A 56,427-nucleotide genomic window follows, 5' to 3' on the forward strand; every position below is an offset into this window, starting at 1 on the left:
CCCCCCCCCCCCCCCCCCCCCCCCCCCCCCCCCCCCCCCCCCCCCCCCCCCCCCCCCCCCCCCCCCCCCCCCCCCGCGACCCGGCGCAGCTGCCGCTAGCGGTAGCCGCCGCCCGCGTGGCGCTGCAGCGCGCCCATGTGCACGGCGACCCGCGCGAGCTCGGTGCTGCACAGGCGGCGCTCGCGCCGTGGTGGACACAGGCCGACGCACCGGCCGATGTCGTGCTGCTGCGCGCCCGCGTGCTGCAGGCGAGGCACGGGTTCGACGCGGCCCTGGCCGAGCTGCGCAGCCTGCTGGCGCGCAGCGACCTCACGCCCGAGCACCGCGCCCAGGCCCTGCTCGACGCGGCCGCGCTGCACCAGCTGCGCGCCGAACTCCCCGAGGCCCGCGCGCTGTGCGAACAGCTGCAGCCACTGGCCGCGCTGCCGGCCACGGCCTGCCTGGCCGAACTGGCCAGCCTGTCGGGCGAGGGCCAGGCCGCCGCCCGAACCCTCGCCCAACTGAGCCCCGGCCGTACCGTCGCGCCGTGGCTCGCGTTGATGCGCGCCGAGCTGGCCGAACGCCTGGGCGACGAGGCCGCCGCACCGGCCCTTTACCGCACCGCACTGGCCGGCGAAGACGATGTCTACACGCGCGCGGCGCTGGCCGACTGGCTGCTGGCCCGCAAGCGCGCGGCCGAGGCGCTCGCGCTGATCGAGCGCAGCCCCGACGCCGAAGCCGATGGGCTGCTGCTGCGCCACGTCATCGCGCTGCGCCAGCTCGGCCGCGACACATCGGTGCCGGCGGCACGGATGCGCGAACGCCTCGCCGCCGCTGACCGCCGCGAGCCGGCCAAGCATGCCCGCGAGCAGGCCCGCTTCGCGCTGGATGTCGAGCAGCAGCCGCGCGAGGCGCTGCGCCTGGCTCAGGTGAACTGGGCGATGCAGCGCGAGCCCGTCGACGCGTTGCTGCTGCTGCGCGCCGCCCTGGCTGCCGGCCGTGATGGCGACGCGACGCGACAGGACCTGGCGCGCCAACTGCGCGAGAAGGGCTGGCAGGATGCACGCCTTGCCGCCCTCGATCGGAGCTTTGCGCCGTGATCCGTTGCTTCATGTGGCTCGTGCTGCTGCTGTGCGGCGCGGCCCATGCCCATCAGGCCAGTGAGGCCTATGTCATCTACCGCGTTGATGGAGCAGACGTCGAGCAACGCCTGGACATCTCGCTGCGCGACATCGACCGCGACCTCGCGCTGGACGCCGATGGCGACGGTGCCTTGAGCTGGGGCGAGGTGCGCCGGCGCTGGCCCGACATCGAGGCGCTGGCCAACGCCGGCCTGCGCTTCACGGCCGATGGCGCCGCCTGCACGCAGCAGGGCCACCCCGCGCCCCAGCTCGACGAGCACAGCGATGGCATGCATGCCGTTCTCGTCAGCCACTGGCGCTGCCCGGCCCCCGTGCACGAGCTGGAGATCGACTACCGCCTCTTCGCCACCACCGATGCCGCCCACCGGGGCCTGGCCCGCCTCGTGGGCGCGGCGGGCGAGCCGCTGGTGCTGGTGCCGGGCTCCGGCTTCCAGCGGCTCAACGCCGAGGGCCGCGGCCTGGGCGGCTTTGTCATCGAAGGCATGGCCCACATTGCCAGCGGGCTAGACCATGTGCTCTTCCTCGTCACGCTGCTGCTCGTCGCCGTCTGGCGCCGCGACGGCGCCGGCTGGGCGCCGCGCGACAGCGCCCGCGGCGCCCTGGCCGAGACGCTCAAGCTCGTCACCGCCTTCACGCTGGCCCACTCCGTCACCCTCGGCCTCGCCGCCAGCGGCGTGATCGACCCACCGGCAGCGGCGGTCGAATCGCTGATCGCACTGACCGTGCTGCTGGCCGCTCTGGACAACCTGCGTCCCTTCGTGCCGGGGCCGCGCTGGTTGATGGTCGGCCTCTTCGGCCTCGTGCACGGTATCGGCTTCGCGGGGCCGCTGAAGGACCTGGGCCTGCGCGGCGCCGAGCTCGTGCTGCCGCTGCTGGGCTTCAACGTCGGCGTGGAGCTGGGCCAGCTCGCCGTCGTGGCGCTGCTGCTGCCGCCGGCCCTGGCGCTGCGCTCGGCGGTCGCCTACCGGCGCTGGATCGTGCCGGGCGGGTCGGGCGCCATTGCGGTGCTGGCGCTGCTCTGGTGCGTGGAGCGCAGCATGGCGGTGCAGTTGCTGCCCTGACGCGACAGACCCACCCCCGGGAACGCGGGGGGAGGGCAAGGATTGGCGGGTTGCCCTCATTGACCGTTTTTGACTGGTTAGTGAAAGTCGCGCCAGTCTTTTCCATCAGCCCGGAGAAATTGCGCATGTCATCCAAGTTCCTGCTCGCCACGGCCGGCCTCTTTGCCGCCCTGTCCGCCCAAGCCACGGTCTCAGTGACGAGTGCGTCCTTCACCTACGGCGAGACCTTTGACAGCATCGCTGCTCCCGCAGCGGCCACCCTCTGGTCGACCTCTGCGCTGGCTGCTGATTGGAGTCTGTTCAGGACCGGCACGGTGAACTACATCGCCGGCACCGGGTCTTCAAATGCCGGGGGCTTCTACAGCTTTGGCGCCAGCGCGGCGGCAACGGACCGTGCACTGGGTAGCGTTGCAAGTGGCACCACCGGCACCGAGACCATCGCGCTCTCGCTCACCAACAACAGCGGTGTCACGCTGGACAGCTTCACGATTCGCTACGACGGCGAACAGTGGCGCAATGGCGGTGTGGCCGCAGTGCATTCGCTGACCTTGGAATACGGCTTTGGTGCTACCTATGCTGGCGTTGGCGCCGCATGGACGGCGGCGGGTGCCGGCTTCAACTTCAATTCCCTTGTGAACACGACGATCGCCGCGCCCGTCGACGGCAACGCTGCGGGCAAGGTTGCCAACATCGGCGGTACGGTCACCACGGGATGGGCTCCTGGCACGACGCTCTGGATCCGTTGGACCGACGTCGACAACACGGGTGGTGACCACGGCCTGGCCATCGACAACCTGAGCCTCAGCGTCACCGCTGCAGCCGTGCCGGAACCCAGCACCTACGCCATGCTGCTGGCTGGCATCGGTGCCATCGGCTTCATCGCCCGCCGCCGCCGCGGCTGATCCGCCGGCTGCACCCGATCAACGGCCCCTCGCGGGGCCGTTTTTCATGGGGCCGCCACACCCATGGCCACATGGCCGGCCGGCACATGCTCTGCGGCGCTGGCGATGTGGCCGGCCTGGTCGTCGAAGAAGAAGTCGGGCTCGAATTCGCGCAGGAACTCGCCCTTGGCCAGGCCGCCGAGGAACATGGCCTCGTCGACCTCGATCTGCCAGTCCATCAGTGTGCGGATGGCGCGCTCATGGGCCGGCGCGCTGCGCGCCGTGACGAGGGCCGTGCGCACCTTCATGCCACCGCCGGGTGCGTGCTGCAGGCGCTGCAAGGCCTCCAACACCGGCTTGAAAGGGCCGGCCGGCAGCGGCAGGTGGGCGCGTTGCAGCTCGTGCTCGCGAAAGGCAGCCAGGCCGTCGCGCTGGTAGACCTGCTCGGCTTCGTCCGAGAACAGCACCGCATCGCCGTCGAAGGCGATACGCAGCTCCTTCGGGTGCGCCGCCGAGGCGCGTGCGGCCAGCGGCATCACGCGTGCCGCGGCCACGCCGGCCAGCAGGGCCTGGCGCACGTCGGCTTCGTTGGTGGACAGAAAGAGCTGGGCCGACAGCGGCTTCAGGTAGCGCCACGGCGAGGCGCCGCGCGTGAACACACCGCGCTCGATGGGCAGGCCGTAGTGCTTGGCCGAACGGAACACGCGCATGCCCGAGATCGGGTCGTTGCGCGACAGCACCACCACCTCCACCTGAGGCGCACCGCCGCCGGCGTTGAAGGCCAGCAGCTTCTCCACCAACGAGAAGGCCACGCCGGGCGGTGCGGGCTCGTCCAGGCGCTGCTGCTGCAGAGCCATGTAGGCGTGGTCGTCGCCGGCCTCGAAGACCTCGTTCTCGGCCTCGAAATCGAAAAGGGCGCGCGAGGAGATGGCGACGACGAGTTGACCGGAGAGCGTGGCTGGCATGGCGGTCGATGATAGGGCTCGACGCCATTGCACCGCCTTCCTAGACTCGCCGCGTTTTCAACTCGAAAGACCTGTCCATGCGTGCTGCCGTTCTCGCCCTGCAGCCCATCCTCGCCGCCTGTGCGTCCAGCAGCCCGCCGCCGCCCGCGCCACCTGGCGTGCCTGTCGTGCCCGCGTTGGCGGCCAGCTTGCAGCCGCCAGCTGGCCAGGTGTTCGTCGTTGAAGCGCTGGCCCACGGCGTGCAGATCTACGACTGCGCCGCGAAGGCCGACGGCAGCGGGCCGGCTTGGACCTTCCGTGCACCCGAAGCCACCCTCGTCAGCCACACCGGCAAGCCGCTGGGCAAGCACTACGCGGGCCCGACGTGGGAGGCACCGGACGGCAGCCGGGTCGTCGGCCAGGTGAAGGCCAACGCTCCCAGCCCCACGCCAGCCACCGCCATCCCCTGGCTGCTGCTGGCCGCGAAAAGCAACAGCGGCAGCGGCGTGTTTGCCGACGTGCGCAGCATCCTGCGTGTGAGCACCCATGGCGGCGTGATGCCCGATTCGCCATGCACGGCGGACATCCTCGGCGCGTCGCTCCGGGTGGACTACACGGCGACCTACTACTTCTATCGCTAGACCGCCGCGAGCGCCGCGGCGAGGTCGTGTCGCAGGTCGTCCACGGCCTCGATGCCGACGGACAGCCGCACCAGCGAGTCCGTGATGCCCAGCCGCGCCCGCGTGTCGGGCGGGATGGAGGCGTGCGTCATCAGCGCCGGCAGCGAGATCAGGCTCTCGACACCACCCAGGCTTTCGGCCAGCGTGAACAGTTCAACGCGCTCGAGAAAGCGGCGCGCGCCGGCCAGGTCGCTCTTCAGCGCGACGCTGATCATGCCGCCGCCGCCACGCGTCTGGCGTTTGGCGAGGGCGTGCTGCGGGTGGCTCTCCAGGCCGGGGTAGATCACGCGCTCGACCTGCGGCTGAGCGCTCAGCCATGCGGCCAGTTCAGCGGCACTGGCGTTGTGGCGCTCCATGCGCAGCGCCAGGGTTTTCAGCCCACGCAGCGCGAGGAAGCTGTCGAAGGGCCCGGACACCGAGCCGACGGCGTTGTGCAGGAACTCGAGCTGCTCGCGCAACTGGGCCTGCCGCGGCTCACCGCCAACGATGGCCACGCCGCCGATGACGTCGCTGTGGCCGTTCAGGTATTTGGTGGCCGAGTGCACGACCAGGTCGAAGCCCAATTCCAGCGGCCGCTGCGCCCAGGGGCTGGCAAAGGTGTTGTCGGCCACGGCCAGCGCGCCGTGGCTGCGTGCCAGGCGGGCGATCGCTTCGAGGTCGCTCAGGCGCAGCAGCGGGTTGCTGGGCGTCTCGATCCAGATCAACCGCGTGTCGGGCTGCAGCGCGGCGCGCACGGCCTCGGTGTCGCGGCTGTCCACGTACGTCACGCGCAGGCCGGCGCTGTGCTTGCGCACCCGCTCGAAGAGGCGGTAGCTGCCGCCGTAGAGGTCGTCGCCGGCGACGATGTGCGAGCCGGCCGGCAGCGTGTCCAGCACGGTGGCCATGGCGGCCAGGCCGGAGGCGAACGCGAAGGCCTGGGCGCCGCTTTCGAGGTCGGCCACGGCGCGCTCCCAGGCCTGCCGGGTCGGGTTGTGCGTGCGGCCGTACTCGTAGCCGGTGTGCTCGCCGGGGCTCTTCTGCCGGTAGGTGGAGCTGACCGAGATGGCCGGCATCACCGCGCCGGTGATGGGGTCGGGTTGCTGGCCGGCGTGGATGACGCGGGTGGCGAAGTCGAGGCGGGCGTCGCTACTCATCGTGCGATCTCCTTGCGCAGATGGTTGATGAGGTCGAAGCGGGTCACGAGGCCGTGAAAACCGGCTTCGTCGGCGATGACGGCGACGAGGCCGCGCCGCAGTTGCTCGTTCAGTTCCTGCAGGGACGCCTTGGCCGGCAGCGTGATGACGTCGGTGTTCATCGCGCTGGCCACCGGCGTGGTGAAGGCAGCGGCGTCGGCATGCAGGCGCGCCAGCAGGTCGGATTCGTCCAGCAGCCCGACGAGGCGGCCCGCCTCCAGCACCGGCAGCTGCGAGATATCGGCCTGGCGCATGCGCGAGAAGGCCGTCTGCAGCGTGTCCTGCGGGCCGACCGACACGACGCCGCCGCTGGCCACCGGCCGCGAGATCAGGTCGCGCAGGTCGCCCAGGTGCGGGCGCGTCAGCAGCCCCTGGTCGAACATCCAATGGTCGTTGTAGACCTTGGACAAATAGCGCGTGCCGGTGTCGCAGACGAAGGTGACGACGCGCTTCGGGCTTGTCTGCTCGCGGCAGTAGCGCAGCGCCGCGGCCAGCAGCGTGTCGGTGGAAGACCCGGCCAGGATGCCCTCGGCGCGGTAGAGCTCGCGCGCGGTGGCGAAGCTGTCGGCATCGGAGATGCTGTAGGCCGTGTGCACGGGGCTCAGGTCGGCGATCGGGGGGATGAAGTCCTCGCCGATGCCCTCCACGGCCCAGGAGCCGGCGTCGCCGAGGCGGCCGGTGTCGATGTAGTCCTTCAGGACGGAACCGACCGGGTCGGCCAGCACCATTTCCACGCCCGGCTGCACACGCTTGAAGTAGCGCGACAGGCCGGTGAGCGTGCCGCCCGAGCCCACGCCGCAGACGATGGCGTCCACGTTGTGCCCCATCTGCTGCCAGATCTCGGGCGCGGTGGTCGTTTCGTGGGCCAACGGGTTGGCGGGGTTGTTGAACTGGTCGGCATACCAGGCGCCGGGGATCTCGCGCACGAGGCGGGCGGCCACGTCCTGGTAGTAGTCGGGGTGGCCCTTGCCGACGTCGGAGCGCGTGAGGTGTACCTGGGCGCCCAGGGCTTTGAGCTGAAGCACCTTCTCGGTGGACATCTTGTCGGGCACCACCAGCGCCACCTGGTAGCCCTTGGCGCGGGCGACGAGTGCCAGGCCCAGGCCGGTGTTGCCGGCGGTGGCCTCCACCACGGTGCCACCGGGTTTGAGCAGCCCGTCGCGCTCGGCCGTCTCGATCATCGCGAGGCCGATGCGGTCCTTGATGGAGCCGCCGGGGTTCTGGGATTCGAGCTTGAGGAAGAGCTGGCACAGGCCGGTGTCCAGGCGCTGAACGGGGAGCAGCGGCGTGTTGCCGATGAGGTCCAGCACGGCGGGCCGGGCCTCCAGGGGGAGTCGAGCAGTCATGAAGGCAAAAGCCCACGGTCGAGCGCGGGCGGGGATTCGAGACCTCGCAGACTACGAAGCGAGGCTTCGTGTTGCAAAGACACTTTCCTCATGAGCTTGCGCGGATTTCGTGCGTTAGCGCCGAGCAAGCTCATGCGGAAAGCGTCGTTGCCGGGCGCTTATTCGATTCCTAGCATGAGGGCACTCAGGACCCCACCTGATCGTCTTTTCTCACAAGGAATCTCATGCCACTGAACCGCCGCCGCCTTGCCCAGACCCTCATCGCCGTGGGCGCCACCTTGTTCGCCGCGCACACCGCCCAGGCCGACCAGCTCGATGACATCAAGAAGAAGGGCGAGCTCGTCGTCGGCGTGCTCGGCACCGACGAACCCAACAGCTTCATCGACGCCAAGACGCGCGAGATCATTGGCTACGAGGTCGACCTGGCCCGCGCCATCGCTGCCAAGCTGGGCGTGAAGCTGCAGATCAAGCAGCTCGCCGTGGCCGCGCGCATCCCCGAACTGCAGCAAGGCCATGTCGACCTGCTGGCCGCCTCGCTCACGCACAACAAGGAGCGCGAGGCCGTCATCGACTTCTCGCTGACCACTTTCGTCACCGGCCAGAAGGTGCTGGTCAAGGCCGACAGCGGCATCCAGAACGTGGCGGCGCTGACGGGCAAGAAGGTTGTCACCATCAAGGGCGGCACGCAGGAGCCCAACATCCGCAAGGCCGTGCCGCAGGTCGACGTCGTCACCTTCGACACCGGTCCGCAGGCCTTCCAGGCGTTGCAGCAGGGCAAGGGTGTCGCTTTCGTCAACGACGAGGTTTCGCTGCTGGACCAGCACGCCAAGCTTGGTGCGGCATCGGCGCAGTACCGCATCCTGGAGCAGAACATCAGCGTCGAGCCGCTGGCCATCGGCATCAAGAAGGGCGAGAAGCGCCTGAAGGAGCAGGTCGACGGCGTGCTGGCCGGCCTGGAGAAGAGCGGCGACGCGGACAAGCTGTTCGTGAAGTGGTACGGCCCGGACACGCGCCTGAAGTTCCCCAAGCGCACGTTCAAGATCGACAGCGACAAGGTCGCCAGCTAATTCGCATCTTGCACTGACCGCAGCCGCCAGCCTCACCAGAGGCCGGCGGCTGCCCTGTTTTCAAGGCCACCATGCCCGTCCTGTCTTTCGCCCCGCTGCTGCAGGGCGACTACCTCACCTGGCTGCTGGAAGGCTTGCGCCTGTCGCTGCTGCTGACCGGCCTCACGCTGCTGACTGCGCTGCCGCTGGCCATTGCCATCGCTTTGCTGCGCCTGTCGCCCCTGGCGCCGCTGCGCGTCGTGGGTGAGGGCTATGTCGAAGCTGTGCGCTGCGTGCCGCTGCTGGTGCACATGCTGTTCTGGTATTTCGGCGTGCCGGAGCTGCTGCCGGCCGGCATCAAGGAAAAGGTCTATGCCGGCAACATCGAGGTCTTCAGCGCCTGGGCCGCGCTGACGCTCTACACGGCGGCCTACATGAGCGAGGACATCCGCTCCGGCGTGCGCGCTGTGCCGGGTGCGCAGCTCGACGCAGCACGCGCGCTGGGCTTCAGCCATCTCGCAGCCATGCGCCTCGTCATCCTGCCGCAGGCCCTGCGCATCACGCTGCCGCCGCTGCTGTCGCAGACGCTCAACCTCTGGAAGAACACCAGCATCGCCACCGTCATCGGCGCGGCCGAACTGATGACGCAGGCCCAGCGTGTCGAGTCGGCGAGCTTTCGCGGCTTCGAGACCTTTGCACTGGTGACGGTGGCCTATCTGTCGGTGTCGCTCGTGCTGACGGGCCTGGCGCAATGGGCGCAGCACGCGGTGTCGCCGCAGGGAGCGCGCCGATGAGTGAACTCATCGATACCTATTGGCTCTACTTTCTTGTCGGCCAGTACCCGCACGGGCCGCTCGGCGGCTTGGCGTTGACGGTGATCCTGGCCACGCTGGGCCTGGTGCTTGCGCTGCCGCTGGGCGTGCTGCTGGGCCTGGCGCGCTTCAGCCCCAACCGCTGGCTGCGGCTGCCGGTGACGGGCTGGGTCTGGGTCATCCGTGGCACGCCGCTGCTGATGGTGGTGTTCTGGGCCTACTTCTTCCTGCCCACGCTCACCGGCCACAAGACCGACCAGTTCAGCACCATGCTGGTCGCCCTCATCCTCTTCGATGCGGCCTACCTCGCCGAGATCGTGCACGCCGGCCTGCAGGCGCTGCCCCGCGGCCAACTGCAGGCGGCCGTGTCGCTCGGCATGACGCGCCCGCAGGCGTTGCGCTCGGTGCTGCTGCCGCAGGCACTGCGCCACATGCTGCCGTCGCTGATCAACCAGTTCGTCGCGACGATCAAGGAGACGTCGCTCGGCACCATCATCGGCCTGTCCGAGCTGAGCTTTATCGCCAACCAGATCAACGCGCAGGTGCTGGTCAAGCCGGTCGAGATCTACCTGACGCTGGCCGGGTGCTACTTCCTGATGTGCTTCGGCCTGACGCGCGCGGCGCGGGTCGTGGAGGGCCGGCTCGCCAGGCGCTAGCGTCAAAATGCCGGCGTCCACACAGGGAGGATCATGAATCTGGGACGTCTTTGCTGCGCCTTGGCACTCGCGGTGGCGAGGTATGTCGCGGCTGAGCCCTCGGCCGCGCTGGCCCAGGCCGAGGCCGACCTCGCGCGAGCGACGCTGGTCGCCAAGCCCGGCCTGCAAACGGCCAGCGCGCAGTTCGCGGCACTGCGCCGGCACTTCGCGTTGACGCCATCCCTGCATGCCTGGGGCGATCATGCCGGCCTGCTGGAGCAGCTCAAGCCTCGTGGCGATGTGGAAGGCGATGCCGAGGCGCCGGCCTGGCGCAAGCTGGTGGCGGCCGAGTACGTCGAGTCCCGCAAGATGCGCGCGGCGCTGAGCCGCGACTTTGGCAAGGCGCCGGCCGAGGTGGTGATGCGCCCGCCCAGCACAGCCATCAACGTGCAGATCGCCGCGCGCAGCGGCCGCGAGTTCAAGCTCGACCCCGCACGCATGACGGCCATGGGCCTGGGCCGTTGGGGCGGCCGGGCGCCGGGCGCGTCTTTCTTCAAGCCCGAGACGCTGGTGGCCGGTTTTGCCGGCGGGCCGCTGGTGAGCCGGCTGCGTGCGCGCGACGCCGAGGGCGTGGTCTACCAGGTCAGCTACGACGCACGCAGCGCAGCCGCGCTGGCCGACCTGTACGAGATCGCCAAGGCCCGCGGCCTGGCCGTGAAGGCCAGCTGGCGCGAGGGCGAGATGGCCGATCTGGGCGGCGCCATCGTCAACGCCAACGGCAAGCTGGACCAGCTGGAGCTGCGCCTGCGCATGCCCGTGTGGGTCGTCACCGACAAGGGCCTGCTGCCCGGCGTGCTGCGCAGCGCCACCTACGGCAGCGATGCCTGTGGCTCGAACGACAAGCCGGGAGAGTTCCACAGCCATGCCGAGGTCGTGCTGCCCCAGCCGGCCCGCGCCACCATCCTGGCCGTGTTCGCAACGATGGCTGCGGTGGACGCCGCGCGTGCCCGCGTGCTGCCGCAGCGCGAGACACGCCTGGGCGGCAACACGCTGACCTATCGCATCGACGCAGGTATCGACCTGGACGGTGACGGTGTGCCCGACCTGCGCACCGTCGTCAGCGAGGACCGGGAGGTCAGCCAGGCGCCGTGGCTGGACCCGGCGCGCGCGCTGGCCGAAGGCTGGCGGCCCGAGGGCATGCGCCGCACCGCGGGCTGGTATGCCTACAACCTCTACCAGCTCGAAGCCAACGAGCAGGGCTGGTGGCGCGTGCTGTCGCGCTACAACCTGGTGACCTGCACATGAGGCGGCTGCTGACCCTGCTGTTGGGCAGCGTGCTGGCCGCGCCCGCGCCCGCCGCGACGCTGGCCGAGGCACAGGCCGACTTTGTGCAGAGCCTGCGAACCCACGGCAGCCAGAACCCACCTGGCGTCGCGGCGCTGAGCCTGGTTGGCCTGCAGGGGGCCTGGCCCTGGTGGCCCGAGTTCTACGGCTCGCCGGCACGGGCGGGCAACCACGACAGGTTCATGCCCGTCTCGCAGCAGCCGGTGGCGCTGCCGGGCTGGGCGCTGGCGCCGCTGGCGGCCTGGGTCACGGCCCAGAGTTGGCCGGCCGACCCGAAAGCCGCCGCGCGCGAGCCGCGCTGGCAGGCGGTGGCCGAGCTGAAGCCGCCCACGCCCACGGCCTTCATCGTGGCCGGTCCGGCGGTGAAGGACGGTGTGGCGAGCTACCGCCGCGAGGGCGGCGAGACCGTCGTGCGGCTGGGGCTGGACGAGGGTCTGGCGGCCCAGTGGATGGTCGTCGCCAAGACCCTGGGCTGGGGCGTGCAGCTGCGCCTGCGCGAGACGCCGCCGCCCGAGGAATTCGCCGAGGCCGTCGTGCGTGCCGCCTTCAACACGCCGGCCGGCGCGCCGCGGGTGTGGGTCGTCAGCCCCAGCGGCATCAGCGAGGCGCGGCTGCAGCGCCTGCACTGGGGGGGTATGGCGGCGGGTTGCGAGAGCTGGATCGAGCTGCGCTGGCCCGGCACGGCCGAACCGGCCGTTTGGGCGCTGCTGGCGCTATCCGATCCGGCCTGGGCGGTGGGTGCGAACGCGCAGCGCCTGGCGGCGAAGCCAGGGGCGGGTCAGCGCGGCGAGCTGCGCCTCATGCTGCCGGGGGCCAAGGGCCTGCCGGTGCTGCGCCTGCGTGCCAGCCGCTACGAATTCCAATCGCCCGACCTCGACGACGAGCCCGATGCCAACGGCGATCTGCCGCTGCGCAAGCGCGGTGAGGTCTGGGGTGTGCGGGCCTGGACGGAGGAGGTCATCAGCAAGCCGCATGAGGACTGGGATACGCCGCCGCCGCTCAGCGCCGCAGGTTCGCCGCGCTGCCCAGTTCGCTGAACAGGCCGGCCAGCAGCAGCGTCTCGGCCAAGGCCTCCAGCCACTCCTCGGCGATCTGCATCGCGATGGTGTCGAAAGCCAGGTCCAGCACGATGGCCGCGCCGCCGGCCAGCAGGGCCGCGACGGTCCAGCGCCGCAGCGAGGTGCTGCTCTCAAGCCAGACGGCCCTCAGCAGAGCCAGGCCGCCGAGCGCATAGGCGAGGATGACGCACTGGGCCCAGCGCCGCGGCAGGCCGAGGTCGAACTGCAGCCAGTCCTGCGCGGCCTCGTGGGCCATGAAGCGTTCGTCCAGCGCGGCGAAAACCAGGCCGAGGGCCAGCAGCGTCCACCAGCGCACCGCGCTTGCGCGGCTGCCGACGGCGGCATGCACGCAAGCCAGCGCGGCCGCCGCGCTGGCGTTCGCCATCAGCAGCGCCGCCTGCCACCAGCCCAGCGGCGCATCCTCGACGGCAAAGGCCAGGCCCCAGTGCGGCCACCAGCGCCAGCCCATCCAGGCGACGACGGCGAAGCTGATGGCCAGTACCAGCAGCGCGCTGCTCGCCGGCCGCCTCACTTGACCCAGGTGTTGAGCTGGATGATGGGAAGCAGAACCGCCAGCACGATGAGCAGCACGATGGCGCCCATCGCGACGATGAGCAGCGGCTCCAGCAGCGTGGCCGCGGCCATCGAGCGGCGCTGCACCTCCACGCTGAGCTGGCGCGCGGCGCGGCCGAGCATCTCGGGCAGCTGGCCGGTCTGCTCGCCCAGGCGGGCAAACATCGCGAGGATGCCGGGGAAGCGCTTCTTGCCGGCCAGGGCCGAGCCCAACGGCGCGCCTTCGCGCACCATCACCAGGGCGTCCAGCGCATCGGCCTGCATGGCGCGGTTCGACAAGGTCTCGGCCGCGGCCTGCAGGGCTTTCAGGATGGGCACGCCGGCGCCGGCCAGCATGGCCAGCGTGCCGGCGAAGCGCGCCGCGTTGTAGCCGCGTGCGAGCCGGCCGATGAGGGGCAGGCCGAGGATGCCGGCGTCGAAGCGCAGCCGGAAGGCCGGTGCCTTCAGCGCGAAGCGCAGCGCCACGGCGCCGGCGGTGAGGGCGGCGAGCATCGCCCAGCCCCAGGTACGCACGAAGTCGCTGACGGCCAGCATCGCGATGGTGAGTGCCGGCAGCGTGCGCTTGGAGCTGGTGAAGACGGTCGCGATCTGCGGCACGACGTAGGTGACCAAGAAGATCACGATCAGCACCGAGATGAGGGACACGATGGCCGGATAGGCCATGGCGCCGACGAGCTTGGCCTTCAGGTCCTGGCGCTCTTCAAGGTCGTCGGCCAGCTTCTCCAGCACCCGGCCCAGCGCGCCACTCTGCTCGCCGGCGGCGACGACGCCGCGGTAGACCTCGTCGAACTCACGCGGCGCCGCGGCCAGCGCCCGGGCGAAGGTCGAGCCGGCGTTGACCTCGGCCTTCAGCTGGCTGATGAGTTCGCGCTGCCTGCTGTCCTCGCTCTCGTCGGCCAGGGCCGTCAGCGCGCGCTCGATGGGCAGGCTCGAGCCGACGAGGCCGGCGAGCTGGCGAGTCCAGACGGCCAGCGCCGTTGCGCTGAAGACGCGGCGCGTGAAGCGGCTGCCCTCCTGCGCGCCATGCTGCTGCACGACCTCGATGCTCAAAGGCGTCAGGCCTTGCGCGCGCACCATGGCACGCGCGGCACGCGGGTTGTCGGCCTCGATCAGGCCGCTGCTTTGGCGGCCGGACTCGGTGAGGGCTTCGTATTTGTAGGCGGGCACAGCGGAAGCTTCAGTCTCGCGTCACGCGCAGCACTTCTTCGAGCGACGTGATGCCAGCGGTGATCAGCCGCTCGCCGTCCTCGCGCATCGAGCGCAGACCGATGGCCTCGGCGGCGGCCTGGAGCTGGTTCTCGGGTGCGCGGTTGTGGATGAGGCTGCGCACGGCGTCGTCGGCCACCATCAGCTCGTAGACACCCGTGCGGCCCTTGTAGCCGGTGGAGCCGCAGCTGTCGCAGCCCACGGGGTGCCAGCGGCCGTGCTCGTCCTGCTTCTTGCACACCGGGCACAGACGCCGCACCAGGCGCTGGGCCAGCACGCCCAGCAGCGAGCTACTGAGCAGGAAGGGCTCGACGCCCATGTCGGTCAGCCGCGTGACGGCGCTGGGCGCGTCGTTCGTGTGCAGCGTGGCGAGCACCAAGTGGCCGGTGAGGGAGGCCTGGATGGCGATCTGGGCGGTCTCGTAGTCGCGGATTTCGCCGATCATGATGACGTCCGGGTCCTGGCGCAGGATGGCGCGCAGGGCCTTGGCGAAGGTCAGGTCGATCTTGCTGTTGACCTGGGTCTGGCCGATGCCGGGCAGCTCGTACTCGATCGGGTCCTCGACAGTCAGCACATTGGTGGTGCTGGTGTCCACGGTCTGCAGCGAGGCGTACAGCGACGTCGTCTTGCCCGAGCCGGTCGGGCCGGTGACGAGGACGATGCCGTGGGGCTGTTGCACCAGCTTCTTGAAGGCGGACAGCACATGGCCGTCCATGCCCAGGCCTTCCAGCGTGAACTTGGATTCGCTCTTGTCCAGCAGGCGCAGCACGGCGCGTTCGCCGTGGGCGCTGGGCAGCGTGGACACGCGCACGTCGATGGCACGGCCGCCGATGCGCAGCGAGATGCGGCCGTCTTGCGGCAGGCGCTTCTCGGCGATGTCCAGCTCGGCCATGATCTTCAGCCGCGAGATCAGCGCCGCGTGCAGGCCGCGGTTGGGCTGCACCACTTCGCGCAGCGTGCCGTCGACGCGGAAACGCACCGACGACGCGCGCTCGTAGGGCTCGATGTGGATGTCGCTCGCGCCGTCCTTGGCTGCCTGCGTCAGCAGCGCGTTCAGCATGCGGATGATGGGCGCGTCGTTGGCGGCTTCGAGCAGGTCTTCCACGGCGGGCAGGTCCTGCATCATGCGCGACAGGTCCACCGCGCTCTCGACCTCGCCGACGACGACGGCTGCGCTGCTCTCGCTGCCGGCATAGGCCGCGTTGATGCGCTCGGTCAGCGAGTTCGCGGCTTCGGATTCGAGCCGGTCCACCGCGTACAGGCGCTGCACCTCGGACAGCGTGGCCCAGCCAACCTCGGGCGGTGCCCACAGCGTCAACGTGCTGCCGTCGTCTTCCAGCAGCACGCAGTTCGCCCGCGCAAAGGCGTAGGGCAGGGGGTGGCGGATGGCGGCCATTACTGCTTGGGCGCTGACGCCTTGGGCTCGGGCAGCACCGGCGCACCGGTGTCGGGCAGGATGAAGCTCTTCTGCGGCTGGGCGCCTTCCTGCACGGCGCGGATGCTCTGGTAGCGGTCCAGCGACAGCTGGTTGGCGCTGTCGGCCGAGCGCATGACGACGGGGCGCAGGAAGACCATCAGGTTAGTCTTCACGCGCTTGCGGTTCTTGCTGCCGAAGAGGTTGCCGATCAGCGGGATCTTGGACAGGCCTGGCACGCCGTCGTCGCCGTCGGTGTACTCGTCCTTCAGCAGGCCGCCCAGCACGATGATGTCGCCGTCGTCGACGACGACGGAGGTCTCGATGGCGCTCTTGTCCAGCGTCGGGCCGGTGGTGCCGTTGCTGCCGGGCACGACGGAGGAGTTCTCCTGGTAGACCACCATGCGCACCGTGCCGCCCTCGCCGATCTGGCTCTTGACCTTGAGCGTCAGGCCCACGTCCTTGCGGTCCACGGTGGTGAAGGGGTTGACGGTGCCGCCGGTCGTCGACGAGCCGGCATAGGAGCCGGTCACGAAGGGCACGTTCTGGCCGATGACGATGCGCGCCTCCTCGTTGTCCAGCGCTACGAGGTTGGGCGTGGACAGCACGTTGGCGCCGCTCTGGCTCTCGAAGAAGTTGGCCACCGCGCCCAGCGTGTAGATGCTGCCGAACTTCTTCAGCACGCCGATGTTCAGGCCGGTCGGCGCGGAGCCGGCGGCCAGCGCGGTCGTCACGCCGGACGTGCCGCCGGCCACGGCGCCGGTGGCATTGATGATGTTGGACAGGCCGGTACCGAAGTTGGTGCCGGCGCCGGTGAGCGTGCTGTCGCCCTTGCTGCCGAAGATGTTCTGCCACTGCACGCCGAACTGCGCAGCCTTGGTGTTGTCGATCTTGACGATCAGCGACTCGACATAGACCTGGGCACGGCGCGCATCGAGCTGCTCGATGACGGCGCGGACCTGGCGGTACAGCGGTTCAGGCGCAGTGATGATGAGCGAGTTGGTCGACGGGTCGGCCTGCACGAAGCCGCCGGTGGACGGGCCGGCGGACTGCGTCAGCGGCGAAGTCGCGGCGGTCGAGTTCATGCCGCCCGAGTTGTTGGTGTTGGTTGCGGCGCCCGTCAGCGACTGGCCTGCGCCGCCGAGCGGATTGCTGCCGGTGAGGCCCGAGCTGCTGGACGAGCCGCTGCCGCCGCTGCCGCCCGACGAAACCGCCCCGAAGGCAGCGCGCAGCACGGTCGCGAGCTTGGTTGCGTCGGCGTTCTTCAGGTAGACGACGCGGATGTTGTTGCCACCGTCGACGCTGGGCTGGTCCAGCTTGTCCACCATGGAGCGCACGGCGGCCAGGCGGGCCGGGTTGCTGGCGCGCAGGATGAGGCCGTTGGAGCGTGGGTCCACCAGCACGTTGACGGCGCTGCTGCTCTGCCCCGGCACGGCCGCGCCGATGCTGCCACTGCCATCGGCCAGGCGCTGCACCAGCGGCGCCAGGTCGGCGGCAACGGCGTGCTTGAGCGGCACGATCTCGATGTCGCTCGTGCCCGGCGTGTCCATGGCCGCGATGATCTTGGCCATGCGCTGCAGGTTGTCGGCGTAGTCGGTGATGACCAGGCTGTTGTTGCCCGGGTTGGCGTTGATCGTGTTGTTGGGGCTGATCAGCGGGCGCAGCACGGCGACGAGGTTGTTCGCGTTCTCGTGCTGGATGCGGAAGATCTGCGTCAGGATCTGGTCGCCGCGGACGCTGCTGGTCTCGATGGCCACCGAGCCGGCCTGCAGCTTGGCGTCGGGCTCGGGCAGCACCTTCAGGAAGCCCGCCGCCTCGACGACGGTGAACCCCAGGCCGCGCAGCGCGGCGAGGTAGTTGCGGTAGGCCTCGGCCACCGACACCGGCTGCTCGCTGTAGACCGTGATCGTGCCCTTGACGCGCGGGTCGATGATGATCTGGCGGTTCAGCATGACGCCGATGGCGCGGGTCACGGCCTCGATGTCGGCGTTGACGAAGTTCAGCGTGACGGGTGAGCTGGCCTTGACGGCCGGACCGGCCGTGCGGCCGCGCTGGATGGAGGCGTTGTCGGGCTGGGCGAACGCGCTGCTGGTCACGAGCAGCATGGCCGTGATCGCAGCAGCAGAAACGGCGGTGCGTTGGAGATTCATGATCATCCGATCGTCAGGACGGAACGCGCGCCTTGGCGGCGCCCGATGATGTTCAGCAGGTTGTTCAACGCTTCCTCGCGGCCCGGCGCGGCGCCGGCCTCGCCGGTGAAGCGGCTCTTGCCGCCGCTGTTCAGCACGCCGACGCCCGAGAGCTGCAGGGCGCCCTCCAGCGTGGACAGCCGCAGCGTGCTGACGCCGGGGTTGGCCGTGTCGGCAGTCACGGTGAAGCGGTAGCTGCCCAGCGGCGCGACGGTGGAGACGCGCGAGGACAGGTTGATGAGGTCGAGCTGCAGCTCGCCGAACTGGCGCCAGCGGCCCTGCACCGACTCCAGCCGCAGCTCGCGGGCCGACAGGCGCAGCGAGCCGCCGAGCTGCAGCGTGTTCCAGGGCGTGCCCAGACCCGCCAGCAGGCCGGCCGGCACGCGGGCCAGCCAGTCGGCCTTGGTGTCGACACTGAGGTCCACACGGCCGAAGCCGGGCTTGATGCCCAGCAGCAGGTCGCCGTTGATGCAGCAGTCCTGGCGCGCGGCGAGCTGCAGGCCGAAGCCCTGCAGGGCCATGCGCCAGTGCAGGCGGCCGGGCAGGGCGGAGGCGTCGCGGCTGCCGGCGCCGCCGGTCAGCACGAGCACGCCCGAGCCGTTCCAGACGCTGCCGCGTGTATCCACGATAAGCAGGTGCTCGTTGGTGGCCGAGGCCAGTGCGCGCGCCAGCCAGCTTGCGGGCGCAAACGCGATCAGCGCGCCGGCAACGCCGATCAGCGCGCCGGCAATGCTCCAGCGCCGCGGCGTGCGATGGCGCACCGCGCGGCCACCGGCCGCGTTGATGCTCGTGCCGCCCAGCACGGAGTCGCCGAGCTGCGAGTGCGAGACCTGGGTGCTTTTCTTGAACCAGGCCATCAGTTGCCTCCCAGGCTGAGCACCAGCGTGCCGGCATAGCCCTTGGGGCCACGGGTCAGCTGGGCTTCGACGGGGCGGGCGCGGGCGGCCGAGCGCACTTCGCCCAGCCAGCTCTGCAGCATTTCGGGTGCCACGCCGGTCAGCGTGACGACGGCGCGGTCGCCGGTCAGGTTCAGGCGCGCGGCCGGGCCGAGGTGCTCGACCGACGCCGTCAACGCGGCCTGGGCCTGGGCCGGCGGCACCGCGGGCGCCGCGCGCAGTGCGCGCGCCTCCTGGGCCTGGGCCTGCATCTGCTGCAGCTGTACGTCCAGTCTTTCAAGCTCGGCGGGGGCGGACTTGAGGGTGCGCAGGGCGGGCGCCAGCAGGATGCTCCAGGCCAGCAGCAGGCCGAGCAGCGCGGCGACGCTGCCCAGGGCCAGCCGCTCGCGATCGCCCAGGGTCTGCCATTGCGCCAGGGCTTGCGCCTTGGCTTGCTGGAGCTGGGCGGCGAGGCCTTCGCTGCCTGAGTTGTTGATGCGGGCCATCAGCTGCGTCCTAAGGCGTTGGCGCGGCTGATGGTCAGCTTGCCTTCACTGGCGTCCAGCTGCCAGCCTTCGCTGCGCAGCTGGGTGCGGAAGTTGTCGATCTGGGCGGTGCTCCAGCCCTGGGCCGACACGGTCAGCCGGCCGGGCTCGAAGGCCAGCGCCTCGGTGGGCGGTCGGTCGCCCGGCCAGGCCGTGGCGGCGGCGCCGAGCAGGGCTTCGAGGTCTTGTTCGCCGACGCTGCCGGCGCTGACGCGCAGCAGGTCGAGCTGCTTTTGCATCTGCACCGGCGCGTCGAGGATGGCGCGCACCTGTGGGAAGGCACCGGTCAGCGTCGTCGTGACGGCTTCGCGGCGCGTCGCCACTTCGCGGTTCTGGTGCCAGGCCCAGAGATTGAGGCCGAGCAGTTGCACCAGCGCCAGGCCGGCCAGGCCGAAGCGCACGGGGCGCCAGGGCTTGCGCATCAGCTCCCGCGTGACGAGGCGCAGCGCGCGCACGCCGCGGGCACGGGGCGCGAGGTCGAACTGGCGCAGGTCCCAGGCGCTTTCGATGACGGCCAGCGCGCGCTGGCCGGGCGTCTGCACGGTGACGGTGGTGCCCAGCCAACGCTCGGCGGCCGTCGCCACGGGCGGCGTGGCCGTCCATTGAGCGGCATGCACGAGGCCGGGCGGGAAGAGCTGGCGGGCCAGGCCCCCATCGAGCGGCAGCGTCGCAACGCCGTCGGTGTGGCTCCAGCGCAGGGCGACGCCGTTGCCGGCGCGCTCGCCGTTGACTTCAAAGAAATGGCCACGCGCCAGTTCATCGGGCCAGGACAGCGGCGCGACGCGGTCGATGAAGACCTGGGCGGCTTCGAGCTGGGCGAGATGGTCGGCCAGCCAGGGGCGCGAGGTGATGGCCACCCAGGCGGTGTCGCCGCCGAGGGCGTCGGGTTCGAGCGCGAAGTGCAGCGTGTCGGGCTCGTCGAGCAGGGCCTCTTCGAGCTTACCGGCCAGGGCGGCGCGCATCTGGCGGCCGGCCCGCGGCAGTTCAACGCGGCGCCAGCTGACGTCGGACTCGGCGACGACGGCGATGACCGTGTCCGCCGCCGGCAGCGCGGCCGGCGCGGCGCGGCCTTCCGAGCCGACCTGGCGGCCGTCGGGCGTCAGCACGTAGTCGTACTCGCGCAGCGGCAGATCGGGCACGGCGCGGCCCGGCGCGCGCAGGCGCGTCCGCGGGGGCAGGAACAGCAGCAGGGTGCTCATGGGGAGATTGAAGCGCGGCGCATTCTAGGAGGGGGTGGTGACGATTCCGGCGCGGTCCGTGGGCGGGCGGTGAAGATCTGTTGCCGCTCAGCGGTCCAGCAGCTGGTTGATGCGCTCGCGCGCCAGCACGACCATGGTCAGGTTCTGGCGCTCGATCAGCGAGCGCTGCTCGAGTTGGCGTTCGTCCAGGCGCAGCCGGCCGGTGACGATGAAGAAGGATGAGACCCCCGCTGCGCGGGCGCTGGTGGCCTGCGTGACCGCGTTGGGCGACAGGTAGGCGCCGGCGTCGTTGGCAATGTCCTGCAGCGGCTTGGCCTTGCGGCCCTGCACGAGGCGCTCGGCCGTGGCCAGGTCGACGCCGTCGAACAACGCCGCGATGACCTCGCGCGGCGCGGTGTTCAGATTGACCGGCGTGGGCTTGGGCAGCAGCACGACGTAGGGCTCCAGGCGCTTGATCGTTTCGGCGTCCAGGCCCAGCCAGGAGAGCTGGTCCAGGCCGGCGGGTTGCAGCGGGCCGCTTTCCTTGACTGGGTCCTTTGCGCCGTCGTTCTTGCCTTCCTCTTTGGACACCGCGGTAGGGAAGGCCGCGCGCAGCCCGGCGATGATGACGGCGGCCGTGCCGGGCGGCGCGTTGACCTGGCCGCACAGCCTTTCCAGCACACGCTGCTCCAGCTCGTCCACCTTGGTGCCGACGGTGAGGGCGCGCAGGTTGTAGCGGCTCTGCGCGTCCTCGATGCTGCCGGACAGGAAGGCCTCGGGGCCGTCGTCGTCGCCGGTGGCAGCCTTGTCTGCGGCGAGGAAGGTGGACAGCCTCGCCTCGGCCAGCGGCACGGCCCAGGGCTCGCCGAGGTGGTCGACGGCCTTCTTGCGGTTTTCCTTGGCGTCCTCTTGCAGGATCAGCCGCGCCCAGTCGAGTGCGCCCTGCAGGATCCATGCGCTTTGCGCGCGGGCACGGTCGGCGGCCTCGATCTGCACGGCACGGTACTGCTGCCAGACCATGCCGGCGGCGAGGCTGGCGATCAGCGTGACGATGATCATCGCGGTCAACAGGGCGGCACCGCGCTGGCGGAGGCTGGCGTTCATCGGACGGTGACTTCCAGCTCACGCGTCAGCGTGCCGGTCAGGCCGCTGCCTTCGGCGAACTGCATCGCGATGCGCAGGCCGGTGGGCGTCGGGTTGGGGTTCTTCTGCGGGCCTTGGTTGTTGTTCTGGCTGCCGGTGGACTGACAGTTGCTCCAGGCGTTGCCCCAGTAGCAGTAGAACTGCCAGCCGGCCACGCCGTCGAAGGCGCGCAGCGCCGGGTTGCGCTGGGCGAGCTGCTGCAGGCCGCGCTGGCGCTGGTCTTCCAGGTCCTGCACGGTGCGCAGGGCCGGGCTTTCCCAGCGCCACAGGCTGCCCTCGCGCAAGCTCCACACGACGACCTGCAGGCCGGCGTTGGCCTGGCGGGTCAGCACGAGGTTGCCGCCGTCGAAGGCCAGCGGCTGCACGGTGCTGTGGCTGTCCTGCAGCGCGCGCAGGTCCACCTCCCACTGTGCCAGCACGGTCTGCAGCCGCGCGGTGTGGGCCAGGTGGGCCTGGGCGATTTCGCGGCTCCTGACGAGGGCGTCGATGCCGCGCCAGGCCATGGCCGCCATCGTCGCCATGACGACGAGGGCTACGAGCACTTCGACGAGGGTGAAGCCGCGTTGCCTCATGGGTCTCATCTGCCCATGATCGTGGAGATGCTGAGCAATGGCGTGCCCCGGTCGTCCGCGACGGCGGCATCGACGCGGCGGAAGTTGGGGTTGGGCGTCGGGCTGACCTTGAGCTTGCCGCCATAGCTGCGGCCGAGTTGCTCGCAGCTGAAGGGTGATTCGCCGATGTCGGGCAGCTGTTGCTGGGAGAGCTGGGTCAGCCGCAGCTCGGTCAGCAGGTTCTCGGCGCACCACTGTGCGGCGCTGACCTGGGCCAGGCGCTCGGCGTTGTTGGTCAGCGCGCCGGCGGCCTTGATGCCGGCGCCCAGGGCGATGGCGACGATGACGAGGGCGACGAGCACCTCGATCAGCGTGAAGCCCTTTTGGACGGTCATGGCGTCGCGACGATGTCGAAGGCGCCGAGACCGTCGGTGCCGAGCACGAGGCGCTGGCTGCCGAGCACGAGGCGCAGTCGCTGGGCCGGGATGACGGGCTCGGGGCCGAGGGTGAGGCCGGGGTTGGTGGCCGTGGCGTTCTCGATCTGCACGGCCACCGGCTCGCCCAGCCAGCGCGTGGGCAGCTGGATGGTGCGCGGCAGGCCCTCGAAGCGGAAGTCGTCGCCGGTCTTGATGCCCTTGGGGATCCAGCGCACGGCCAGGCCCGAGGCGCGGCTCTCGGCGCGCGCCGTTTCCAGCAGGGCGGTGAGGCGCTGGGCTTCGCGCTGCAGCTGCAGCTCGGCGGGGTCGCGCAGGGCCAGCGTGATGGTGGCGCTCGTGATGGCGATGAGCGCGACGACGACCAGCAGCTCGATCAGCGTGAAGCCCGCGTTGCGATCAAGGCGACCGCGGGGCCATCCCAAGGTCGACTTGACGCGAAGGGCGCCGGTCAATCCCGGCGACTTCCGCGGTTCCCGCGGGGAACCGACTGCGTACTCGCAGGCGAGGGGCACAAAGTCACTGCCAGGAGCCGATGTCAGCCTCACGGCCCTCGCCGCCGGCGCGGCCGTCGGCGCCAAAGCTGTAGACATCGACGTCGCCCTTCACGCCGGGGTTGGCGAACTGATAGGGGTGGCCCCAGGGGTCGTTGGGCAGCTTCTCGAGATAGGGCTTCCAGTTCGCCGGCGGCGTGCCGGCGGTGGGCTTGTGCACGAGGGCGTCCAGGCCCTGCTCGGCGCTCGGGTAGCGCTGGTTGTCGAGCTTGTACATCTTGAGCGCCTGCATCAGGTTGTTGACGTCGGTGCGGGCGGCGGTGACGCGGGCGTCCTCGGCGCGGTCCAGCACGTTGGGCACGACGAGGGCCGCAAGCACGCCGATGATGACGAGCACGACCAGCAGTTCAATCAGCGTGAAGCCGCGGGCAAGGTGGGAACGGCGCATGTCAGGGGGCGTGGGAGCGCAGAGCTGCGGTGAGCGGGCCATCATAATGGGCCGATGGTTGCTCGATTCATGGCGTTTTCGGTGTGGCTGCTGCTCGGCGGCTCGGTGGCTTACTGGGGCCTGCAGTTGTTCTCGCGCCCGCTGGCGATGCCGGCTTCGGTGCTGTCGGCCGGCGAAGGCCGCTCGACGCAGATCGACCTGAGCCGGCTGCTCGGCGTGACGGCGCAGGAAGCCGCGCCCGAGCCGGAAGCGGTGGCGTCGACGCGGCTGCGCCTTCTCGGCGTCGTGGCACCCAAGAATCCCAAGGCGGCCGAGGCCGGCGAGGGTGTGGCGCTGATCGAGGTGGATGGCGTGGCGCGCACGGTGCGCGTGGGCGCGGCCGTCGATGGTGAGCTGCATCTGCTGCGCGTGGATGCCCGCAGCGCCAGCCTTGGGCGGCTCGGCCAGGCGCCCAGCCAGGTCTTGCAGATCAGCCCGCCGGCCACCGCGGCGACGGGCTCGCTGCCACCGGCCTCGCCGTCAGCCGTCGTGCTGGGCGGCAACCCCAATGCCGGCCCGATGGGGGTGCCGTTGCGGGCCAACCCGCCGGGCGCTGCACCGGCGCCGGTGCCGGCCACCATGCCGTCGGTCTACGGCGCGCCGCCGGCCTCGCCGCCACCTAGGAACGACGAACAGCAGCAGCAGCGCTGACGGGGCTCAGGCGCCCAGCGTCGGGATGTTGGTGCCGAGTTCGGGCCGGACGGCCACGCGGGCCTCAGCGACCTCGTGCAGGTCGGTCAGCAGCGCGGCGGCCGCACGGATCATGGGCCAGGCCAGGGCCGCGCCCGTGCCGTCGGCGCTGTCCATGCCCAGCTCCAGCAGCGCCGAGGCGTGGAAGAGGGCCAGCGCTTCGTCCAGGCCGCGGTGCACGTGGCTGCGGCAGAACACGGCGTAATCGGTCACCGGCGCGCAGATCAGCGACGCCAGCTTGAGGGCCGCGCAGGCGGCGATGCCGTCCACGATGATGAGGCTGCGCTTGCTGGCCGCCACCAGCATGGCGCCCACCATGACGGCGATCTCGTGGCCGCCGAAGGCCGCGAGGATGTCCATGGGTTCCTTGGCGTCGCGGTGGCGGGCCAGCGCGCCCTGCAGCACGTCGAGCAGGTGGACGAGATCGTCCTGGCGCATCGTCGGGCCGGAGACGACGAAGTCGCGCACCGACTGATCGGACAGCCGCGCCAGCACGAGGGCGGCGCATTCGGGCGAGCCCTGGCCCATGGCGGCGCAAGCCAACACATTGCCCGGCAGGTTGTCGGCGATCTCCATGCCGACGCGCACGCCGGCGTGGGCCTGGTCCACGCTCATCGCATGGGCCGTGCGCGCATTGCGCGTGCCGTGGGCCACCTTGCGGGCCAGCAGGCGGGCATGGGGCGGCAGGTTCTCGGCAACGCCGCAGTCGACGACGGTGAGGTGCAGACCCTGCAGGCGCGAGAACACCGACACCGGCAGCTGGGCGTGCAGGGCCATCTGCACGAGATCCTTGGTGGCGCGGCCCCACTGCGCGCCGACGCCATCGACGACGAGGCCGTGATCGGCCGCGAACAGTCCGAGCACCGGGTCGCGGAAGCGCGGGGTCAGGCTGTTCTGCACAAGCCCCAGGCGCACCGCCAGCGGCTCCAGTTCGCCGAGCCCACCGGCGATGGCCGAGCGGCGGTCGACGCGGTCGCGCAGGGCCTTTTCCAGCTCAGGATTGGCGGTGGGGGAAATCAGCGACTGCTGGGCAACGGTCATGGTGCAGGGGGTTGCGAACCCCCGGATTTCAACTCAACCGAGGAACAAGCGATATACGGGATTATTGGTTTCGTCTTCGAACGGGTAGTTCAGACTGCCGAGAAACTCACGCAGCGCGCCGGCATCGCCCTTGGGCACCTGGATGCCGACGAGGATGCGGCCATGGTCCGCGCCTTGGTTGCGGTAGTGGAAGAGGCTGATGTTCCAGTCCGGATGCATGCTGGACAGGAAGCGCATCAGCGCGCCCGGCCGCTCGGGGAAGACGAAACGGTACAGGCGCTCGTGGCGCGCCAGCTCGCTGCGGCCGCCCACCATGTGGCGGATGTGCTGCTTGGCCATCTCGTCATTGGTCAGGTCCAGCGTATCGAAGCCGGCCTTGGTGAAGGTGCGGGCCAGCTTGGCGGCCTCGTCGGGCTTGGAGATGGCGATGCCGACAAAGATATGGGCGACGGCGGCGTCGGCGATGCGGTAGTTGAACTCGGTGACGCTGCGCGGGCCGAGCAGTTCGCAAAAGCGCTTGAAGCTGCCGCGTGCCTCGGGGATGGTGACGGCGAACAGCGCCTCGCGGTGCTCGCCGACCTCGGCCCGCTCGGCGACGAAGCGCAGGCGGTCGAAGTTCATGTTGGCGCCGCAGGTGATGGCGACCAGGGTCTGCCCCTTGGCGCCCGTCGTCGCGACGTATTGCTTGACGGCGGCGACGCTCATGGCGCCCGAGGGCTCCAGGATGGAGCGGGTGTCTTCGAAGACGTCCTTGATGGCGGCGCAGACGGCATCGGTGTCGACGACGATGTAGTCGTCGACCAGCTCGCGAGCGATGCGGAAGGTTTCCTCTCCCACCAGCTTGACGGCCGTGCCGTCGGCGAACAGGCCGACGTCAGTGAGCGTCACGCGCTTGCCAGCCTTGACCGAGCGCAGCATGGCGTCGGAGTCGGTCGTCTGCACGCCGATGATCTTGATCTCGGGGCGCAGTGCCTTGACGTAGGCGGCAACGCCCGAGATCAGGCCGCCGCCACCGATGGCGACGAAGATGGCGTCGATGGGGCCCGGGTGCTGGCGCAGCAACTCCATCGCGATGGTGCCCTGGCCGGCGATGACGTCGGGGTCGTCGAAGGGGTGGACGAAGGTCAGGCTCTGAGCCTTTTCGAGCTCCAGCGCGTGGCCGTAGGCGTCGGTGAAGCTCTCGCCGAACAGCACGACCTCGCCGCCGAGGGCCTTGACGGCTTCGACCTTGACCTGGGGCGTCGTCACCGGCATCACGATGACGGCGCGGCAGCCGAGCTTCTTGGCCGACAGTGCGACGCCCTGGGCATGGTTGCCGGCCGACGCACAGATGACGCCCGCCGCCCGCTGCTCGGGCGACAGATGGGCCATCTTGTTGTAGGCGCCGCGCAGCTTGAAGCTGAAGACGTCCTGCTCGTCCTCGCGCTTGAGCCAGACCTTGTTGGCCAGGCGCTTGGACAGCTTGGTCGCGGCGTTGAGGTTGGTCTCGCGGGCGACTTCGTAGACCCGGGCGTTCAGAATTCGCTGCAGATAGCTGCTGCCTGGCGGCAGCATCGCGGGCACCTGGGAGGACGTTTCCGACGGCGCCTTGGCGGCGGACGTGCGGCGTCGCGAGGGGGCGCTCATCGAGTCTCCATGCAGTCTTGTTGCGGCGCCGCATGATAGGGGAGACCCCTCATGCGGCGCCGCTGTCTGCCTTCGGCGAAAAAAAACCCGAGCTTTTGCAAGCTCGGGTTGAATCCACCATGGAGGCGGTGGAGGAGACAATCGGTGCGAAAACGTTTTCGCGTAGAAGCAGTTTAGCGTCGAGTTATGCTGCGCCGCAATATATTTTGTGTGAACGAATTGGAGCTTTGCCTCTAAATGACCATGGAATGCACTGTCAGTTGGCTGGGCCCCGAGGGCCCTAGCGGCATGAGCTTTGTTGCGGAGACCGGCAGCGGTCATGTGCTGTCCATGGACGGCGCACCGGATGGCGGCGGCCGCAACCTGGCGCCGCGGCCGATGGAGACCGTGCTGGCGGGCACTGGCGGCTGCACGGCCTATGACGTCGTGCTGATTCTCAAGCGCGGCCGCCATGACGTGCGCGGCTGCAAGGTCACGCTGAAGGCCGAGCGCGCGACGAGCGACCCCAAGGTCTTCACCGCCATCCACTTCCATTTCGTCGTCAGTGGTAAGGCGCTGAAGCCCGAGATCGTCGAGCGGGCGGTTGCGCTGTCCCACGAGAAGTACTGCTCGGCGACAGCGATGCTCGCCAAGACCTCGGCCATCAGCACGTCCTTCGAGGTGCTGGAAGTCTGATCAGATGTGGTGGGCCACGGTCGTCATGACCTTGGCCGCCGCCCGCATCAGCTCGGGAATCGGCGTCAGCAGCGGTTGCGCGCCTGCCGCGAGCGCCGCTTCGGCATGCTCCGCTTCTTCGCGTCGCATCTGCTCGACGATGGCCCGGGAGGGCGCATCCGCCTCGGGCAGGCGTCCCAGATGCGAGGCCAGGTGGGCCTCGACCTGACGCTCGGTCTCAACGACGAATCCCAGGCTCCACTTGTCCCCTGCCAGCCCAGCGAGGCTTCCCCAGGCGAACGCGCCCGCCCACCAAAGTGGGGCGAGATGGCTGGTGTGGCTGCCCAGTTCGGCGATTCGGTCGGCCGTCCATGCCAGGTGATCCAGTTCCTCTTGGGCGGCCTCTTCGAAGTGATGCCGCAGCGATTCGCTGCGGCTGAACAGGGCTTGCGACTGGTACAGCGCCTGGGCGCAGATTTCGCCGACGTGATTGACACGCATCAGCGCTGCTGCCTGCCGCGCGTCTGCCGCACTCAGTTCAACCGGAGGCTCGGCTGCGGAGGGGGAGTGCCGGGCGGCTCGCGTCGGGACAAAGACCGTGCGAAGTCCGGTGTCCAGCGCGATGATCAACCGGTCACCAAAATTCAGATCACGACGATGCGACTTGCTTGCTTCGGATTGCATTCAGTTAAGCAATGTTTCAATGAAGAGATGGTGAAACCGGGATGACGTTGTGGCCCCGCAACGACAACACATAATTTCATATCCGTGAATTCCCGAGGCCCCCCGAGCTCTGGTGGAATACGCGCACTTCCTCACAGGAGGTGAGTCGCTGCGCTGTTCGGCCCCGGCTCGGATGAATACCTAGGAGTATCGAATGAAGAAAGCTCTGATTGCCCTGGCCGTCCTCGGCCTGACTGGCGGCGCTGCCGTCGCGCAATCCTCGGTCACCCTGTTTGGCATCCTGGATGTCAGCGCGCGCTATGTGAAGTACAGCGGCAAGAGCGTGAAGCTGCTCGGCACTGACGGCCTGAACAGCAGCCGTCTGGGCGTGCGCGGCGTCGAGGACCTCGGCAGCGGCCTGAAGGCCGGTTTCTGGCTCGAGTCGGCTGTGAACCCCGACACCGGTACGGTCGACGCGACCCGTTTCTGGGGCCGTCGCGCCACCGTCAGCCTGATTGGTGAGTTCGGTGAAGTCCGCCTGGGCCGCGCCAAGACTTCTGCCCGCCTGCACATCGACGACTTCGATCCGACGTCGACGACCGGCCTGGGCAACGTTGCCGCCCTCTACTCGACGCTGGGTAGCGCGGCTGACACGCTGAACCGCTCGGACAACATGGTCAGCTATTTCCTGCCGACCAACCTGGGCGGCATCTACGGCTCGGTCGACGTCGCAGCAGGCGAAGGCGTCGTGGGTCGCAAGATGCAGAGCGCGCGTATCGGCTACAAGCAAGGCCCGATCAACGTCGCAGGTGCGATCGCTACGACGACCGGTACCGGCAATGCCAAGTACAAACTGACCACCATCGGTGGCGCCTACGACCTCGGCGTGGTTCGTCCTTCGGTCAACTATGCGCAGACGGAATTCCTGAATCGCGAGCAGAAGATCTGGACCTTCGCAGTGACCGCGCCTCTGGGCCAAGGTCAACTGTGGGCTTCGTACACGGATGCCAAGGCCAACGCCGGCGCTGAAACGTCGGTGACGGGCTACACCCGGATCGGCGATGCGAACCTGCTGGCTGCTGGTTACATCTACAACCTGTCCAAGCGCACCGCGCTGTACACCACGGTTGCCAAGCTGAAGAACAAGACCAGCAGTGGCGCCAGCTTCGTGCTGAACAGCCTGACGCTGCCGGGCGGTGTGTTGCCTGGTGGTGCCCAAGGCGGTGTCGACGTCGGCATCCGTCACAGCTTCTGATGTCGCGCGGCCTCCGGGCCGCAGCAACACCAGCCAAGCCGCCTTCGGGCGGCTTTTCTTTTGTCCCCTGGGGGACAGGGGAATTCGCTGTGGGCAATCAACAACAGACCTCACGTTATGGCAGAGCGCATCGCTGAGAATCAAGCGGTTCACTTTTCTTCGCAGGAGACAACCTTGATGAAAAAAGCCTCTCTGGCTATCGCCGTTCTGGCCGCCAGCACTTCCGCCGCTTGGGCCCAGTCCAGCGTTACCCTGTATGGCATCGTGGACGCTGCTGCGCGTTACACCAGCAACGCCAACCCCGGTGTTGCCACCAAGCAGCTGATTCCCGGCGGCATGTCGCAGAGCCGCCTCGGTGTGAACGTCACCGAAGACATGGGTGGCGGCCTGAAGGCACTGGTCAACATGGAGCACCGCCTGAGTTCGGATACCGGCGCCGTTGCTGCCGCTGAATTCTGGCGTCAAGCCTGGGTTGGTCTGCAGTCCAGCGAATTCGGTCAGGTTCGTCTGGGTCGCCAGTACAACATCCTGTTCGACCTGTACACGTCGACCTTCGCCTCCTTCCGCTACTCGCCGTATATCGAGGCCTACAAGCCCGAGATCGGCATGTCCATGGCTGCTCGCCAGGACAACATGGTCAAGTACCTGGTCCAGGTCGGCAGCTTCTACGCCGAAGTGCAAGTGAGCGCTGGTGAAGGCCAGGCAGGCGCTGCCGCTCAATTGCCCAACAAGACCATCGGTGGTCTGGTGCGCTACAACGACGGCAAGTTCGGCGCTGGCGGTGCATATCTGCAGGCTACCGAGCAGACGGGCAAGAAGATCAAGGCGACGGTGCTCGGCGCGTCCTACACGGACGGTCCGCTGTATGTCCACGCGTCTTGGGGTGAGAACAAGTTCGAAAACCCCTTCAACCTGCTGAATCAGACGAGCGCCGCCGGCTTCGCTGCATCCGCGGCAGCCAACAGCCCGTTCGCGGTGGCCCTGGGTACGCGTGGTGCGTACACCTCTGGCATTCTGGGCGCCAGCATCTTCACGAACGACTCGGCCGACATCAAGAAGCGCACCATGCTGATGTTCGGTGCAACGTATCAGCTGACCCCTCAGCTGAACATTGGCGGCAATGTGTGGCTGACCGAGCAGACGCACTACGGCACGGCGCAGAACCTGGCCGCTCCGTTCGCCAACGCGCTCGGCTTCGCGACCAACGCCAACAACAAGTCCAAGGCCACCTTCGCGGCCGTCGTTCTGGACTACGCCTTCTCCAAGCGCACTGACGCCTACCTGGAAGTCGACTACACCAAGCTGAACGCCAGCGGCGGTGAAGTCCTGTTCCTGAACGGCGCCAGCAAGCGTGGCGGCGCGATGGTGGGTCTGCGTCACCGCTTCTGATGACGACGCGGGGCTGCAAGGTCCTGCGAGATGTCTCAACGGGCCGCGTCAGCGGCCCGTTTTTATTGGTGATGGCGAAAGGCTGCCACGCTAGGGCTTTCCCGGGAAGCCTGAGCCCCTTGCCTTCGCCATGATGCCGCCTTCGCGCGGCGCAATGACGCGCCCGCTTCAGAGTCTTCATGCTGGTTTTCATTCTTCGCCGCCTGGTTCAGGCTCTGGTCGTCATGCTGTCGGTGGCCTTCATCGCCTTCATGCTGTTCCAGTACGTCGGTGACCCTGTCACCAATCTGCTGGGCCAGGACGCGACCGAAGAACAGCGCATCGCGCTGCGCAAGGATCTGGGCCTGGACCAGCCCTTCCCGGTGCAGTTCGCGCGCTTTGCCGGCAACGCGGCCCAGGGTGAGTTCGGCATCAGCCTGAGGCAGGGGCGCAAGGTGTCGACCCTCATCGGCGAGCGTTTTCCGGCAACGCTGGAGTTGGCCCTCGTTGCCGGCTTGATTGCCCTGGGATTGGGCATTCCGCTCGGCGTCTACGCAGCGCTGCGGCGCGGCAAGGCCAGCGCGCAGTTGCTGATGACGGGCACGCTGTTCGGCGTCAGCCTGCCCAACTTCGTCATCGGCATCGTGCTGATCTGGGTCTTCGCCGTGGAGCTCAAGTGGCTGCCGAGCTTTGGGCGCGGTGAGGTCGTCGCGTTCGGCACATGGACGTCGGGCCTGCTGACCCGTGACGGCCTGCTGCACCTGATCCTGCCTGCCTTCACGCTGTCGGCTTTCCAGCTGACTCTGATCATGCGACTGGTGCGTGCCGAGATGCTGGAGGTGCTGCGCACCGACTACATCCGCTTCGCGCGTGCCCGCGGCCTGACGGATCGCAGCGTCTACTTCGGCCATGCGCTGAAGAACACGCTGGTGCCCGTCATCACCATCACCGGCTTGCAACTCGGTTCGCTGATTGCCTTCGCCATCATCACCGAGCAAGTGTTCCAGTGGCCCGGCATGGGCCTGCTCTTCATCCAGGCCGTGCAGTTCGCCGACATCCCCGTCATGGCGGCCTACCTCTGCCTGATCTCGCTGATCTTCGTCGTCATCAACCTTGGCGTCGATCTGCTCTATTTCGCCGTCGATCCGCGCTTGCGCGTCGAAGGCAAGGCGCATTGACGATGGCTGTTGACGCCAACCCCAATCCCACGCCGTCGGCCTCCGCGCTGCGCGGCTTCTTCGACGGCGACGTCTGGCATTCGTTCCGCACGTCGCCGGTCGCGATGCTGGCCGCCGGCATCGCGCTGGTCTGCTTCGTCTGCGCGCTGTTCGCGGAAGTCGTCGCGCCGCACAACCCCTTCGACCTGGCGACGCTCGAGCTGCTGGACTCGTTGAAGCCGCCGTCCTGGGTTGACGGTGGCGAGCCCAGGTATTGGCTGGGCACCGACGGCCAGGGCCGCGACATCCTGTCGGCGCTGATGTATGGCGCCCGCATCTCGCTGCTCGTCGGCATCGCGTCGGTGCTGCTGTCCATCCTGATCGGCGTCAGCCTCGGCCTGCTGGCCGGCTTCGTCGGTGGGCGGACCGATGCTTTCATCATGCGCATCTGCGATGTGATGCTGTCTTTCCCGTCCATCCTCGTCGCGTTGATGATCAGTGGCGTCGGCCGCAGTCTCTTCCCGCACGCGCCCGACATGCTGGCCTTCATCGTCCTCGTGCTGGCCATCTCGCTGACGGGCTGGGTGCAGTACGCACGCACGGTGCGGGGCTCGACGCTGGTGGAGCGCAACAAGGAATACGTGCAGGCCGCGCGCGTCATCGGCGTCAGCGGCTTTCGCATCATGCGCCGCCACGTGCTGCCCAATGTGCTGGGCCCGGTGCTGGTGCTCGCCACCATCCAGATCGCGTCGGCCATCATCACCGAGGCCACGCTGTCCTTCCTTGGTGTCGGCGTGCCGGCGACCAGCCCCTCGCTGGGTACGCTGATCCGCAACGGCAACGACTATCTGTTCTCGGGCGAGTGGTGGATCACTGCCTGGCCCAGCGTGACGCTGATCCTGATCACGCTTAGCGTGAACCTGCTTGGCGACTGGCTGCGCGATGCGCTCAACCCCCGACTGCGTTAATGGCAATGACAGCTGCCCCGTTGCTTGAAGTTAACCACCTGCGGGTGGAGTTCCCGACCCGTCGCGGCACGCTGCTGGCGCTGGACGACATTTCCTTCGCCATCGCGCCGGGTGAGATCCTTGGCGTCGTCGGCGAATCCGGCGCCGGCAAGTCGCTGACCGGTGCGGCCATCATCGGCCTGCTGGATCCGCCCGGACGGATCGCTGCCGGCGAGATCAAGCTGGCAGGTCGTCGCATCGACAACCTGCCTTACGAGCAGTTTCGGCGCATCCGCGGGCGTGAGATCGGCGCCGTTTTCCAGGATCCGCTGACCTCGCTGAACCCGCTCTACACGGTCGGCCGCCAGCTCACCGAGACGATCACCACCCACCTCGACCTGACAGCTGCCCAGGCACGCACACGCGCTATCGAGTTGCTCGCATCCACCGGCATCCCCGCGCCCGAAGCGCGCATCGACCACTTCCCGCACCAGTTTTCGGGCGGCATGCGCCAGCGCGTCGTCATTGCGCTGGCCCTTGCGGCGAACCCCAAGCTCATCGTTGCCGACGAGCCGACGACGGCGCTGGACGTCTCCATCCAGGCACAGATCATTGCGCTGCTGAAGAAGGTCTGCCGCGAGCAAGGTGCAGCCGTCATGCTGGTCACGCACGACATGGGCGTCATCGCCGAGACCTGCGACCGGGTGGCCGTGATGTACGCCGGCCGGATCGCCGAGATCGGCCCGGTTGCCGACGTCATCCACCGCCCGGCCCACCCCTACACCGTCGGCCTGATGGGTTCCATCCCGGCCATGGACGAGGACCGCGAGCGGTTGTTGCAGATCGACGGCTCCATGCCGCGGTTGACGGCCATCCCGAGTGGCTGCGCCTTCAACCCACGCTGTGAGCGCGCCGACGAGCGTTGCCGCATCGAGCGGCCCGAACTGGTGGCGGCCAACGCAACCCGAGCCGCCTGCTGGCATCCGGTGACCCAGGAGGCCGTGCGATGAGCGTCGCCAATACGCCCCTCGTCGAGGTGCAGGACCTCGCCAAGATCTTTGATGTGTCGCCGCCCTGGCTGAACCGGGTCGTCGAGCGCAAGCCCAAGGCCTTCGTGCATGCGGTCGACGGTGTGTCATTCGAGATTCAGCGCGGCAAGACGCTGGCTCTCGTCGGCGAAAGCGGATGCGGCAAGAGCACGGTCGCGCGCCTGCTCGTCGGCCTTTACGGCACGACGCGCGGTGCGGTGCGCTTCGACGGTGAAGACATTGCCCAGACGCTGGGCGGCCCGAACGCGCTCAAGCTGCGCCGGCGCATGCAGATGATCTTCCAGGACCCGTATGCGTCGCTGAACCCGCGCTGGAAGGTGCTGGACATCGTCGCCGAGCCCCTGCGCGAGCACGGCCTGATCAGCGACAACGCCGAGGCCCGGAAGCGTGTTGGCGACCTGCTCAGCTCGGTCGGCTTGAACCCGGCTGACGCCGAGAAATTCCCGCATCAGTTCTCCGGCGGCCAGCGCCAGCGCATCTCCATCGCGCGTGCGTTGGCGACGCAGCCCGAGTTCCTCGTCTGCGACGAGCCGACCTCGGCGCTTGACGTGTCGGTGCAGGCCCAGGTCCTCAACATCATGAAGGACTTGCAGCGCGAGCGCGGCCTGACCTATCTCTTCATCTCGCACAACCTCGCGGTGGTGCGCCATGTGGCCGACCAGGTCGGTGTCATGTACCTCGGCCGCCTCGTCGAGGTGGCTGACAAGGTCGAGCTGTTCGCGCGCCCGCGCCACCCGTACACGCGGATGCTGCTGGACGCGATTCCCGACATCCACATGAGCGGCCGCTCCCGCACGCCGGTGCAGGGCGAGGTGCCCAACCCGCTGAACCCGCCCAGCGGCTGCAGCTTCCACCCGCGCTGCCCGCTGGCCAACGAACGCTGCAAGGCCGAGCGGCCTGCGCTGCTGGAGATCAAGGGCGTGCGCGTGGCCTGCCACGCGGTCGAAGAGGGCAGGGCGGCCTGATCAGCGCGCCGGCGATGACGCAGCCGACGCTGCGCTCGCCGGCTTGGGCAAGGTCAGCGGCCCCTTCTGCCCGCAACCCACGAGGGCGGTAAGGGTGATCAGCAGGGCGGCCATCTTCACGACGGTATGCCCACCTACACTGGTGGCAGTCTTTTTCATCCGCCCAGTTTATGTCCCTGTCCGCCGCCGATTACCACGCCAAGGCCCATGCGCTGCTCGCCCGTGTTGAAGCGCAGGTCGATGCCTGGCTGGACGACGACGTCGTCGACATCGACAGCCACCGCACCGGAGGCCTGCTGGAGCTCAGCATGCCGGGTGGAAGCAAGATCGTGCTGAACACCCAGCCACCCCTGCAGGAGATCTGGCTGGCCGCGCGCTCGGGCGGCTTCCACTTCAAGTTTGACGGTGCCCAGTGGGTGGACCGCGAAGGCCAGGAGTTCCTTGCGCGTCTGTCGCGCTGCGCCAGCGAGCAGGCCGGCCAGGCGCTGACGTTCAGCGCCTGACGCGCGCTATCTCTTGAAGAGGTCGAGGATCGACTTCTTCTCGTCTTCGGTGGTGGTGCCCGGCACATTCGGTTCGTTCGACAGTTCACGCACACCGTTGCCGCTGGTGTACTCCTCGTAGAACCACTCGCCGTTCACGTTGATGATGCCCTCGGGCGGCGTCATCTCGTCGACTGGCTTGCCCTTCAGCGCAAAGCCCATGTACTCGATCCAGACCGGCAGGCTCAGGCCCCCGCCGGTTTCGCGATCGCCCAGCTTGCGCGGCTGGTCGTAGCCGATCCAGACGATGGCGACGAGGTCCTTCTGGTAGCCGGCGAACCAGGCATCCATGGAGTCGTTGGTCGTACCCGTCTTGCCGTAGATGTCGGGGCGCTTCAGCGTCGCCTGGGCGCGGGCCGCGGTGCCGCTGCGCGTGACCTCCTGCAGCAGGCTGCTCATCAGGAATGCATTGCGCGGCTCGATGGCGCGAGCACCGTCGGTCAGCACGACAGGCAGGGCTTCATAGAGCAGCCGGCCCTTGTTGTCGGTGATCTTGGCGATGAGCTGCGGCGTGACGCGGTACCCGCCGTTGGCGAACACGGCATAGCCCTGGGCCATCTGCATCGGCGTCACCGAGCCGGCGCCCAGCGCCATCGTCAGGTAGGCCGGATGCTTCTCGGCCTCGAAGCCGAAGCGCGTGATCCAGTCTTGCGCGTACTTCACGCCAATGGAGTGCAGCACACGAATGGACACCATGTTCTTGGACTTGGCCAGCGCCATGCGCAGTGGCATCGGGCCTTCGAACTTGCCGTCGTAGTTCTTCGGCTCCCAGGGCTGGCTGCCGGTCGTGCCGGCGTCGAAGAACAGCGGCGCGTCATTGACGACGGTGGCCGGCGTGAAGCCCTTCTCCAGCGCAGCCGAGTAGATGAACGGCTTGAAGCTGGAGCCCGGCTGGCGCCAGGCCTGGGTCACATGGTTGAACTTGTTCTTGGCGTAGTCGAAGCCGCCGACCATCGCATGCACCTGGCCGGTCTTGGGGTCCAGGGACACGAAGGCGCCCTCGACCTCGGGCAGTTGGCTGATCGTCCACTCCCCGCCGTCCTTCTGCTTCGGGCCTTTGACCACGCGGATGACGGCACCACGGCGGATGCGGGTCTTGGGGTTGCCCTTGTCGGACAGGCCTGAAGTCGCCGGCTTGAGGCCTTCGCCGAGGATGGCGATGGCTTCGCCGCTCTGCAGTACTGCGGTGACCTTCTTCGGGTCGGCCTCCAGGACGACGGCGGCCAGCAGTTCGTCGTTGGCTGGATGGTCGGTCAGCGCTTCGGCGATGCGCGCGTCCAGCTCCTTGGTGTTGCTTGGCAGGTCGGCATAGGCCTCGGGGCCACGGTAGACCTGACGCTTCTCATAGTCGAGGATGCCGCGGCGCAACGCGCGATAGGCGGTGTTCTGCTCGGCGCTATTGAGCGTCAGGTAGATGTTCAGGCCGCGCGTGTAGGCCTCGTCGCCGTACTGGTTGAAGATAAGCTGGCGGGCCGCTTCTGCGACGAATTCGGCATGCGAGACCGCCTCCTGCACCGGCCGGATGCGCAGCTTTTCCACCTTGGCCGCGTCGCGCTGCTCCTCGGTGATGTAGCCAGTCTCGAACATCCGCTCGATGATGTATTGCTGGCGGATCGTCGCGCGGCGCGGGTTGTTGATCGGGTTGTAGGCCGATGGGGCCTTGGGCAGGCCGGCCAGCATGGCCGCCTCGGCAACGCTGAGCTTGTCCAGCGGCTTGCCAAAGTAGATCTCGCTGGCCGCCGCGAAACCATGCGCGCGGTGGCCCAGGAAGATCTGGTTCATGTAGATCTCGAGGATCTTCTCCTTGGACAGCGCCGATTCGATCTTCAGCGCCAGCAGGATCTCGTAGATCTTGCGCGTGAAGGTCTTCTCGGTGGACAGGTAGAAGTTGCGCGCCACCTGCATCGTGATCGTCGACGCGCCCTGGCTGCGCGACTCGCCGACGTTGGCCAAGCCTGCGCGAATGATGCCCAGGTAGTCGACGCCGCCATGCTGATAGAAGCGCGCGTCCTCGATGGCCAGCACGGCCTCCTGCATGACCTTGGGGATCTGCTGGATGGATTGATAGTTGCGGCGCTCCTCGCCAAACTCGCCCAGCAGCACGCCGTCGCTGGACAGCACACGCATGGGCAGCTTGGGCCGGTAGTCGGTCAGGCCGCCGATGTCGGGCAGGTTGGGGTAGGCCAGGGCAAGGCCCAGGGCCAGCATCAAGGCGACGGCCGCCATGCCGCCAGCCACCAGGCCCACGCCCCACAAGACCCAGCGGCCGAGGCGCGAACTCAGGCGGACGGGCGGATGGGATGCAGATGTGCCGGCGGGCGAAGGACTGGATGCAGCGGAGCGGGGCTTGTCATTCATGAGCCGGCGGGGCGCGCTCGAGAGCGCGTTGGGAGAAGGCCGCGGATTATAGGAAGCGCTATTGATCGCTCGCATAAGCGAAGTGCCACGCCAAACGCCGTGCCAAAAGACCGCTTCACATGTGTTTTTCAGGAGCTTGCAAGTCAGTTGAATCGTGTATGTTTAGCAACGTGGCGTTACCAGCTCGGGCCGGATTTCCGTTCGCTGTCAACGGCTTTGCTGCTAGCATTCAAGTAACTTATTAATAGTCCGATACGTAACTCGCGTGTCGGGAACAAAGGGCATGGGAATACTTGACGCACTTTTGGGTCGCAAGCACCCCCCCCTGATTGGCCTGGATATCAGCTCCTCCAGTGTCAAGCTGGTGGAGTTGAGCCAGACCAAGAGTGGCGAATTCGTGCTCGAACGGTTCGCCAGCGAGCCCTTTGAAAAGGGCTGGATCGCCGACGGCCAAATCGAGAAGTTCGATGAAGTCGCTGATGCGGTGCGCCGCGTCGTGTCGCGCAGCGGCAGCAAAACCCGCGATGCCGCCCTGGCCATGCCCCAGTCGGCCGTCATCACCAAGAAGATCATGTTGCCCGCCGGCCTGCGCGAGGAAGAGCTCGAGTTGCAGGTCGAGGCCGAGGCCAACCAGTACATCCCGTTCTCGCTCGACGAGGTCAGCCTCGACTTCTGCGTCATCGGCCCGAGCCCGACATCGGTGGGTGACGTCGAGGTGCTGATCGCCGCGTCGCGCAAGGACCGTGTGCAGGATCGCCAGGGCCTGGCCGAGGCAGCCGGCCTGCGCCCCGTCGTGCTGGACATCGAGTCACACGCCTCGCGCATGGCCATGGGCCGGCTCATTGCCGCCCTGCCCAACGAGGGCAAGGACGCCCTCGTCGCCTTGTTCGAGATCGGCGCGGACACGACCAGCCTCAAGGTGCTGCGCGATGACGAGCTTCTGTACGACCGCGATCAGTCCTTTGGCGGCTCGCAGCTGACACAGCTCATTTCGCGCCAGTACGGCTTCTCCTTCGAGGAGGCTGAGCAGAAGAAGCTCGCCAACGAACTTCCTGAAGACTACGAGAGCAGCGTGCTCAACCCCTTCGTCGACAGCCTGTCGCAGGAAATTGGCCGGGCCTTGCAGTACTTCTTCACCAGCACGCCGCATCACAAGGTGCACTACGTGATGCTGGCCGGCGGCACGGCCACGTTGCCCGGCCTCAAGGAGCGCGTGACCGACCTGACCGGCTTCGCCTGCATGGTGGTCAACCCCTTCGAGAACATGGCCATGGGCCCGGCGGTGCGCGAGCCCAAGCTGCGTCGTGAGGCGCCGTCTTATCTGACCGCCTGCGGCCTCGCGATGCGGAGGTTCTTCCAGTGATCTTGATCAACCTGCTGCCTTACCGCGAAGAGCGGCGCAAGCGGCGCAAGGCGACCTTCTTCGTCGGCCTGGGTGCGGCGGCCCTGGCGGGCGCTGGCGTGGTCGGTGCATTCTTCGTGCTGCTGCAGTTCCTGACGACGGAGCAGCAGTCGCACAACCAGTACATCCAGAACGAGATCACGCGGCTTGAGGCGCAGATCAAGGACATCGCCGACCTGAAGACGGAGATCGAGTCGCTGAAATCGCGCCAGCGCGCGGTCGAAGATTTGCAGACCGACCGCAACACGCCGGTGCAGTTGCTGAATGACCTGGCCCGCCTGGCCCCCGAAGGCATCTACCTAACGGCCATTCGTCAAGACAGCAAGATCGTCACCATCAGCGGTGTTGCGCAGACCAATGAGCGTGTGTCCGAGTTCCTGCGCAATGTGTCTCGCAGTTCCGAATGGCTGGACAAGCCCGATCTCATCGAAGTCAAGCTGGCCAATGTCACGACGAGCACGCGCGATGCACGTCGGCTGCTGGACTTCTCGATGAAGGTCTCGATCAAGACCCCGCCGCGCGACGCCGCAACGGGTGCTTCGGCGCCTAAGAAGAGCTGACCTATATGGCCACCTCCACATCCAAGATCGATCTGAATGCCTGGTTCGCCGAATTGGCGGGCCAGTTCCAAGGGCTGAACCCCAAGGAGCCGGGCCAATGGCCTTTGCTGCCCAAGCTCGCGTCCGCCCTGGCCGTGATGTTGGCCGTCATCGCTGCGGGCTACGCTTTCCTGCTGTCCGACGTCGAGGCGGGTCTGGACGCGGAGCGCAACCGCGAGCCGCAACTGCGCCAGGACTATCAGTCCAAGCTGGCCCAGGCCGTCAACCTGCCTGAACTGCGCAAGCAGAAGAGCCAGGTTGAGGAATATGTGACGCAGTTGGAGAAGCAGCTGCCAGGCAAGGCCGAGATCGATTCGCTCCTGTCCGACATCAGCAGTGCTGGCGTTGGGCGCGGGTTGCAGTTCGAGCTGTTCCGCCCGGGCCAGGTCCTGATCAAGGATTACTACGCTGAGCTGCCGATCGCCGTCAAGGTGTCGGGGCGGTATCACGACATTGGCTCTTTCGCGGCCGACGTGTCCAACCTCTCGCGCATCGTCACGCTGCACAACCTGATCGTCGTGGCACCGAGCGGCCCGCGTGATGCGAACGGCCCGCTCACCATGGAGGCCACGGCGCGCACCTATCGCTATCTCGATTCCGCCGAGGTGGCTGAGCAGCGCAAGGCCGCGGCCAAGGCAGGAGCCAAGAAATGAAGCGCCTGCTGATTTCGCTTTCAGGCGCCGTGCTGCTGGCGGGTTGCGGCAGCGACATCGACGAGTTGCGCCAGTGGATGGAGCAGCAGCGCAAAGAGGCCAAGCCCAGCGTTGCGCCCTTGCTGCCGCCCAAGAAATTCCTGCCGCAGCCCTATGAATCCGCCGCTGGCGTGGACCCCTACAGTCCACAAAAGCTCAGCGTTGCAATCAAGCAGGAAGCAGCTCAGCCCAACTCCCTGTTGACGGCCGAAATCAGCCGTCGCAAGGAACCGTTGGAGGCCTATCCGCTGGACACCATGTCCATGGTTGGCAGCCTGACGCGTGAGAACAGGCGCTATGCGCTGCTCCGCGTTGACGCCCTGCTGTATCAAGTTAAGGCCGGGGACTATCTCGGTCAGAACTTCGGCCGGATCACCAAGATCAGCGAGACCGAAATCTCGTTGCGAGAAGTCGTCCAGGACGCTGCTGGCGAGTGGATTGAACGCACCAGTACCCTCCAGCTACAGGAGAAGGGACGATGAACAGGACATTGCAGGAGAGCAAGCCGATGGGCCGTGGCTGGTTGCTGGGATTCGCACTCGCGTTGCTGGCCTCGCCCGCAGCCTGGGCGCAAACGCAGATACGCGCGATCAACGCCAGCCAGCAGGCCGGCGTCGATATCGTTCGCATTGAACTGAGCGAGGCACTGTCCGCTTTGCCGGCGGGTTTCACAATCCAGGCACCACCTCGCATCGCCATCGACCTGCCCGGCGTCGTGAATGGCATCGGGCGCAACCAGGTCGACATCAACCAGGGCAATCTGCGCTCGGCCAATGTCGCCCAGGCGGGCGATCGGTCACGCGTCGTGCTGAATCTGCGCAACGCTTCTGGCTACAAGGCGAAACTGGAGGGGAATGCCCTCGTCGTCGTGCTGGACACGGCGCCTGCCCAGGCGCAGGCACCAGGCCAGCCGGTGCATTTCGCGCAGAGCCTGAACGCCGCGCCTCTGGCGTTGCGTGATATCGACTTCCGTCGTGGCGCTGACGGCGCCGCTCGTGTGGTGGTCAATCTGCCCAGCAATCAGGTGGGCGTCGACATCCAGCAGCAGGGGCAGAACCTCGTCGTCGAATTCTTGCGCTCCAGCGTGCCCGAGAACCTGCGTCGCAAGATCGACGTTGTCGACTTCGGCACACCGGTGCAGATGATCACGACGACGCAGACGGGCGACCGCGTGCGCATGGTTGTCGAGCCCAAGGGCAACTGGGAGCACAGCGCCTACCAGAGCGACAACCAGTTCGTGCTGGAGGTCCGGCCGCTGAAGATCGATCCGAACAAGCTGACCCAAGGGCCGGGCTACGCCGGTGACAAGCTGTCGCTGAACTTCCAGAACATCGAAGTTCGCGCGCTGCTGCAGGTCATTGCCGACTTCACCAACTTCAACGTCGTCACCAGTGACACCGTCACGGGCAACGTCACTTTGCGCCTGAAGGATGTGCCTTGGGACCAGGCACTGGACATCATCATGCAGGCCAAGGGCCTGGGCTTGAAGAAGTCCGGCAACGTGCTCTGGATCGCGCCCAAGGAAGAACTCGCCGCCAAGGAGAAGCTCGATCTTGAGTCCAAGGCAGCGATTGCCCAACTCGAGGCGGTGCGCAACCAGTCCTTCCAGCTGAACTATGTGAAAGCCGAGGACATTGCCAAGGGGCTGATCGGCCAGAGTATCGGTTCCAGCAGTGGGGGCGGCAGTAGCTCGGGCTCGAGCTCAGGGACGCGCATCCTGTCGAACCGCGGCAGCGTGATCTTCGAGCCGCGGACCAACCAGCTCTTCGTGTCTGACGTCCCCAGCAAGCTCGAAGAGATCCAGGCCATGATTGCCAAGATCGATATTCCGGTGCGCCAAGTGTTGATCGAAGCCCGTATCGTCGAGGCCAACGACAAGTTCGGCCGAGCGCTCGGTATCAAGCTGGGCGTCAACGACGTACGCGGCCAGCAGGGCGGCATCCCCGGTTACAGCGTTGGCGGTGGCAACTATGTGACTGTTGGCGGCAACTACAGCGGCATCGGCTCACAGACCAACCAGGGCGTTGCAGCGAACTACAACAACACCCAGTTCGTCAACCTGCCCGCCAATACGTCGTCGGACAGCTTCAGCAACGGCAACGCGGCGACGGTGGCGTTGTCCTTGTTCAGCGCGACGGCCAACCGCTTCCTGAACCTGGAGCTGTCGGCGCTGGAGTCGGATGGCAAGGGCAAGGTGGTGTCCAGCCCGCGAATCATCACGGCCGACCAGGTCAAGGCCGTGATCGAGCAGGGCGAAGAGCTGCCTTACCAGGTCGCGACGGCCAGTGGCGCAACATCCATCGCCTTCCGCAAGGCCAACCTCAAGTTGGAAGTGACCCCGCAGATCACGCCTGAGGGCAGCGTCATCCTGAACGTGGATGTCAACAAGGACAGCCGCGGCACGCTGACGCCCCAGGGCTATGCGATCAACACGAAGCACGCCCAGACGCAGGTGCTGGTTGAGAACGGTGGCACCGTGGTGATCGGCGGCATCTATACGCAGGACGAAGGCGAGACGGTGAACAAGGTGCCGGTGCTGGGCGATGTGCCGTTCCTGGGCAACCTGTTCAAGAACAAGACGCGTACGACCTCCAAGACGGAGCTGCTGATCTTCCTGACGCCCAAGGTGGTCAGTGAGCGGGCGACGGTGCGCTGAACCCAATTGAATCGACGATGTGCTGCATGCTTACGAGTTATGCAGGGGAGTGAGCAAGATGAAGATGTTTGACGTTTGGAGCCGACGCTCAGCGCAGCTGTTGTTCAGCGCGGTGCTTGCGGGTTCGCTTGTGGCGTGCGGCGGTGGAGGCGGCAGCGCTGGAACGCCTATCAACGGCCCTGACAACGGTGCTTCGAGCCCATCCAACGCGGCTAGTGCTGTCGCAGCGGATCTTGTCGTCGTGCTCAGCAAGTCGACGATGACCAACTCTGGAACAGACTCGGTCACCGCCACGGTGACCTCCATTGATGCCAACCGTGTGGCGGTCGGCAGCGTGCCGGTGACCTTCACGGCAGATGCCAATGCCGTGGTTACGCCCGCAGGCACGGCGACCGATTCGAAATCGGGTGCGCTGTCAGCCACCATTACGCAGGGCTCTGATGCGACTGTCCGGCCGGTCACGGTGACCGTGAAATCTGGCAGCATCTCGCGAGCGGTGACATTCAGCATCGTCCAAACACCGTCTTCAACGAACCCGCAAGCCAGCGACCTGACGTTGGTGTTGAGTGCGTCCAGCATCGGCAACACGGGCAGCAAGACGGTGATTGCTACCGCCACCGCGGTCGATCAGAACCGCAACGCCTTGTCGGGCATTCCTGTGCAGCTGTCGGTCTCCGACGCCAGTGCCTTCATCGTATCGTCCTCCAATCAGACGAATTCGGGCGGCCAGGTCACCGGCACGGTCAATGTGGGACAGGACCGCTCCAACCGCACGATCACCGTCGTCGCCACCAGCGGCGCGCTGACGCGCACGGCCGCTTTCCAGGTGACGGGCGCGCGCTTCTCGCAGGCCAGCGCAGTGCCGGCGGTGGTGCAGGCCGGCGCAGCAGGCACGGTGCAATACGTGCTGTCCGACGAGAACACCAACGCCATGCCGGGCGTGTCGGTCGCCGTCTCCGGCGCGGGTATCACCAGTGCTACCGGCAAGACGGACCTGAACGGTGCCTACACCTTCAACTACACGGCGCCGAATGCGCCAGGGACGAACCTGGTCATCAAGGCTGTCGCCGGCGGCGTCGAGTCCACGGTGACGGTACCGATTCCCAGCAGCGGCAGCACGGGTGTGAATCCGGCCACGCCGCCGACGGCCAAGACGCTGAACCTGTCCGCCGATGTGGTGACCGTCAACAACGCAAGCACCAACAACCAGGTCACCGTCAACGCATCATTCCGCGACAGCGCCAATGCGCCGATCCCGAATGTTCGCGTGCTCTTCGGCGTGGTTGGCGACAACGGCACGGGCAAGATCGGTTCGAGCACAAACACCGTGCTGTCGGATGCGTCGGGTACGGCGTCCACCAGCTACTCGCCCGGCGCCGTCAGCAGCCCCACCAACGGCGTGACTATCCAGGCCTGCTGGAAGACGACCGACTTCGCGGCAGGCTCGGCGGCCTCAGGCTGCGCCGCTGCGGGTGGCACGTTGATGACCACGACGCTGACCATCGTGGCGAATCCAGTGTCCATCTCCATCGGCACGGACAATACGCTCGGCGTCGGCGCATCGGCCCTGACCTACGTGAAGAAGTACGTCGTGCTCGTGGTTGACTCCGCCGGCAATCCGAAATCGGACGTCCAGATCACGCCCTCCCTGGATCTTGGGGGCTACGGCAAGGGCTACTGGACTTTCAACGCCGGTACCAAGAAGTGGGAGCGCAGCCCCGACTTTGGCAGCGTGGGCCTGCTTGCGGCCGTCTGCCCGAACGAGGATTTGAATCGCAACGGCGTCATTGACGCCACCTCGACCAGCCCCTTCACCGAAGACATCAACAACAACAAGCAGCTGGATCCACGCAAGTCCGATGTTGCCATCACGCTGGTCGGCGCGACCAAGACCGACGCGAACGGCACGGCCGTCCTGCAACTGGAGTACCCGAAGAACCTGGCCAGCTGGGTGAACTACAAGATCACTGTTACGGCCGCCGGCGTGCTCAGCCCGCCGGCCTACTACCCGCTGGGCGTGCCGGTGACCTTGCCGTCCAAGGCTTTCCTGACCGACCTGCATGGCAGCTCGGTCGAGGTGGCGGACTACCTGTACACCTATCTGTGGTTGCCCGTCGCGGCTGATGCTATCGCCAACGAGGGTGATCCGCCGTTCAAGCTCAGCCCGTATGGCCTGTCCAGCAGCTGCACCGATTCGAAGTGACCTGCTGATCGCCCTCGTCGGCATGCCCGGCGGTGGCAAGTCCACCGTCGGTAAACAACTGGCACGCCAAATTGGCGTGCCTTTTGTCGACTCGGATCATGAGATCGAGCAGCGCGCCGGCGGCAGCGTCAAGCAGTTCTTTGAGCGGCATGGCGAGGACGCCTTTCGGGATCTTGAGACCGAGGTCATCGCCGAACTGCTCGCCAGGCCAGGGGACCGGGTGCTGGCCACGGGAGGTGGCGCGGTGCTGCGCGAACGCAATCGCGAACTCCTGCATGGCGGTGCTACGGTGCTCTACCTGCGCTCTACGCCTGAAGATCTGTTCCGCCGCCTGCGCCACGACACGACGCGGCCGTTGCTTCAGGTGCGCGACCCGCTGGCAAAGTTGCGCGAGTTGCATCAACAGCGTGACCCGCTCTACCGTCGTTGCGCCCATTACGTGCTCGAGAGCGCTCGGCCGTCGGTCCACGCCCTGGTGAACATGGCGCTGATGCAGCTGGAACTGGCGGGCTTGCTGGACCCGACGCGCGTCGCGGCGACTGTGGGCGCCGAGCCGCTTTGATGCTTGCTTGGCAGCAAGCGTAGGGTGCACAAAAGGGGCGGCTCTTACACTGCGCCGCATGCCTGCCCTCGATACCGTCCGGATCCAGCTTCCGGACAGCCGCAACTACGAAATCCGCATCGGCTCCGGCCTTCTTGACGAGACTGCCAGTTGGCAGGGCCTGCCCAAGGCGGCGACCGCGGTCATCGTCAGCAACGAAACCGTGGCGCCGCTTTACGCACAGCGCCTGCGCGAGAAGTTGCTGGCCGTTTACGCCCGAGTCGACCTCGTCGTGCTGCCAGACGGCGAGCAGCACAAGGATTGGGCCAGTCTCAACCGCATCTGCGACCACTTGCTGGGCGAGGCGCTGGATCGCAAGACCGTGCTGTTCGCACTGGGCGGAGGGGTCATTGGCGACATGACCGGCTTCGCGGCTGCGATCTACATGCGTGGTGTGCCCTTCGTGCAGGTGCCGACCACCTTGCTGGCCCAGGTCGATTCCTCGGTGGGCGGCAAGACGGCGATCAACCACCCGCTTGGCAAGAACATGCTCGGTGCCTTCTACCAGCCCGAACGCGTCATTGCCGATCTCGACACGCTGGACAGCCTGCCCGACCGGGAGCTGCGCGCCGGCCTGGCGGAGGTCATCAAGTACGGCCCCATCGCCGACGCGGGTTTCCTGTGCTGGATCGAGGACAACCTGGACGCACTGCTGGCCCGCGACAAGGCCGTGCTCGGCTACGCGGTGCGACGCAGCTGCGAAATCAAGGCCGACGTGGTTGGCCAGGACGAGCGTGAGCAGGGCCTGCGTGCGATCCTGAATTTCGGCCACACCGTCGGCCACGCCATCGAGGCGGGCCTGGGTTACGGCCAATGGCTGCACGGCGAAGCCGTGGCTTGCGGCATGGTGCTGGCGGCCGATTTGTCGCGGCGCATGGGGTTGGTGCCTGCGGATTTTGTCGAGCGTCTGAGGGCTTTGATCGAGCGCGCGGGTCTGCCGGTACATCCTCCCAAACTGGGCGCGGAGCGCTATCTGCAGCTGATGCGCGTGGACAAGAAGGCCGAATCCGGCGCGATCCGTTTCGTGCTCATCGAGGCCCTTGGTAAAGCGGGCCTGCATGCCGTGCCTGACGACGTCATTGCCGAGGTTCTGGTCGCCCACGGAGCGGCTTGATGCTTTCGCCCCAGCGCCCGCCCTTCGCCGCCGACCCGGCGCGCACCCGCGGCCGGCGCCTGCTCGAACCCGCGGCGCCGACGCGCAGCGAGTTTCAGCGCGACCGTGACCGCATCATCCACAGCACGGCGTTTCGACGGCTGGTCTACAAGACCCAGGTCTTCCTGAACCACGAGGGCGACCTGTTCCGCACGCGGCTGACGCATTCACTGGAGGTGGCCCAGCTGGGGCGCTCCATCGCGCGTAGCCTAGGGCTGGATGAGGATCTGGTGGAGGCCGTGGCCCTCGCCCATGATCTGGGCCACACGCCTTTCGGCCATGCGGGCCAGGACGTGCTGGACGACTGCATGCGGGAGCATGGCGGCTTTGAGCACAACCTGCAGTCTCTGCGCGTCGTTGACCACCTGGAGCAACGCTACCCAGACTTCGACGGCCTCAACCTGTGCTTCGAGACCCGCGAGGGCATCCTCAAGCACTGCTCGCGGCGAAATGCTGAGCTGCTCGAGGTGGCCGAGCCCGGCGGCGTTGCCACTCGCTTCCTGCATGGCGGCCAGCCCAGCCTTGAGGCCCAACTTTGCAACCTGGCCGATGAGGTCGCGTACAACGCCCATGACGTGGACGACGGTGTGCGCTCCGGCCTGATTGAATTGGAGCAACTGCTGGAAGTCGACCTTGTGCGCGAGCACTGGCGCTCAACGCTTCACGACCACCCTGGGCTTGCCGGCAAGCGCCTGCTGTTCGAGACGATCAGGCGGATGCTGTCGGCACAGGTTTACGACATCATCGACACCGCCCGGGCAGCGCTGGCCGACGCAAATCCGAGCGATCCGGAGGCCGTGCGCGGTACCGACAAGCCGTTGCTACGCTTCAGTGCCGACATGCGAACCAAGAGCACGGCGCTCAAGCGCTTTCTCTTCGCGAACCTATATCGGCATGCGCAGGTGCAGTCCACGCGCGCGCGCGCAGAGCAGGTGCTGCGCGATCTCTTTGCCGCCTACTCGGCTGACGCCAACCAGATGCCCGCCGATTTCGCCGGCCGTGAAGACCGCGAGCGGGCCTGTGCCGACTACATCGCCGGCATGACCGACCGGTTCGCGATCCGCGAGCATCACCGCCTCACGGGGAAGAGCCTCTTCTAGGTTGTTTCTTAAATTGGGGTCGGAGTCGGATATCCTGAGCGCCTCGTTTCAGGCATAGCCGAAGGTGCCGTTCATGGCCAGACTTCCCCGTCTGATCCTGCCGGGTCAGCCCCATCACGTCATCTTGCGCGGCAACAACCGGCAAGCCATCTTTTTCAGCGATCTCGATCGCCAGCGACTGCTGGATGTCATCTGTGAGGTCGCCGCTCTCTACAGCGTTGCCGTCCATGCCTATGTGCTGATGGACAACCACTTCCACCTGCTGCTGACGCCACCCACTTCGGACGCACTCAGCCGAATGATGCAGGCGCTCGGTCGGCGCTACGTAGGTTGGTTCAACGCACGCCATCAACGCAGCGGTACGTTGTGGGAAGGGCGGTTCCGGGCTGGCTTGATTGAGGGCGAGCGGCACCTGCTGGCCTGCATGCGCTACATCGAGCTCAACCCCGTGCGCGCTGGCCTGTGTGCGGAACCGGCGCAGTGGGCGTGGTCCAGTGCCGCGCACCACCTCGGACTCGTTCGGCAGGCGCTGGTCACTGAGCACGAGCTGTATTGGTCAATGGGCAACACACCCTTCGAGCGTGAACATGCCTATCGCGAATTCGTCGCCCAAGGCGTGCCCGCGCAAGAGCAGGCGCAGTTCACCGAAGCGGCCTTGCGTGGCCGTCCCGTCGGCAGTGAGGCATTCCTGAAGCCTTTGGCCATCGACCATGAGCGTGTGGTGACGAAACGACCGCGTGGCCGTCCACGCAAAGTCACCTCTCCATGACATTTGCCGAAGTCGCTTGACTATGGCCCTATTTAAATAGTCGACAAGAAGCATCGGTATTTAATTTGACTCCGACCCCAATTTAATCGAGTTGCCGCTTTTGTTGCGCTGCAGTACGCTCTCGCCCTGTTGTGTTCCAGGAGGGCGCCATGAGCCACGCCGCGCAGATTCAGTCCGAGATTCAAGACCTTGCCGAACATGGGCTCTACCGGCCGGGCAATGAGAAAGACGCCTGCGGCTTGGGCTTTGTGGCGCATATCAAAGGTCACAAGGCGCACAACATCGTTCAGCAGGGACTGAAGATCCTCGAGAACCTGGACCATCGCGGTGCCGTCGGCGCCGACAAGCTGATGGGCGACGGTGCCGGCATCCTGATCCAGATCCCGGACGAGTACTACCGCGCCGAGATGGCCAAGCAAGGCATCAACCTGCCGCCTCCCGGCGAGTACGGCGTCGGCATGATCTTCCTGCCCAAGGAGGCGGCATCCCGCCTCGCCTGCGAGCAGGAACTCGCCCGCGCCATCAAGGCCGAAGGCCAGGTGCTGATCGGCTGGCGCGACGTGCCGGTGGACCGTGACATGCCGATGTCGCCCACCGTGCGCGAGAAGGAGCCGGTGATCCGCCAGATCTTCATCGGCCGCGGCCCGGACATCATCGTGCCCGACGCCCTGGAGCGGAAGCTCTACGTCATCCGCAAGACGGCCTCCAGCGCCATCCAGGCACTCAAGCTCACGCACAGCCGCGAGTACTACGTGCCGTCGATGAGCTGCCGCACCGTCATCTACAAGGGCCTGCTGCTGGCCGACCAGGTTGGCAAGTACTACCTGGACCTGGCCGACCCGCGCGTTGTCTCGGCCATCGCCCTGGTGCACCAGCGCTTCTCCACCAACACCTTCCCCGAGTGGCCGCTGGCCCACCCGTACCGCATGGTCTGCCACAACGGCGAGATCAACACGGTCAAGGGCAACTTCAACTGGATGCGCGCCCGAGAAGGCGTCATGAAGTCGCCGGTGCTGGGTGACGACCTGAAGAAGCTCTACCCCATCAGCTTTGAGCACCAGTCCGACACGGCCACCTTCGACAACGCCATCGAGCTGCTGACGATGGCCGGCTACCCGCTCGCCCACGCCGCGATGATGATGATCCCGGAAGCCTGGGAGCAGCACGAAGGCATGGACGAGCGCCGCCGCGCCTTCTACGAGTACCACGCAGCCATGATGGAGCCGTGGGACGGTCCCGCCGCCATGGCCTTCACCGATGGCCGCCAGGTTTGCGCCGCACTCGACCGCAACGGCCTGCGCCCGGCTCGCTACTGCATCACCGACGACGACCTCGTTGTCATGGCTTCCGAGTCGGGCGTTCTGCCCATTCCCGAAGCCAAGATCGTCAAGAAATGGCGCCTGCAGCCCGGCAAGATGTTCCTCATCGACCTGGAGCAGGGCCGCATCGTCGACGACGAGGAACTGAAGAACCAGTTCGCCAACGCGCGCCCCTACCGTCAGTGGATCGAGAACGTCCGCGTCAAGCTGGACGACATCTCCGTGCCCGACGCGGCCCGCCCCGGTTTCACTACCACGCTGCTGGACCGCCAGCAGGCCTTCGGCACCACGCAGGAAGACATCAAGTTCCTGCTCGCCCCCATGGCCGCCAACGGCGAAGAGGGCATCGGCTCCATGGGCAACGACTCGCCGCTCGCGGTGCTGTCGAGCAAGAACAAGCCGCTCTACAACTACTTCAAGCAGCTCTTCGCCCAGGTCACGAACCCGCCGATCGACCCGATCCGCGAAAACATCGTGATGTCGCTGAACAGCTTCATCGGCCCCAAGCCGAACCTGCTGGACATCAACGCCATCAACCCGCCGATGCGTCTCGAAGTCAGCCAGCCCATCCTGGACTTCGACGACATGGCGCGCCTGCGCGGCATCGAGGCGCCCACCAACGGCAAGTTCAAGCCCAGCGAGCTGGACATCACCTACCCGCGTGACTGGGGTCGTGCCGGCGTGGAAGCGCAGCTGGCCTCCCTGTGCGCATCTGCTGTGGACGCCATCAAGACCGGCCACAACATCCTCATCATCACGGACCGTCACCTGAGCAAGGACCGCATCGCGATTCCCGCGCTGCTGGCCCTGTCTGCCGTCCACCATCACCTCGTCCGCGAAGGCCTGCGCACGACGGCCGGCCTGATCGTCGAGACCGGCACGGCCCGCGAGGTGCACCACTTCGCCGTGCTGGCCGGCTACGGCGCCGAGGCCGTCCACCCCTACCTCGCGCTGGAAACGCTCGAGGCCATGAAGGACGAGCTGCCGGCCAAGCTGACCGCCGAGCAGGCCCGCTACAACTACATCAAGGCCGTGGGCAAGGGTCTGTCCAAGATCATGTCCAAGATGGGCATCTCGACCTACATGTCCTACTGCGGCGCGCAGATCTTCGAGGCCATCGGCCTGAAGGCGGACTTCGTCGAGAAGTACTTCCGCGGCACGCCCACGCAGGTCGGCGGCATCGGCGTGTTCGAGGTTGCCGAGGAGGCCATCCGCATGCACGAGGCCGCCTTCAGCGACGACCCGCTGCTGGACAGCATGCTGGACGCCGGCGGCGAATACGCCTGGCGCACCCGCGGCGAAGAGCACATGTGGACGCCGGACGCCATCGCCAAGCTGCAGCACGCGGCGCGCGCCGGCAAGTTCGAGACCTACAAGGAATACGCCCAGCTCATCAACGACCAGAGCAAGCGCCACATGACGCTGCGTGGCCTGTTCGAGTTCAAGTTCGATCCCACCAAGGCCGTGCCGCTGGAAGAGGTCGAGTCGGCCGCCGACATCGTCAAGCGCTTCGCCACCGGCGCGATGTCGTTGGGCTCCATCTCCACCGAGGCCCACGCCACGCTGGCCGTCGCGATGAACCGCATCGGCGGCAAGAGCAACACGGGCGAAGGCGGCGAAGACCCGGCCCGCTACCGCAACGAGCTCAAGGGCATCAAGATCACCGATGGCACCAAGATCAGCGATGTGATCGACGGCAAGGTCATCGCCGTCGACTACGAGCTGAAGGACGGCGACTCGTTGCGCTCCAAGATCAAGCAGGTGGCATCGGGCCGCTTCGGCGTCACGACCGAATACCTGGTCAGCGCCGACCAGATCCAGATCAAGATGGCCCAGGGCGCCAAGCCCGGCGAGGGCGGCCAGTTGCCCGGCGGCAAGGTGTCCGAGTACATCGGCATGCTGCGCCACTCGGTGCCGGGCGTTGGCCTCATCAGCCCGCCGCCTCACCACGACATCTACTCCATCGAGGATCTGGCCCAGCTCATCCATGACCTGAAGAACGTCAACCCCAAGGCGGACGTGTCGGTCAAGCTGGTGTCGGAAGTCGGCGTGGGCACGGTCGCCACCGGTGTGGCCAAGTGCAAGGCCGACCACATCGTCATCGCCGGCCATGACGGCGGCACGGGCGCCTCGCCTTGGTCGTCCATCAAGCACTGCGGCACGCCGTGGGAGCTGGGCCTGGCCGAAGCGCAGCAGACTCTGGTGCTGAACCGCCTGCGCGGCCGCGTGCGCGTGCAGGCCGACGGCCAGATGAAGACCGGCCGCGACGTCGTCATCGGCGCGCTGCTGGGTGCCGACGAGTTCGGCTTCGCCACCGCGCCGCTGGTGGCCGAGGGCTGCATCATGATGCGCAAGTGCCACCTGAACACCTGCCCGGTGGGCGTGGCCACGCAAGACCCAGTGCTGCGCAAGAAGTTCACCGGCCGCCCCGAACACGTCGTCAACTACTTCTTCTTCGTCGCCGAGGAAGCGCGCCAGATCATGGCTCAGCTCGGCGTGCGCAAGTTCGACGAACTGATCGGTCGCTCTGACTGGCTGGACACCAAGAAGGCCATCTCGCACTGGAAGGCCAAGGGCTTGGAGTTCGGCCGCATCTTCCATCGCCCCAACGTGCCTGCCGACGTGGCCCGCATCCACAACGATGTGCAAGACCACGGCCTGGAGCGTGCGCTGGACGTCAAGCTCATCGAGAAGTGCCTGCCCGCCTTCGAGAAGGGCGAGAAGGTGCAGTTCATGCAAGAGGTGAGCAACGTGCGCCGCTCGGTCGGTGCGCGCCTGTCCGGCGAGCTGATTCGCCGCAAGCCCGAAGGCCTGCCCGACCACACCATCTTCATCCAGATGGAAGGCACCGGCGGCCAGAGCTTCGGCGCCTTCCTGGCCCACGGCATCACCTTCTACCTGATCGGTGACGCCAACGACTACACCGGCAAGGGCATGTCGGGTGGCCGCGTCGTCGTGCGCCCCAGCATCGACTTCCGCGGCGACGCGACCAAGAACATCATCGTCGGCAACACCGCGCTGTACGGCGCGACGCGCGGCGAGGCCTTCTTCCGCGGCGTGGCCGGCGAGCGTTTTGCCGTGCGCCTGTCGGGTGCCACGGCGGTCGTCGAAGGCACGGGTGACCATGGTTGCGAGTACATGACCGGCGGCACCGTCGCCGTGCTGGGCAAGACCGGCCGCAACTTCGCGGCCGGCATGAGCGGCGGCATCGCCTACGTCTATGACGAGGACGGCCACTTCGCCAAGCGCTGCAACACCAGCATGGTGTCGCTGGAGAAGGTCATGACGGCGCAGGAGCAAGAGGCCGGCGTCGACAAGGCCATCTGGCATCGCACCAAGGCCGTTGACGGCGTGGACCGCGAAGCCCAGACCGACGAGGTCATCCTGCGCAAGCTGCTGGAAGATCACCACCGCTGGACTGGCAGCCAACGTGCGCGCGACATCCTCGACCATTGGGCCGAGTCGCGTGGCAGGTTCATCAAGGTGTTCCCGAACGAATACCGCCGCGCCCTGGGCGAGCTCAATGCCGCCAAGGAAGCCGCCCAAACCATCGCTCAGGCCAAGGCGCCTGAGGCAGCCAAGGTCTAAGGAGCACCGACGTGGGAAAAGTCACCGGCTTCATGGAGTACGAGCGTCTGGAAGAGGGCTACGAGCCCGTCGTCGCTCGCGTCAAGAACTACAAGGAATTCGTCATTGCGCTGAACGTCGACCAGGCGAAGCAGCAGGGCGCGCGCTGCATGGACTGCGGCACGCCGTTCTGCAACAGCGGGTGCCCGGTCAACAACGTCATTCCGGACTTCAACGACCTGGTCTACAAGGGCCGCGCGGAAGACTGGAAGAACGCGATCACGGTGCTGCACAGCACCAACAACTTCCCCGAGTTCACCGGCCGCATCTGCCCCGCGCCCTGCGAGGCGGCCTGCACGCTGAACGTCAATGACGACGCCGTGGGCATCAAGTCCATCGAGCACGCCATCATCGACCGCGCCTGGGCCGAAGGCTGGGTCACGGCCCGGCCGGCCAAGTTGCAGACCGGCAAGAAGATCGCCGTCGTCGGCGCCGGCCCGGCTGGCTTGGCTGCGGCGCAGCAGCTGGCTCGCGTCGGCCACAGCGTCACGGTGTTCGAGAAGAACGACCGCGTCGGCGGCCTGCTGCGCTACGGCATCCCGGACTTCAAGATGGAGAAGTCCCACATCGACCGCCGCGTCGAGCAGATGAAGGCCGAGGGCGTCGAGTTCCGCACCGGCGTGATGGTCGCTGCACTGCCCGAGGGTTCCAAGGTCACCAACTGGGCCAAGGAGACGATCTCGGCCGATGACCTGAAGGCGCAGTTCGACGCCATCGTGCTGACCGGTGGCGCCGAGCAGTCGCGCGACCTGCCCGTGCCCGGCCGCGATCTCGCCGGCGTGCACTTCGCGATGGAATTCCTGCCGCAGCAGAACAAGGTCAACGCTGGCGACAAGCTGAAGAACCAGCTGCGCGCCGACGGCAAGCACGTCATCGTCATCGGCGGCGGCGACACCGGCAGCGACTGCGTGGGCACCAGCAACCGCCACGGCGCCAAGAGCGTGACCCAGTTCGAACTGCTGCCCCAGCCGCCCGAAGTGGAAGACCGCCCGCTGACCTGGCCCTATTGGCCGATCAAGCTGCGCACCTCGTCCAGCCATGAAGAGGGTTGCGAGCGCGAGTTCGCCATCGCCACCAAGGAATTCGTCGGCGAGAAGGGCAAGCTGACCGGCGTCAAGACCGTGCGCCTGCAATGGCAGGGCGGCAAGATGACCGAGGTCGAAGGCAGCGAGCAGATCCTGAAGGCCGACATGGCCTTCCTGGCGATGGGCTTCGTGTCTCCGGTCGCGACCATCCTGGAAGCCTTCGGCGTCGACAAGGACGCGCGTGGCAATGGCAAGGCCGCCACCGAAGGCGCCAACGCCTACAAGACCAATGTCGACAAGGTCTTCGCCGCCGGCGACATGCGCCGCGGCCAGAGCCTGGTGGTGTGGGCCATCCGCGAGGGCCGCCAGGCCGCGCGTGCGGTGGACGAGTACCTGATGGGGGCAACGACGCTGCCGCGTTGATGCCGCCACGCCAATAAAAAGGCCGCCCGTGGGCGGCCTTTTCTCTTGGGCGATGCTTCAGTTGTTGATCAGGATCTCGCGCCAGTTCAGGCGTTGCAGGCCGAGATTGACCGGGCTGCGTGTTTCCACCTTTTCAACCGGCTGGCAGTTGCTGCCCGAGCAGTTGTCCTTGCCCGCGAGCAGCACGGACTTGCCGACGCCGTTGATGTTGACACTGTAGAAGGTCAAGTCGATGACGACGCCATCGGTCTTGCTGACATAGCAGGCCGAGCCACCGCCGGTCAGGCCGCAATAGCCCGAGCCGAGGTCGATTGCGTACACACGGCTGGTGCCGTTGGGGGCGCAGGGATCGGTGGAGCTGGGCGAAGTCGCCGCGAATGCCACGGTGCCGTAGAACGATGTCGGATCTGACAACACGCGCCAGCCCGGGCCGCCTGAGGAGACACCGAGATCAACGTACCAGCCGATCTGCGTGCTCAGGTTCAGCGAGATCTTGCTGTTCAGGTCCACCAGTTCCAGCAGATTGGAGACCATCAGCGGGAAGTTGACGCCAGTGAGTGGCAGGTCCCGGGTGTCGCCGGGAATGGTGCCGTCCTTGCTGAACGCCGCATTGGAGCCGTCGAGGATGGCAAAGAAGCGTTGTGCCTGGGTGTTGTTCAGGTCAGTCGGATCCAGCAGGCGGCCGGTGCCGACCGTGATGTAGCGGCGGTTGGTGCCCGGCTGCACGACGGGCAGGGGCTTGCTGGTAATCGGCAGCACATTGCCGTTTGCCCCCACCAGCCGCGCGAACCTGACGGGTGCTGGGTAGGCTGCAGTGCCGGTGACGTCAAGCCTCCAGACGTTGCCCATCAGATCGCCGCCGTAGATGGCGTCCGCGTAGCCATCGGTCAAGTCCAGCACGAAGGCGTTGATGTGTGCCATGCCGGCCTGGTTGCTCGCCGAGCATGCGGCGACGGCAGGCGAGGTGAGGGCAGGGCAGGGGGCGGCCACCTTTTCCAGCAGCGTGCCGGTGCGCGGGTTGATGAAGAAGAAATAGGCGATGCCGTCGGCGTTGTTGTAGCCAGAGCCCACCACGATCGTCCAGCCGTACTTGCGCGTCTTCACGACAACCGGCTGCCCATAGGTGTAGCCGAGGTCGTTGTGCTTGAACTCCCAGAGCACCTTCTGCGCGGCGATGGTCTCGGTCGTGACGGAGGCCGGGTTGGTGATGTCGAGCGCATAGATGGACTTGCCACCCTTGCCCAGCCCGCCGACGAGGATGGTTCGCCAGTCGGTGCCGGTGCCGCCCGACGTGTTGCCGAAGTCGACATCGATGGCCAGCGGCGTGGCGTCCACCATGAAGTGGTGTGTGAAC

Annotated in this window: 51 protein-coding genes (1 of these 51 only partly in view); 30 read left to right on the top strand and 21 right to left on the bottom strand. The window is 67.3% G+C overall.

From position 1 onward, the window contains the following. The first annotated feature begins 116 nt into the window (after positions 1-116). The 3 genes from AC07V5_RS10785 (at position 117) to AC07V5_RS10795 (ending at position 3,084) form a co-directional block, all read left to right on the top strand. Positions 117-1,079, top strand: coding sequence for a hypothetical protein (locus tag AC07V5_RS10785; RefSeq protein ID WP_495115679.1), 963 nt, complete (start codon positions 117-119; stop codon positions 1,077-1,079). Further along, positions 1,076-2,182 (top strand): HupE/UreJ family protein, encoded by a 1,107-nt coding sequence (locus AC07V5_RS10790; protein ID WP_495115680.1) that lies wholly within the window; start codon positions 1,076-1,078, stop codon positions 2,180-2,182. The genes AC07V5_RS10785 and AC07V5_RS10790 overlap by 4 nt, the downstream gene beginning before the upstream one ends. Positions 2,183-2,307: 125 nt before the next feature. Further along, positions 2,308-3,084: a PEP-CTERM sorting domain-containing protein gene (locus AC07V5_RS10795; protein ID WP_495115681.1), complete on the top strand. Its 777-nt coding sequence runs from the start codon at positions 2,308-2,310 to the stop codon at positions 3,082-3,084. 44 nt (positions 3,085-3,128) lie between these two features. On the opposite strand, the gene AC07V5_RS10800 is transcribed toward AC07V5_RS10795, so the two are convergent. Beyond that, positions 3,129-4,028, bottom strand: coding sequence for a 5'-nucleotidase (locus AC07V5_RS10800; RefSeq protein ID WP_495115682.1), 900 nt, complete (start codon positions 4,026-4,028; stop codon positions 3,129-3,131). Positions 4,029-4,105: 77 nt separating this feature from the next. On the opposite strand from AC07V5_RS10800, the gene AC07V5_RS10805 reads away from it, so the two are divergent. Continuing rightward, positions 4,106-4,648: a DUF3455 domain-containing protein gene (locus AC07V5_RS10805; protein ID WP_495115683.1), complete on the top strand. Its 543-nt coding sequence runs from the start codon at positions 4,106-4,108 to the stop codon at positions 4,646-4,648. Here AC07V5_RS10805 and AC07V5_RS10810 read toward each other — a convergent pair. Then, a complete protein-coding gene (locus AC07V5_RS10810; protein WP_495115684.1) occupies positions 4,645-5,820 on the bottom strand; it encodes a trans-sulfuration enzyme family protein in 1,176 nt (391 codons plus the stop codon). The genes AC07V5_RS10805 and AC07V5_RS10810 overlap by 4 nt on opposite strands. Continuing rightward, positions 5,817-7,205 carry a pyridoxal-phosphate dependent enzyme gene (locus AC07V5_RS10815; RefSeq protein ID WP_495115685.1) on the bottom strand — a complete coding sequence of 463 codons (1,389 nt, stop codon included), beginning with the start codon at positions 7,203-7,205 and terminating at the stop codon, positions 5,817-5,819. Before AC07V5_RS10815 ends, AC07V5_RS10810 begins: the two co-directional genes overlap by 4 nt. A 224-nt stretch (positions 7,206-7,429) precedes the next feature. On the opposite strand from AC07V5_RS10815, the gene AC07V5_RS10820 reads away from it, so the two are divergent. From AC07V5_RS10820 to AC07V5_RS10840, 5 genes are all read left to right on the top strand, one after another. Next, positions 7,430-8,272 (top strand): ABC transporter substrate-binding protein, encoded by an 843-nt coding sequence (locus AC07V5_RS10820; protein WP_495115686.1) that lies wholly within the window; start codon positions 7,430-7,432, stop codon positions 8,270-8,272. Positions 8,273-8,343: 71 nt separating this feature from the next. Continuing rightward, positions 8,344-9,045 (top strand): amino acid ABC transporter permease, encoded by a 702-nt coding sequence (locus AC07V5_RS10825; RefSeq protein ID WP_495115687.1) that lies wholly within the window; start codon positions 8,344-8,346, stop codon positions 9,043-9,045. Beyond that, entirely contained in the window at positions 9,042-9,719 is a 678-nt protein-coding gene (locus tag AC07V5_RS10830; RefSeq protein ID WP_495115688.1) for an amino acid ABC transporter permease, read from the top strand. The genes AC07V5_RS10825 and AC07V5_RS10830 overlap by 4 nt, the downstream gene beginning before the upstream one ends. Before the next feature lie 33 nt (positions 9,720-9,752). Further along, positions 9,753-11,003, top strand: coding sequence for a hypothetical protein (locus tag AC07V5_RS10835; protein ID WP_495115689.1), 1,251 nt, complete (start codon positions 9,753-9,755; stop codon positions 11,001-11,003). After that, entirely contained in the window at positions 11,000-12,079 is a 1,080-nt protein-coding gene (locus tag AC07V5_RS10840) for a hypothetical protein (RefSeq protein WP_495115690.1), read from the top strand. The genes AC07V5_RS10835 and AC07V5_RS10840 overlap by 4 nt, the downstream gene beginning before the upstream one ends. On the opposite strand, the gene AC07V5_RS10845 is transcribed toward AC07V5_RS10840, so the two are convergent. From AC07V5_RS10845 to gspG, 12 genes are all read right to left on the bottom strand, one after another. After that, the gene (locus AC07V5_RS10845; RefSeq protein ID WP_495115691.1) at positions 12,042-12,632 is read right to left on the bottom strand and encodes a DUF8692 domain-containing protein; all 591 of its coding nucleotides are present in this window, start codon (positions 12,630-12,632) and stop codon (positions 12,042-12,044) included. The genes AC07V5_RS10840 and AC07V5_RS10845 overlap by 38 nt on opposite strands. After that, on the bottom strand, positions 12,629-13,840 hold the full coding sequence (gene gspF, locus AC07V5_RS10850; RefSeq protein ID WP_495115692.1) for a type II secretion system inner membrane protein GspF: 1,212 nt from the start codon (positions 13,838-13,840) through the stop codon (positions 12,629-12,631). The genes AC07V5_RS10845 and gspF overlap by 4 nt, the downstream gene beginning before the upstream one ends. A gap of 10 nt (positions 13,841-13,850) precedes the next feature. After that, on the bottom strand, positions 13,851-15,266 hold the full coding sequence (gene gspE, locus AC07V5_RS10855) for a type II secretion system ATPase GspE (RefSeq protein WP_495117049.1): 1,416 nt from the start codon (positions 15,264-15,266) through the stop codon (positions 13,851-13,853). Positions 15,267-15,274: 8 nt separating this feature from the next. Continuing rightward, on the bottom strand, positions 15,275-17,443 hold the full coding sequence (gene gspD, locus AC07V5_RS10860) for a type II secretion system secretin GspD (RefSeq protein ID WP_495115693.1): 2,169 nt from the start codon (positions 17,441-17,443) through the stop codon (positions 15,275-15,277). A 2-nt stretch (positions 17,444-17,445) separates the two neighbouring features. Next, positions 17,446-18,339, bottom strand: coding sequence for a type II secretion system protein N (gspN, locus tag AC07V5_RS10865; protein ID WP_495115694.1), 894 nt, complete (start codon positions 18,337-18,339; stop codon positions 17,446-17,448). Then, complete coding sequence (locus tag AC07V5_RS10870) at positions 18,339-18,863, bottom strand: type II secretion system protein M (protein WP_495115695.1); 525 nt, start codon at positions 18,861-18,863, stop codon at positions 18,339-18,341. Before AC07V5_RS10870 ends, gspN begins: the two co-directional genes overlap by 1 nt. Further along, positions 18,863-20,101 carry a type II secretion system protein GspL gene (gspL, locus tag AC07V5_RS10875; protein WP_495115696.1) on the bottom strand — a complete coding sequence of 413 codons (1,239 nt, stop codon included), beginning with the start codon at positions 20,099-20,101 and terminating at the stop codon, positions 18,863-18,865. Before gspL ends, AC07V5_RS10870 begins: the two co-directional genes overlap by 1 nt. An 87-nt stretch (positions 20,102-20,188) precedes the next feature. Beyond that, on the bottom strand, positions 20,189-21,184 hold the full coding sequence (gene gspK / locus AC07V5_RS10880; RefSeq protein WP_495115697.1) for a type II secretion system minor pseudopilin GspK: 996 nt from the start codon (positions 21,182-21,184) through the stop codon (positions 20,189-20,191). Continuing rightward, complete coding sequence (locus AC07V5_RS10885; RefSeq protein WP_495115698.1) at positions 21,181-21,795, bottom strand: type II secretion system protein GspJ; 615 nt, start codon at positions 21,793-21,795, stop codon at positions 21,181-21,183. Before AC07V5_RS10885 ends, gspK begins: the two co-directional genes overlap by 4 nt. Before the next feature lie 5 nt (positions 21,796-21,800). Further along, positions 21,801-22,169 (bottom strand): type II secretion system minor pseudopilin GspI, encoded by a 369-nt coding sequence (gspI, locus tag AC07V5_RS10890; protein ID WP_495115699.1) that lies wholly within the window; start codon positions 22,167-22,169, stop codon positions 21,801-21,803. After that, positions 22,166-22,633: a pilus assembly FimT family protein gene (locus AC07V5_RS10895; protein ID WP_495115700.1), complete on the bottom strand. Its 468-nt coding sequence runs from the start codon at positions 22,631-22,633 to the stop codon at positions 22,166-22,168. The genes gspI and AC07V5_RS10895 overlap by 4 nt, the downstream gene beginning before the upstream one ends. A gap of 94 nt (positions 22,634-22,727) precedes the next feature. After that, the gene (gspG, locus tag AC07V5_RS10900) at positions 22,728-23,150 is read right to left on the bottom strand and encodes a type II secretion system major pseudopilin GspG (protein WP_495115701.1); all 423 of its coding nucleotides are present in this window, start codon (positions 23,148-23,150) and stop codon (positions 22,728-22,730) included. Positions 23,151-23,204: 54 nt separating this feature from the next. On the opposite strand from gspG, the gene AC07V5_RS10905 reads away from it, so the two are divergent. Next, a complete protein-coding gene (locus AC07V5_RS10905) occupies positions 23,205-23,840 on the top strand; it encodes a hypothetical protein (RefSeq protein WP_495115702.1) in 636 nt (211 codons plus the stop codon). Positions 23,841-23,846: 6 nt separating this feature from the next. Here AC07V5_RS10905 and AC07V5_RS10910 read toward each other — a convergent pair whose 3' ends face one another. Continuing rightward, positions 23,847-24,920 carry a nicotinate-nucleotide--dimethylbenzimidazole phosphoribosyltransferase gene (locus AC07V5_RS10910; protein WP_495115703.1) on the bottom strand — a complete coding sequence of 358 codons (1,074 nt, stop codon included), beginning with the start codon at positions 24,918-24,920 and terminating at the stop codon, positions 23,847-23,849. Positions 24,921-24,953: 33 nt separating this feature from the next. Beyond that, positions 24,954-26,474: a threonine ammonia-lyase, biosynthetic gene (gene ilvA, locus AC07V5_RS10915; protein WP_495117050.1), complete on the bottom strand. Its 1,521-nt coding sequence runs from the start codon at positions 26,472-26,474 to the stop codon at positions 24,954-24,956. 315 nt (positions 26,475-26,789) lie between these two features. On the opposite strand from ilvA, the gene AC07V5_RS10920 reads away from it, so the two are divergent. Then, on the top strand, positions 26,790-27,221 hold the full coding sequence (locus AC07V5_RS10920; protein ID WP_495115704.1) for an OsmC family protein: 432 nt from the start codon (positions 26,790-26,792) through the stop codon (positions 27,219-27,221). Here the strand turns inward: AC07V5_RS10920 and coq7 are convergent, their stop codons facing one another. Next, positions 27,222-27,884: a 2-polyprenyl-3-methyl-6-methoxy-1,4-benzoquinone monooxygenase gene (coq7, locus tag AC07V5_RS10925; protein WP_495115705.1), complete on the bottom strand. Its 663-nt coding sequence runs from the start codon at positions 27,882-27,884 to the stop codon at positions 27,222-27,224. It abuts the gene before it with no gap. Positions 27,885-28,077: 193 nt separating this feature from the next. Between coq7 and AC07V5_RS10930 the strand changes: the two genes are divergently transcribed. The 6 genes from AC07V5_RS10930 to AC07V5_RS10955 all read left to right on the top strand — a co-directional run bounded on the left by AC07V5_RS10930 (position 28,078) and on the right by AC07V5_RS10955 (position 34,604). Continuing rightward, positions 28,078-29,118 (top strand): porin, encoded by a 1,041-nt coding sequence (locus AC07V5_RS10930; RefSeq protein ID WP_495115706.1) that lies wholly within the window; start codon positions 28,078-28,080, stop codon positions 29,116-29,118. 177 nt (positions 29,119-29,295) lie between these two features. Then, complete coding sequence (locus tag AC07V5_RS10935) at positions 29,296-30,507, top strand: porin (protein WP_495115707.1); 1,212 nt, start codon at positions 29,296-29,298, stop codon at positions 30,505-30,507. A 179-nt stretch (positions 30,508-30,686) separates the two neighbouring features. Continuing rightward, complete coding sequence (locus AC07V5_RS10940) at positions 30,687-31,664, top strand: ABC transporter permease (RefSeq protein WP_495115708.1); 978 nt, start codon at positions 30,687-30,689, stop codon at positions 31,662-31,664. Positions 31,665-31,666: 2 nt separating this feature from the next. Beyond that, positions 31,667-32,611, top strand: coding sequence for an ABC transporter permease (locus AC07V5_RS10945; protein ID WP_495115709.1), 945 nt, complete (start codon positions 31,667-31,669; stop codon positions 32,609-32,611). 5 nt (positions 32,612-32,616) lie between these two features. Beyond that, positions 32,617-33,600: an ABC transporter ATP-binding protein gene (locus AC07V5_RS10950; RefSeq protein ID WP_495115710.1), complete on the top strand. Its 984-nt coding sequence runs from the start codon at positions 32,617-32,619 to the stop codon at positions 33,598-33,600. After that, entirely contained in the window at positions 33,597-34,604 is a 1,008-nt protein-coding gene (locus AC07V5_RS10955; protein WP_495115711.1) for an ABC transporter ATP-binding protein, read from the top strand. The genes AC07V5_RS10950 and AC07V5_RS10955 overlap by 4 nt, the downstream gene beginning before the upstream one ends. On the opposite strand, the gene lptM is transcribed toward AC07V5_RS10955, so the two are convergent. Then, complete coding sequence (gene lptM / locus AC07V5_RS10960; protein WP_495115712.1) at positions 34,605-34,763, bottom strand: LPS translocon maturation chaperone LptM; 159 nt, start codon at positions 34,761-34,763, stop codon at positions 34,605-34,607. An 11-nt stretch (positions 34,764-34,774) separates the two neighbouring features. Between lptM and cyaY the strand changes: the two genes are divergently transcribed. Then, complete coding sequence (gene cyaY / locus AC07V5_RS10965) at positions 34,775-35,107, top strand: iron donor protein CyaY (RefSeq protein ID WP_495115713.1); 333 nt, start codon at positions 34,775-34,777, stop codon at positions 35,105-35,107. 6 nt (positions 35,108-35,113) lie between these two features. Here the strand turns inward: cyaY and AC07V5_RS10970 are convergent, their stop codons facing one another. Beyond that, positions 35,114-37,504, bottom strand: a complete 2,391-nt coding sequence (locus tag AC07V5_RS10970) for a penicillin-binding protein 1A (protein WP_495115714.1) — start codon at positions 37,502-37,504, stop codon at positions 35,114-35,116. 283 nt (positions 37,505-37,787) lie between these two features. Here AC07V5_RS10970 and AC07V5_RS10975 point away from each other — a divergent pair, with 283 nt between their 5' ends. The 12 genes from AC07V5_RS10975 (at position 37,788) to AC07V5_RS11030 (ending at position 55,073) form a co-directional block, all read left to right on the top strand. Then, positions 37,788-38,867, top strand: a complete 1,080-nt coding sequence (locus AC07V5_RS10975; protein ID WP_495115715.1) for a pilus assembly protein PilM — start codon at positions 37,788-37,790, stop codon at positions 38,865-38,867. Then, on the top strand, positions 38,864-39,466 hold the full coding sequence (locus AC07V5_RS10980) for a PilN domain-containing protein (RefSeq protein ID WP_495115716.1): 603 nt from the start codon (positions 38,864-38,866) through the stop codon (positions 39,464-39,466). Before AC07V5_RS10975 ends, AC07V5_RS10980 begins: the two co-directional genes overlap by 4 nt. A gap of 5 nt (positions 39,467-39,471) precedes the next feature. Beyond that, positions 39,472-40,158 carry a type IV pilus inner membrane component PilO gene (locus AC07V5_RS10985; RefSeq protein WP_495115717.1) on the top strand — a complete coding sequence of 229 codons (687 nt, stop codon included), beginning with the start codon at positions 39,472-39,474 and terminating at the stop codon, positions 40,156-40,158. Further along, the gene (locus AC07V5_RS10990) at positions 40,155-40,679 is read left to right on the top strand and encodes a pilus assembly protein PilP (protein WP_495115718.1); all 525 of its coding nucleotides are present in this window, start codon (positions 40,155-40,157) and stop codon (positions 40,677-40,679) included. The genes AC07V5_RS10985 and AC07V5_RS10990 overlap by 4 nt, the downstream gene beginning before the upstream one ends. Continuing rightward, on the top strand, positions 40,676-42,853 hold the full coding sequence (locus AC07V5_RS10995; protein ID WP_495115719.1) for a type IV pilus secretin PilQ: 2,178 nt from the start codon (positions 40,676-40,678) through the stop codon (positions 42,851-42,853). Before AC07V5_RS10990 ends, AC07V5_RS10995 begins: the two co-directional genes overlap by 4 nt. A gap of 58 nt (positions 42,854-42,911) precedes the next feature. Beyond that, a complete protein-coding gene (locus tag AC07V5_RS11000) occupies positions 42,912-45,056 on the top strand; it encodes a hypothetical protein (RefSeq protein ID WP_495115720.1) in 2,145 nt (714 codons plus the stop codon). Next, the gene (locus AC07V5_RS11005) at positions 45,022-45,618 is read left to right on the top strand and encodes a shikimate kinase (RefSeq protein ID WP_495115721.1); all 597 of its coding nucleotides are present in this window, start codon (positions 45,022-45,024) and stop codon (positions 45,616-45,618) included. Before AC07V5_RS11000 ends, AC07V5_RS11005 begins: the two co-directional genes overlap by 35 nt. Before the next feature lie 58 nt (positions 45,619-45,676). Beyond that, positions 45,677-46,771 (top strand): 3-dehydroquinate synthase, encoded by a 1,095-nt coding sequence (gene aroB / locus AC07V5_RS11010; RefSeq protein WP_495115722.1) that lies wholly within the window; start codon positions 45,677-45,679, stop codon positions 46,769-46,771. Continuing rightward, positions 46,771-47,910: a deoxyguanosinetriphosphate triphosphohydrolase gene (locus AC07V5_RS11015; protein ID WP_495115723.1), complete on the top strand. Its 1,140-nt coding sequence runs from the start codon at positions 46,771-46,773 to the stop codon at positions 47,908-47,910. Before aroB ends, AC07V5_RS11015 begins: the two co-directional genes overlap by 1 nt. Before the next feature lie 73 nt (positions 47,911-47,983). Continuing rightward, positions 47,984-48,679 carry an REP-associated tyrosine transposase gene (locus AC07V5_RS11020; RefSeq protein WP_495115724.1) on the top strand — a complete coding sequence of 232 codons (696 nt, stop codon included), beginning with the start codon at positions 47,984-47,986 and terminating at the stop codon, positions 48,677-48,679. A 149-nt stretch (positions 48,680-48,828) separates the two neighbouring features. Next, positions 48,829-53,586 (top strand): glutamate synthase-related protein, encoded by a 4,758-nt coding sequence (locus AC07V5_RS11025; RefSeq protein ID WP_495115725.1) that lies wholly within the window; start codon positions 48,829-48,831, stop codon positions 53,584-53,586. Between the two features lie 11 nt (positions 53,587-53,597). After that, entirely contained in the window at positions 53,598-55,073 is a 1,476-nt protein-coding gene (locus tag AC07V5_RS11030; RefSeq protein ID WP_495115726.1) for a glutamate synthase subunit beta, read from the top strand. Between the two features lie 57 nt (positions 55,074-55,130). On the opposite strand, the gene AC07V5_RS11035 is transcribed toward AC07V5_RS11030, so the two are convergent. After that, positions 55,131-56,427 carry the 3' end of a PilC/PilY family type IV pilus protein gene (locus tag AC07V5_RS11035; protein WP_495115727.1) on the bottom strand. The gene runs 2,969 nt beyond the window's last position, so 1,297 of the gene's 4,266 nt are visible here — the last part of the coding sequence; the start codon falls outside the window, past its right edge — the gene reads right to left on this strand; it ends in the stop codon at positions 55,131-55,133.

The sequence above is a fragment of the Roseateles sp. GW821-FHT02E12 genome, assembly GCF_059421665.1.

Bases quoted from the DNA above. Each gene is read 5' to 3' on its own strand.
- AC07V5_RS10910 (WP_495115703.1), bottom strand. From the start codon at position 24,920: ATGACCGTTGCCCAGCAGTCGCTGATTTCCCCCACCGCCAATCCTGAG.
- lptM (WP_495115712.1), bottom strand. From the start codon at position 34,763: ATGAAAAAGACTGCCACCAGTGTAGGTGGGCATACCGTCGTGAAGATG.
- AC07V5_RS10955 (WP_495115711.1), top strand. From the start codon at position 33,597: ATGAGCGTCGCCAATACGCCCCTCGTCGAGGTGCAGGACCTCGCCAAG.
- AC07V5_RS10975 (WP_495115715.1), top strand. From the start codon at position 37,788: ATGGGAATACTTGACGCACTTTTGGGTCGCAAGCACCCCCCCCTGATT.
- AC07V5_RS11020 (WP_495115724.1), top strand. From the start codon at position 47,984: ATGGCCAGACTTCCCCGTCTGATCCTGCCGGGTCAGCCCCATCACGTC.
- AC07V5_RS11005 (WP_495115721.1), top strand. From the start codon at position 45,022: ATGGCCTGTCCAGCAGCTGCACCGATTCGAAGTGACCTGCTGATCGCC.
- AC07V5_RS10820 (WP_495115686.1), top strand. From the start codon at position 7,430: ATGCCACTGAACCGCCGCCGCCTTGCCCAGACCCTCATCGCCGTGGGC.
- AC07V5_RS11015 (WP_495115723.1), top strand. From the start codon at position 46,771: ATGCTTTCGCCCCAGCGCCCGCCCTTCGCCGCCGACCCGGCGCGCACC.
- AC07V5_RS10870 (WP_495115695.1), bottom strand. From the start codon at position 18,863: ATGGCCCGCATCAACAACTCAGGCAGCGAAGGCCTCGCCGCCCAGCTC.
- AC07V5_RS10995 (WP_495115719.1), top strand. From the start codon at position 40,676: ATGAACAGGACATTGCAGGAGAGCAAGCCGATGGGCCGTGGCTGGTTG.
- AC07V5_RS10950 (WP_495115710.1), top strand. From the start codon at position 32,617: ATGACAGCTGCCCCGTTGCTTGAAGTTAACCACCTGCGGGTGGAGTTC.
- AC07V5_RS10805 (WP_495115683.1), top strand. From the start codon at position 4,106: ATGCGTGCTGCCGTTCTCGCCCTGCAGCCCATCCTCGCCGCCTGTGCG.
- AC07V5_RS10970 (WP_495115714.1), bottom strand. From the start codon at position 37,504: ATGAATGACAAGCCCCGCTCCGCTGCATCCAGTCCTTCGCCCGCCGGC.
- ilvA (WP_495117050.1), bottom strand. From the start codon at position 26,474: ATGCTGCCGCCAGGCAGCAGCTATCTGCAGCGAATTCTGAACGCCCGG.
- AC07V5_RS11000 (WP_495115720.1), top strand. From the start codon at position 42,912: ATGAAGATGTTTGACGTTTGGAGCCGACGCTCAGCGCAGCTGTTGTTC.
- gspL (WP_495115696.1), bottom strand. From the start codon at position 20,101: ATGAGCACCCTGCTGCTGTTCCTGCCCCCGCGGACGCGCCTGCGCGCG.
- AC07V5_RS10795 (WP_495115681.1), top strand. From the start codon at position 2,308: ATGTCATCCAAGTTCCTGCTCGCCACGGCCGGCCTCTTTGCCGCCCTG.
- AC07V5_RS10920 (WP_495115704.1), top strand. From the start codon at position 26,790: ATGGAATGCACTGTCAGTTGGCTGGGCCCCGAGGGCCCTAGCGGCATG.
- gspG (WP_495115701.1), bottom strand. From the start codon at position 23,150: ATGCGCCGTTCCCACCTTGCCCGCGGCTTCACGCTGATTGAACTGCTG.
- AC07V5_RS10985 (WP_495115717.1), top strand. From the start codon at position 39,472: ATGGCCACCTCCACATCCAAGATCGATCTGAATGCCTGGTTCGCCGAA.
- gspK (WP_495115697.1), bottom strand. From the start codon at position 21,184: ATGAACGCCAGCCTCCGCCAGCGCGGTGCCGCCCTGTTGACCGCGATG.
- AC07V5_RS10800 (WP_495115682.1), bottom strand. From the start codon at position 4,028: ATGCCAGCCACGCTCTCCGGTCAACTCGTCGTCGCCATCTCCTCGCGC.
- AC07V5_RS10930 (WP_495115706.1), top strand. From the start codon at position 28,078: ATGAAGAAAGCTCTGATTGCCCTGGCCGTCCTCGGCCTGACTGGCGGC.
- gspD (WP_495115693.1), bottom strand. From the start codon at position 17,443: ATGAATCTCCAACGCACCGCCGTTTCTGCTGCTGCGATCACGGCCATG.
- AC07V5_RS10945 (WP_495115709.1), top strand. From the start codon at position 31,667: ATGGCTGTTGACGCCAACCCCAATCCCACGCCGTCGGCCTCCGCGCTG.
- cyaY (WP_495115713.1), top strand. From the start codon at position 34,775: ATGTCCCTGTCCGCCGCCGATTACCACGCCAAGGCCCATGCGCTGCTC.
- AC07V5_RS10840 (WP_495115690.1), top strand. From the start codon at position 11,000: ATGAGGCGGCTGCTGACCCTGCTGTTGGGCAGCGTGCTGGCCGCGCCC.
- AC07V5_RS10935 (WP_495115707.1), top strand. From the start codon at position 29,296: ATGAAAAAAGCCTCTCTGGCTATCGCCGTTCTGGCCGCCAGCACTTCC.
- coq7 (WP_495115705.1), bottom strand. From the start codon at position 27,884: ATGCAATCCGAAGCAAGCAAGTCGCATCGTCGTGATCTGAATTTTGGT.
- AC07V5_RS10990 (WP_495115718.1), top strand. From the start codon at position 40,155: ATGAAGCGCCTGCTGATTTCGCTTTCAGGCGCCGTGCTGCTGGCGGGT.
- AC07V5_RS10830 (WP_495115688.1), top strand. From the start codon at position 9,042: ATGAGTGAACTCATCGATACCTATTGGCTCTACTTTCTTGTCGGCCAG.
- AC07V5_RS10825 (WP_495115687.1), top strand. From the start codon at position 8,344: ATGCCCGTCCTGTCTTTCGCCCCGCTGCTGCAGGGCGACTACCTCACC.
- AC07V5_RS10810 (WP_495115684.1), bottom strand. From the start codon at position 5,820: ATGAGTAGCGACGCCCGCCTCGACTTCGCCACCCGCGTCATCCACGCC.
- gspI (WP_495115699.1), bottom strand. From the start codon at position 22,169: ATGACCGTCCAAAAGGGCTTCACGCTGATCGAGGTGCTCGTCGCCCTC.
- AC07V5_RS10940 (WP_495115708.1), top strand. From the start codon at position 30,687: ATGCTGGTTTTCATTCTTCGCCGCCTGGTTCAGGCTCTGGTCGTCATG.
- AC07V5_RS10835 (WP_495115689.1), top strand. From the start codon at position 9,753: ATGAATCTGGGACGTCTTTGCTGCGCCTTGGCACTCGCGGTGGCGAGG.
- AC07V5_RS11025 (WP_495115725.1), top strand. From the start codon at position 48,829: ATGAGCCACGCCGCGCAGATTCAGTCCGAGATTCAAGACCTTGCCGAA.
- aroB (WP_495115722.1), top strand. From the start codon at position 45,677: ATGCCTGCCCTCGATACCGTCCGGATCCAGCTTCCGGACAGCCGCAAC.
- AC07V5_RS10905 (WP_495115702.1), top strand. From the start codon at position 23,205: ATGGTTGCTCGATTCATGGCGTTTTCGGTGTGGCTGCTGCTCGGCGGC.
- gspN (WP_495115694.1), bottom strand. From the start codon at position 18,339: ATGGCCTGGTTCAAGAAAAGCACCCAGGTCTCGCACTCGCAGCTCGGC.
- AC07V5_RS10885 (WP_495115698.1), bottom strand. From the start codon at position 21,795: ATGAGGCAACGCGGCTTCACCCTCGTCGAAGTGCTCGTAGCCCTCGTC.
- AC07V5_RS10815 (WP_495115685.1), bottom strand. From the start codon at position 7,205: ATGACTGCTCGACTCCCCCTGGAGGCCCGGCCCGCCGTGCTGGACCTC.